Raw genomic sequence first — 57,671 nt, 5'->3', positions numbered from 1 at the left:
CGGGCTCAGGATTGGGTACAGCACGGGCAGCCATTTTATTTCGGCATTTAAGAAGAAATTTGCCACGACCCCAAAGAAATACCTGATGTCAATCAACCCAAATACCTAAATTTACAACAATTAAAATCCAAGATATTTTGAAAGGAGCATTATTAGTAAACCTCGGCTCACCAGAAAGCCCGGATGCGAAGGACGTAAAACCATACCTCGACCAGTTCTTAATGGACAAGTACGTCATTGACGTACCGTTCCTGCTGCGTGCCCTGCTGGTGCGCGGAATCATTTTACGCAAACGCCCTGAGAAATCTGCCGAAGCATACAAGAAGATTTGGTGGGAAGAAGGATCGCCTTTGATCGTTTTGTCAAAACGGATGTTCGCTAAGGTAGAAAAGCAGGTGCAGGTCCCGATGGCCCTGGCGATGCGCTACGGCAAGCCCGATATCCTGTCCGGACTGCAGCAACTGCACGACAAGGGTGTAACCGAAGTCATGCTTTTTCCATTGTACCCGCAGCACGCCATGGCATCAACGGTGACAATCCTGGTATTAGCCGAAGAACTGCGCAGGAAGCATTTTCCAAACATGACTTTCACCACCGTTCCGGCATTTTACAACAAACCGGACTATATCAAAGCCCTGGCGGAGTCGATGAGGAAACACCTTGGCAGTTACGATTACGACCACCTGTTGTTTTCATACCACGGTATCCCCGAGCGTCACATACGCAAGACCGATGTCACCAAATCGCACTGTAAAATTGACGGGAAGTGCTGCATGACACCGTCTCCCGCGCACGAATTCTGCTACAGGCACCAATGCTATGAAACGACGAGACAGGTCGTGGCTTACCTTGGCATCCCCGAAGGCAAATACAGCCAGACATTTCAGTCCCGCCTCGCCGGAGACAAATGGCTCGAACCCTACACCGACGTCGAAATCAACAAAATGCCAGAAAAAGGAATTAAGAAACTGGCCGTTGTCACCCCTGCGTTTGTAGCAGACTGCCTTGAGACGCTTGAAGAAATTGCTATGGAAGCCAATCACCAGTTTAAGGAACACGGTGGAGAAGAATTCCTTGCCATTCCCTGTCTTAATGACGACGATCATTGGTGCCAGACTGTAGGCAACTGGATCAACGACTGGGCAAAATCCTCACAATAAATGGCGGTAACCCAGCAGGATCTCGGCACACAAAGCATCGGAAAGCTGCTGCTACGGCAGGCAGTTCCAGCATCAGTCGGGATTTTGTTTATGACCGTAAACCTGCTCATCGATACGATTTTCGTCGGACGCTGGCTGGGTTCGCTGGCCATTGCCGCCCTAACGGTTGTAACCCCTATTGCATTCCTCATTGCTTCGCTTGGCCTCTCAATAGGCGTTGGCGGAAGCTCGGTGATTTCAAGGGCTTTGGGGTCCGATGATGAGGCTGCAGCACGTTCTGCATTTGCACACCAGATTGTCATGACGCTGCTGCTGTCGGCTGTTTTGGTCATCCTGGGTTTGATTTTCACCGAAGACGTACTGGCACTTTTTGGCGCCAAAGGCAAAATCATCGCCCCGGCCAAAATCTTCTTTTACCCGATACTGCTTGCCGCGCCGTTGCAGGCTTTCCTGACGATGGGCAATTCCGTGATGCGCGCGGAAGACAAGGCCGGCGCGGCAATGACGACCATGATCATTGCGGCGATGGGGAACATTCTGCTGGACATCCTGTTTATTAAAATGTTCGGATGGGGCATTTTCGGCGCGGCGCTCGCGACAGCCGTTTCCTTTGCATGTGCCTTCCTGTACCTGCTGTGGTTTTTTGTTTTTAAAAGTAAACTCAGGTTACAATGGGGTGACTTTAAGCCAAATACGAAAATCGCCATCGAAGTGGGAGCGCTTGGTTCGACGACCTTTGCAAGACAAGGCGTCATCAGCATCTTATCGGTCTTGCTGAACCACGTGCTTTTTGAGCATGGTGGCGAACATTCGGTGACGGTATACGGTATAGTGAGTAAGATGCTGATGTTTGCATTGTTCCCGGTAAACGGCATTGTGGAAGGATTTTTGCCGGTCGCAGGGTATAACTACGGCGCTGAGAAATTTTCACGCGTGCGCGAAGCCATTTTTAAGGCGATACAGTACGCCTGCTTGTTGGCCATTGCGATTTACATTGTAATCCTGATTTTCGCTGCGCAGATTGTTACCCTGTTCACCACCGATCAATCCGTGATGGACGACACGCCGAACGCGCTTCGTTGGGTTTTTGCTGCGTCGCCCGTCATTGCCATCCAGCTCATTGGGGCCGGATATTTCCAGGCAGCAGGCAAGGCAGTTAAGGCTTTAATGCTGACGTTGAGCAAACAGGGATTTTTCCTGATCCCACTCATCCTGATTTTGCCGCGTTTTTTTGATATTTTTGGCGTATGGGTTTCCTTTCCTATTGCGGATGTTTTGGCGACCATTACAACGGCCTTGTTCCTGAAAAGGGAAATCAACCATAACCTAAAGCAATAATGGACTATTACAATTACATCAAATCATTGCACCTGATATTTGTCATCACCTGGTTTGCCGGGCTTTTCTATATTGTCCGCTTGTTTGTCTACCAGATAGAAGCTGCCGCGAAACCGTCCCCTGAAAGAGAAATCCTGCAAAATCAATACAAAATTATGACATACCGACTTTGGTATATCATCACCTGGCCATCGGGAATCCTCGCCACCATTTTCGGATTGGCCATGCTGTACCTGAATCCGGGTTTGATGCAGTTGGATTTTATGCAGGTCAAGTTCGGGTTTGTATTCCTGTTGTTCCTATACCACGCCAAATGCCATCAGATTTATATGCAGCTGCAGCGCGACGAGATAAATTATACTTCAAATTTTATGCGTTTGTGGAATGAAGGGGCTACGATCATCCTTTTTGCAGTGGTCTTCCTGATCATCGTAAAAGACGCCCTGAATTGGATTTACGGTGTGATCGGTATATTGTTGTTTTCTGTATTGATCATGCTTGGCTTTAAATTTTACAAAAAAATCCGCGAGCGCAACAGCAACTGATTCCATCGGTTGTATAGAATTTGGTTACATTTGACTTCATAAAAGAGATAAATCACAATATCATGACGTACGAAAACATACTGGTGGCCCACGGTGCCATCTCACAAATCACCATCAACAGGCCCGAAAAACTGAACGCACTGAACCGGCAGACGATACAGGAACTGCATAATGCTTTTAAAACAGCCGGCCAAAATCCCGATGTTAAGGTGATAATCGTTACGGGTTCAGGAGAAAAGGCATTTGTAGCCGGTGCCGATATCGCCGAATTTGCGTCATTTTCGGTTGAAGAAGGCGCAAAGCTCGCCGCGCATGGTCAGGACATCCTGTTTGACTTTGTAGAAAACCTCAGTACGCCGGTGATTGCAGCCGTAAACGGATTTGCGCTTGGTGGCGGATTGGAACTGGCCATGGCCTGCCATTTCAGGATTGCGTCCGACAATGCTAAAATGGGTCTTCCTGAAGTGTCACTTGGTGTCATTCCGGGTTATGGCGGTACGCAGCGTCTTCCGCAGTTAATCGGCAAAGGGAAAGCCATGGAATTGATTATGACAGCCGGGATGATTACTGCAGAAGAAGCAAAATCCTGCGGTCTGGTAAACTACGTGGTTCCGCAGCAGGAACTTTTGGAATTCGCCCAAGGCATTGCCCAAAAAATTGCAAGGAATTCCCCAACAGCCATCGGTCAGGCCATTACGGCCGTTAATGCGGGTTACAAGGAAGGCATGGACGGTTTTAAGGCAGAGATTCAGGCCTTTGGAAAGTGTTTCGATACGGAAGATTTCAAAGAAGGCACGACCGCCTTTCTTGAAAAAAGGAAACCCGATTTCAAAGGGAACTAGCATTTGCCTGAGATAAATGAAAAAGCCGGATGAACTCCGGCTTTCGCTATATAAATAATGCTTTTAATTCGGTGGCCTCGGCAGGTTTCATTTTTCCGGCCAGCACCAGGCTCAGTTGTTTCCTCCTCAACGCCGCATCGAAACGTTCCTGCTCGAGATCCGTTTCCGGAATTACGGGCGGCACTTCAACAGGCCTTCCGGTTTCATCGACGGCAACGAACGTGTAAATCGCTTCATTGGCCTTGGTCTTGCTTCCCGATTCGCGGTCTTCAATCCAGACATCGAGGAAAATTTCCATCGAGCTTTTAAAACTGCGCGATATTTTGGCCTCAATTGTCACCACGCTCCCCAACGGGATGCTTCGGTTAAACGCCACATGGTTTACGGAAGCGGTCACCGTGATGCGCCTGGAATGCCTTCGGGCGGCAATACTTGCGGCGCGATCCATACGGGCCAGCAATTCTCCTCCAAAAAGGTTATTCAGCGGATTGGTTTCGCTTGGCAATACCAGATCGGTTAAGGTGGTCAGGGATTCGGAAGGATGTTTGGGTTGCATTGTTTTTTTTGCAAAGATAAATTACAGCCATAAAAAAATCCCGCATTAACGGGATTATATTTTAGAATTTCCTGACCATCAGCCAGGCTTCCTGATTTTGTGCCTGATGGATTTCCCTGAGGGCGGTCTGTGCTTCTGCGTAAGTCGTATAGCTTCCGAAAAGCACCGGAAACAAGCCATGGCGGTTCTTTTGCATTCGCCTTGCCTGGTACCCCAGTCCGATCAGTTCGTCAAACTTCTTCTGTGCATTTTCCTCACTCCTGAAAGCCCCGGCAACGATATGGTATGGCATCTTCGGTTGTTTAACCGTCAGTGTTACATTGGGAAGCGGACTCGGAATCATGAAAGTGGCCTCCTGGATTTTGCCCTGCACTTCTTTTTGCACCGCAGCCTGCACGACCTGCGTTTGCTGTGCTATGTCATTTTGATAATAATTGTTGAAAAAGAACCCTGCGGCACCCAGCCCTACGACAAATACGGCAGCGTATTTAAGGTAAGCACGGTTCGACTTTTGCGGCGTCAGATTGATTACAGGCGATTCTTCAGGTACACTGACTTCAACAACGCTTTCGCGGAGGATTGAAGGTGACATGAAAGGCGACAAACCGAACGCGGCCGTAAAATAATTGGTCTGGTCATTGGCTTCGAAAACGAGACCGCCTTCACGGTTTAAAGAAATTGTCCCAATGCTGCCCAGTAAAACCGACTGATTGTTGTAAAGCGCAGCGCGCCAAAGCGTGGTCTCTTTCTGGATGAGATCTACTGCAGATTCGTAGGAAATCCTTTCTGATTGGGAAATGTGGTGCGCGAGTAGACCGTCGTTGTTCTTTACGTATGCGTTAAACGAGACGATTTTCCTCGGCGGGTAAAAGTAGTCATTGCCTTCATGCACTGCAGCCGATTGGATCTCTGTCAGGAACGCACCGAATCCCGGAACGGTTACACATTGGTAACGATACAAAAGCTGCGATAAATAGTGTTCAATCTTCATGTCAACAAAGTTAAAGATAAGGCTGCGGCAGCAAAATTTTATCAACAGATTTTATTAACAATTTGCCCAAAAATAGTATCTTGACCCTCAAATATTTAATATGCGCCATACAGACCTGTTCTACCTATTGGCCCTCCAGAAAGTGGACGGCATCGGGGAAATCAATGCCAAAAAGCTGCTCTCTCACTTTGGGACGGCCCAGGCCATTTTCTCCGAAAAACCTCAAAAGCTCCAGAAAATCGATCGGATCGGATCGGTGACCGCAGCGAAACTCCAGGATAAATCCGTCTTTAAGAAAGCTGAAGCGGAATTGCGTTTTATCGAGAGTTCCGGTATTTCGGCAACAGCATTTACGGACGATGATTATCCCGAAAAATTACGCCATTGCCCCGATGCGCCCATCGTCCTTTTTTCAAAAGGGCATATTGACTTAAAGCGAAAGCGCGTTATCAGTATCGTCGGAACCAGGGAAATTACAGCATATGGGCGGGATTTCTGCCGGGAGCTGATTGCGGCGCTGGCACCGCTGGATCCCGTTATAGTAAGCGGATTTGCTTACGGCGTCGATATTACGGCGCACCTTGCCGCGGTAGAGAACAAACTGCAAACGGTAGCCATCCTTGCGCATGGGCTCAATCAGATATACCCCAAAGCGCATAAAAAGTACCTTTCGGCCGTGATGGACAACGGCGGCTTTATGACGGAATTCTGGAGTTCCAGCAATCCCATCCGCGAGCAATTCCTGCAACGCAACCGCATTGTGGCCGGTATTTCAGAAGCTACTATCGTTATCGAATCGGCGGAAAAGGGCGGTTCACTCGTGACGGCCGCCATAGCAAACGATTACCACCGCGATGTTTTTGCCGTTCCAGGGCGTGTGTCTGACAAGTACAGCCAGGGGTGCAACAACCTGATCAAAACCCAGAAGGCAAATATGCTGACATCGGCTGCCGACCTCGTCTACATGCTCAATTGGGATTTACAGCAACCGGTAAAGTCGGTACAGAAGCAGCTTTTTATTGCGCTTGATCCCGAAGAACAGAGAGTCTACGATTTCCTGAACAAAACCGGCAAGGAACTGCTCGATACCATCGCGCTGGAATGTGCTGTACCGGTGTTCAGATTATCAGGAATATTATTGAATATGGAACTCAAGGGCGCTGTAAGGCCATTACCGGGAAAACTGTTCGAGGCCATTTAAGGCCGGGATAAAACAATTACAAAAACCCGAGTCGCTGTCTGACGCGCGCGAGCACCTCACGGGCCACTATGCGCGCCTTTTCTGCGCCAAGCGACAGTTCCCTGTCCAGTTCTTCAAGGTTGTCCATATAATAATTGTATTTGCTGCGCTCGGTGCTGAACTTTTCCACAATCAGTTCGAACAAGGCCTGCTTGGCATGGCCGTACCCGAAATCCCGGTTTTCATTCTTATAGTTTTCGCGCATCGCATCGGCCTGACTTTGGCTGGCGAGCAGTTGGTAAATGGCAAATATTTTGCAGGTTTCCGGATTTTTGGGATCTTCCAGTGGCGTGCTGTCGGTCTCAATTGACATGACCTGTTTGCGCAGGGCCTTGTCGTCGAGGAAAATATTGATGATGTTATTGGCTGATTTGCTCATTTTTCCGCCATTGGTTCCCGGGACAAGTTTGGTCTCCTCATGCGTGAACGGCTCGGGAAGTACGAAGGTATCACCCATCTGGTGGTTGAAGCGGGAAGCGACGTCGCGCGTAATCTCAATGTGTTGCAACTGGTCCTTCCCGACCGGTACAAACTCGGCGTCATACAACAGGATGTCGGCTGCCATCAGCATCGGGTACGTGAAAAGTCCGGCGTTGACGTCTTCCAGCCGGTCTGATTTGTCTTTGAACGAATGCGCGAGCGTCAAACGCTGAAAGGGAAAAAAACAACTCAGGTACCAGGACAGTTCGGCGGTTTCAGCAACATCGGATTGCCTGTAAAACGTAACACGGCTGGTATCCAAACCACAAGCCAGCCAGACCGCAGCCGTACTGTACGTATTCTGCTTCAGCGTTTCGCCGTTTTTTATCTGCGTAACAGAATGCAGGTCAGCGATAAAAAGAAACGATGTGTTTGCGGGTTGCTGCGACAATTCGATTGCGGGAAGGATCGCACCAAGGAGATTTCCAAGATGCGGCGTGCCGGTACTCTGAATGCCGGTAAGGATTTTTGCCATGTTAAGGGTATTTCCGCAAAGGTAAATGTTTTGGCAAAAAACAGAATCAAATTCTTACTTTTGATTTTATGAAAATAGTGAAAACGGTATTTTGGGTGCTTTGGCGGATTTGGTTTTATATCCTGATGGGTGTCCCGATTATCGTGATGTTCCCGTTGCTTTTCATCTCGATCCTCCACGAGCGGTGGTACCCCTATTTCTTTGTAATGGCGCGCATTTGGGCGAGGATTATCCTGCTCGGCATGGGTTTTTCGCCGCGGGTGGACATTACCGAACATCCCGAGCCGGGCAAAAGTTATATGTTTGTCGCAAACCACACGTCGATGACCGACATCATGCTGATGTTATCCATCGTCAGCAATCCGTTTGTTTTTGTCGGGAAGAAGGAACTGGCCAAAATCCCGTTGTTCGGATTCTTTTATAAACGGACCTGTATTCTGGTTGACCGTAAGAGTTCTAAAAGCAGGATGGAAGTGTTTGAACGCGCCCAGAAGCGGCTCAGTCAGGGACTCAGCATCTGCATTTTTCCTGAAGGCGGCGTGCCTGATGACGAATCGGTATTGTTGGATGAATTTAAGGATGGTGCTTTCCGATTGGCCATCGAGCATCAGATTCCGGTTGTGCCGATTACTTTTGCGGACAATAAAAAGCGTTTTTCCTACACATTCTTAAGTGGGAGCCCCGGCATTATGCGTGCCAGGATCCACCATTTCATACCTACAGAAGGTTTGGTACTCGATGATAAGAAGGCATTGCGGGATCAGACCAGGGAAGTCATTCACAGGCAATTACTCGATTTCGGTAAATAAAAAAGAGTCCGCCACCGCGAACTCCCTTTCATTTATTACTCCCGAAGTAATAAAAACCAAATAAACATAACAAAAAAATTAAAACCTAAACTTAAAATTTAAAGCTTATCCCCGAATACAATCCGATGAAGTAAGGCTTGAAGTTCCCTGAATCTTTGCTGAACGTATTGAGCTGGTATTTGAACATCGGCTCAAAATTGAATTCAAATGCCTTGAGGAAATTGTATTTGAACCCGACACCGATGTTGGAACTGAAATGCACATCGTTCAGGTTGTTGGCTTTCCCAAGATTGGCATTCATGGTTTTTGACGTGACCCGAATTTTGTTCTCGTCAAGGAAAAGTGTACTCATACCGCCAATCAGTGTCACCCCGAATTGCTTGTCCACAAGTTTATAAGACATCTCCATCGGCACTTCAATGTATCCCATCCGCTGGCTGATCGACCCGTAATTGAGGTCCTGCAGGCTGGTTTCAAACGGCAGCAGCCCATCAAATTTACTTTGGTCAACCACTTCGATAAAAGCGGCATTGCCCTGCTGTGATATGTTGCTGATGCTTTGGCCGTCCAGTCCGGCATAGAAAATCACGCCATTGGTATCGTACCCCAGCGTCAGTTTGTTAACGCCCGTGCGCACGCTGAATTTATCGTTGATGGCGTAATTGATTCCCACACCAAAACTCACATTGTTGTCGTAACTCTTGTCGTTTCCGGAAAATTCCTCGTCGAGCGGCGAACCGCCTGATGAACTAAAATAAATAGGGGCAACGCTTGAGCTGACCTGCCACCTATTTAATTTAGATTCGGCAACTTTTTCTTCTTTTTCATTTTGTTTTGCCAGCAATTTCTCCAGTTCATTAGTCTCGACAGTGGCAATGGCTGCCGAATCTAATTTTTTGTCTGCCACGGGAAGTGTAGCGGTTTTAATTTTATTGTCCGAAAGGGTATTGTCTCCGGCAACGCTGTTTTTAGCATCCCCGAATGGACGGTTTTCGGTGTCCTTCGATTGCGGGTTGACCGGATTCTGGCTTTTTGACGGATCGTTTACCGCAATCCCTGAACCTGACCCACGGGTAGACTTTAGCTCATTTTCACGCCGATTGAATTCGTCGTTTTTATCACTTTCCACTGTTTCTGAAGTGGCAAGGCCTTGGTTTGTCGTGTTTCTGGCGCCAGCCTGCCCAGCCGGGTGTGCTTTCTTAGGTTTTGTATTGCGGCCGGCAAGCCCTGTTTCGGTTTTGCGAATGCCTTGAGCCGGTTCCTCAATGGTATTGATGTTGATTTTCGAAGCATTCTTTTTTCTTTTTTGGACAGCAGATGATTTGCTCGCTACGACGCTTTCCGCATTGGCATCGACCCTTGCTGCTCCCGAGCGGTTTGTTTTCCGGATTGCAGGTAAAGATCCGCCGGCGGCCACGCCTTTTTCGGATTCTATGCCGATGTCTGTTGTGGTTTTCGGTTTTTCCTTTCTTACCGATGGTGATGCGGCAACTGACTGGCCTTCTCCGGCCACCGCAGCCGATTTTGATTTCAGTGAATTCTCCTCATTCGAAACCGGATTGTCGGGCGAATTCACGTAGCGTGCGGGCTTTAAGACCCTGTTTTTCCCCTGTTCCGCAACCCCTTCAGTCTTGGAAGACCTGTTTGTTTTGGCAGGATTTTTTTCGTTGGTGACGACTTGATTTGCTCCGTTGCTGTCAGCATTGAAAAAGGTGTAATTAATGATGAGCAGCCCGATTACGAGCGCTGCGGCGACACCGGAAAGACGCCACCAGATTGGAATGACTTTGCGTTCCTTTTTCTTTTGCTGCAATGCCGCCTCAATATTTTTCCAGACGTGATCGCCGGGTGCCGCTTCGAAATCCTTGAATTTCTCCTGAAACAGCCTGTCTATGTTTTTCCGTTCACTCATTTTGCAGTGGGTATTTTTTTACCGTTATGAATGTCTATTTTTTCTTTAAGAATCATCCGGGCGCGTGCCAGGTTTGATTTAGTCGTTCCGGTTGTGATGTCGAGCATTTCCGCTATTTCTTTATGTGAATACCCGTCAAGAACGTAGAGGTTGAATACCAGCCTATACCGTTCCGGAAGTTCCTGTATGATCCCGATGAGGTAATCCAGTGACACGTTCTCGTCATCAATCTCTACGGTTTCCTCTTCGGCGATGTTTTCGTTGACAATCTCGAGAAAACGTACGCCGCGGAATTTCTGTAGCGCGTTGTTGATCATGATGCGCTTCGCCCACCCTTCAAACGAGCCTTTAAAATTGAACTGCTCGATTTTGTTGAAAATAATCAGGAAACCGTCCTGCAGGTTGTCCTCAGCTTCTGCGTAATTGGCAGAATACTTCAGGCAGACACCGAAAAACTTCGCCGAAAATAACTTGTATATTTCCGCCTGTGCTCTGGCATCGTTCTTTTTGCAATCGGCAATGAGTTGTTCTAACCCCACAGGCTTCCCAATCTAAAATTAATTAATAAGTAACGGGGATGGTTACTTCTTCAAAAAGGTTGTTTCCGTTCGCGTCCTCACCTTTGTAAAACCTAAAGGTATAGTATTGGTTGCCGGGAGTACACAGGAAATCAAATGTAACCTCTATCGGTGCTTCATCCAAAGGATTACAGTAATCTGCTTCAAGGACGCTAGTCTGCACACCGAAAGTACGCTCCTGGCCATTTTTCTCATAGTAAATTCCCTGATAGAAATGACAATCGGAAGGCCTTTTATATTTTACTTTAATCTGGTAATTCTGATTCATGTCGAAACTTTCAGGAACCGTGAAACTTTCTACAGGAAGCACTTCAAGATGGTAGCTGGGGCTGTCATCATTCGGACTACAGGAAATTAAAGCAGAAATCGTCAGTAAAAATAGGACTAATCTTTTCATTTTCAATTGTTTAATCAAACTGTTGATTCATTCTCATTCCAAAGATGAATTTTCTGCCAATAGGTTGCGTTTAGGCAAAAAAAAACCCGAAAAATTTCGGGTTTCATAAATTTAGACATTTTCTTTGATCTGTGCCTTGATTTTGTCTTCCAATTCGTCTGCGAGCTCCGGATTGTCCTTGATCATGGTCTTGACGGCATCGCGTCCCTGACCTAAGCGGGTATCGCCGTAGCTGAACCAGGACCCCGATTTTTTGACAATTTCGAATTCAACCGCAAGGTCGAGTATTTCTCCTGTTTTTGAGACTCCTTCACCATACATGATGTCAAACTCTGCCGTCTTAAATGGCGGCGCTACCTTATTTTTAACGACTTTGACTTTGGTACGGTTCCCGATGACGTTTTCACCGTCCTTGATTTGTGACGAACGGCGGATGTCAAGCCTCACCGAAGCATAAAACTTCAGCGCATTTCCGCCTGTTGTAGTTTCAGGATTTCCGAACATTACCCCGATTTTCTCGCGAAGCTGGTTGATAAAAAATACGGTGCAATTGGTCTTACTGATTGTTCCGGTCAATTTACGCAATGCCTGCGACATGAGTCGGGCGTGAAGACCCATTTTCGAATCTCCCATTTCGCCCTCGATTTCACTTTTTGGCGTCAACGCGGCCACCGAGTCAATTACGACAATATCAATTGCGCCCGAACGGATCAGGTTTTCGGCAATTTCCAAAGCCTGTTCGCCATTGTCCGGCTGTGAAATGATGAGGTTTTCGATTTCCACACCGAGTTTTTCGGCGTAATTCCTGTCAAAGGCGTGTTCCGCGTCGATGAACGCCGCAATACCGCCTGCTTTTTGCGCTTCGGCAATAGCGTGCAGTGTCAGCGTTGTCTTACCCGAGGATTCAGGTCCGTATATTTCAATAATTCTTCCTTTCGGATATCCGTTAACCCCTAAGGCAAGGTCCAGTCCGAGCGAGCCGGAAGAAATCGTTTCGACTTCTTCAACCGCCTTGTCACCCATCTTCATTACGGTGCCTTTTCCGTAGGTTTTGTCAAGTTTGTCTAATGTAAGTTGTAAGGCTTTTAATTTTGATTCTTTTTCTGAACTCATCTTTTCTTTCATTTAAATTGGCGTTTATTTTGCGTAAAAATAGTGTTTTTTTTGATGTGAATTCCGCAAGTGTAAAAGTTCGGGGTATCAACGTGAAGGCGCTGATCCTGCGGCAGGTGAATGTTGCCTAAACTGCCTCGGGAGACGTCGCTTTCGATCTCCCGAACTTTATTATATTTGCAGCACAGATTTAACAAATGGAAAAAATCATCTCCTACCCGATATCGGTACTGTATTACTTCTTCTTCGGCCTGATCCTGGTCGTGTTCCATCCGATACAGTGGATTTGCTTTAACGTATTCGGGTATCAGGCACACAAAAAGAGCGTTGACTACCTGAATTTCCTTTTGTTGAAAAACACCATCCTTTTGGGCACGCGTGTTACCTTCCGCAATATCGATGCAATCCCGAAGAACGTCCCTGTAATTTTCGTAGCCAATCATCAAAGCCTTTATGATATCATCTGTATCATTTGGTTTTTGAGGAAATTCCACCCGAAGTTCGTCAGTAAAGCAGAATTGGGGAAAGGCATCCCAAGCGTATCATACAATTTACGACACGGCGGCTCGGTGTTGATTGACCGGAAAGATCCAAAGCAAGCCATTCCGGTGATTAAAGGACTTTCCGAATACATTGAGAAATTTCGCCGCTCGGCAGTAATCTTCCCGGAAGGTACCCGCAGCAAAGACGGTAAGCCGAAGGAATTTGCGCAAAGCGGACTCAAAATCCTGTGCAAGTACGCGCCTTCAGCTTATGTGGTCCCCATTACGATAAACAATTCGTGGAAAATTGTTAAATACGGATTTTTTCCTTTAGGTTTGGGAAATCGCCTTACCTTTACCGTTCACGAGGCATTGCCGGTTAAGGATTTGCCGTTCGAAGAGATTTTGGAACGAACAGAGCGATCCATTGTTCAGGGAATTAAAAACTAAATCAGTTATGTCTTTACAAAATATCAGGCTGGAAGTGATGCAGCTTCTGGAAAAAAAAGTGGATGATTATGTCAAGGAATACCTCATTCCGGTAGAAACCATCTGGCAGCCGACCGATTTTTTGCCCGATCCGTCAGCCGAGAATTTTGGCGAGCAGGTTAAAGAGCTGCAGGAACTGGCCAAAGACCTGCCTTACGATTTCTGGATTGTGCTTATCGGTGATACCATTACCGAGGAAGCGCTGCCTACCTACGAATCCTGGCTGATGAGCGTGGAAGGTATTGACAATGTGGAGCGCAACGGCTGGTCAGCCTGGACACGCCACTGGACCGGGGAGGAAAACCGTCATGGCGATTTACTGAACAAATACCTTTATTTGTCCGGGCGCGTGAACATGCGTGAAGTGGAGATGACAACGCAGCACCTGATTAATGATGGCTTCGATATCGGCACGGCGCGCGACCCTTATAAGAACTTCGTATATACCAGTTTTCAGGAACTCGCGACATATATTTCACACAATCGCGTGTCCCAACTGGCAAAGAAATATGGTGAAAAAAGGCTTTCCAAAATGTGCAAAATGATTGCCGGTGACGAAATGCGCCACCATAATGCCTACAGTGAATTTGTTCACCAAATCTTCAAAGTCGATCCAAGCCAGATGATGATTGCCTTTCATGACATGATGAAATACAAAATTGTGATGCCTGCAGGGTTTCTGCGGGAATCAGGTGCGAAAATTGCTTCGGCATTTGATCATTTTTCGGATTCTGCGCAGAGGATTGGAGTGTATACGGCTGCCGATTACGTGGACATCCTCCAAAAACTCATCAACCGCTGGGAGATTGAGAATATCGGCGGACTGACCGATGAAGCTGAAAAAGCACGAGACTACCTCATGAAACTTCCGGCCAGAATGCTTAAGATTTCGGAAAGACTGGTCATTCCGGCAGAGTCGCATATCTTTAAATGGGTAGAGCCGGCGAGGGTATAATTTACATTTAAATTTTCAATTGTTGAATCAGGAATTTTACCTGGTTCAACTTTTTTTATTGGATAAAGATGAAAGATCAGAAGTTGGTTACCGACACGATTGAATTTGTAAAAATGAAGCTCAGGGATGCCGAAGGCGGTCATGACTGGTTTCACATTGAGCGTGTTTATAAAAACAGTCAGCTGATTGCAAAACACGAAAATTGCGATATGCTCGTCGTTGAACTTGGCGCGCTTTTGCATGATATTGCAGACAGTAAGTTCCATGACGGCGATGAAAATATAGGTCCCGAGACCGCAAGGAAATTTCTTGCTGACAATAACGTCAATCAACCTACGATTGATCATGTCATCAATATTATCCGAAACATTTCATTCAAAGGAGGCAATTTTGAAAAGAAATTTAACTCGATTGAACTGCAGATTGTACAGGACGCCGATCGTCTTGATGCTATTGGCGCGGTAGGTATCGCACGGACATTTAACTATGGAGGGTTTAAAAACCGGCCGCTCTACAATCCTGAAATCCGACCGAACCTGAATATGTCGAAAGAGGAATATAAAAATTCTGCTGCTCCGACAGTAAACCATTTCTATGAAAAACTACTGCTGCTTAAAGACCGAATGAACACCGACACCGGAAAGCGCATAGCCGCCCAACGCCATCAGTTTATGGAGGATTTCCTTTCACAGTTTTATGCGGAATGGGATGGAGAAAAATAAGCCCCTCGGCGGGAACGGAATTTGTAAAATTTAAGAATTGGTAGGCGTTTTCCGTACCGGCTTGTCAGCGGTAATTTGTATTTTGCCTTCAGGGAAGGGGGGATAGTAACCCTAATCAATTGCCCGATAACTTCGTTGTGCAAAATCCACACCAATTGTTAAAGTTTCATTGCGGGATATATTAACCTCACGTGTCAACCTGAATTGAGACCAAATAAAAAAACCGCCCTGGGCAAATTGGACGGTTTCTTCAACATAATTATAAACTATTCTATTTCTGAAACGCGGAGGGTATTTACCATTCCCTTATCAGTCACCGGCATGGCGGCAAGGTTGATTAGAAAATCCCCTTTGTCGACAAAGCCACTGTCGCGGACCATCTGGTTGATGTCGGTTACAGTATCGTCGGTGCTTACGAATTTATCATAGTAAAACGATTTTACACCCCAAAGCAAATTGAGTTGGGTAAGGATCCTCTTATTGGAAGTAAAAACCAGGATGTGTGCCTGCGGGCGCCATGCCGAAATCTGGAACGCCGTGTAACCGCTGTTGGTCAGCGTACAGATTGCTTTGGCACGGATTACATTGGCCATCATCGCTGCGTGATGGCAAATCGATTTGGTGATAAACCTTTTAGTTCTGATTTGTGGCGTATTTTGCGGCACCTGAATCAAAGGTGAATCTTCAACAGCCTCTATAATCTGCGTCATCTTTTCAATTACTTGCACCGGATAATTACCCACGGAGGTTTCCCCGGAAAGCATCACAGCATCGGCGCCATCCATCACGGAGTTGGCTACGTCATTTACTTCGGCACGCGTGGGCGTGAGGCTTGTAATCATCGTTTCCATCATCTGTGTTGCGATAATTACCGGAATCCTTGCGGTTTTGGCACGGTTCACGAGTTTTTTCTGGATCAGCGGTACTTCGTGGGCTGGTACTTCTACACCCAAATCGCCACGGGCAACCATGAGTCCGTCACAAAACGCAACGATTTTATCAATGTTCTCCACCGCTTCCGGTTTCTCTATTTTGGCAACAATCGGAATCTTATGTTCAGAGTGTTTTGCAATCAAATCCTGTAATTCTTCGAGATCTTTCGGTGTCCTTACAAAAGAAAGCGCAATCCAGTCCACCTGCTGTTCAATAGCGAAAATAGCATCCTTAATGTCCTTTTTGGTTAAGGCAGGCAACGACACTTTGGTGTTCGGGAGGTTCACGCCCTTTTTAGACTTCAGCGGCCCGCCTTGGACGACTTTACAAATGACTTCGGTCGTACCATTGGTTTCAACGGCTTCGAAAATCAGTTTGCCGTCGTCGAGCAGGATGCGCTCACCGGGATTGACATCGCGCGGAAATTCTTTGTAATTCATGTAGACGCGCTGGGCAGTGCCGGGGACATCTTCGGCAGTCTGGAACGTAATCAGGTCGCCGTTTTTCACTACCACATCCTCGGTCATCACACCCACGCGGAGTTTTGGCCCCTGAAGGTCGGCAAGAATGGCAGTCGTATATCCATATGCCTCGTTAAGTTCGCGGATGGTGTCAATTTTTTGTTTGACATCACTGTAGTCAGCATGTGAAAAGTTCACCCTGAATACATTTACCCCAGCGTCGATCATGTCCTTCAGGACTTCTTTCGTGCTACAGGCGGGGCCTAATGTGGCTACAATTTTTGTCTTTTTGTTGGTTGGCATTTTATCAGAAAATTAAATTATTTTTAGATTTTATCGCGTTTGCTGCAACAGCGTAAACAGCGGATATTTGTAATATTGTATTGATTTTTGAAGTGATGCTGTCCAGGCTTTCAACGGCATTTTCAATCTTGAGGAAATAGTCAACCTTTTTGAACTCGGGCAGAAGGTAGACTTTTGTAGCCACGGGCTGGTTAGAAAACAAATCTGTTGTGGTTGATTTTGCCACATCCACTTCGTTTTTGTTCTGGATTAGATTCCATGATATTTCAGCATCAATGTTGTCAAAGGTATACCTTGAAAAACTGGTTTCACCCTGCTTCACCTGGATCTGTATCTCGTCTTTATTTTTGCTTAAGCGTATAGGCAATTTCTGATTGATAAAATATGCCAGCCTGTAATCTTCAAGGGAAGTGTGAATTGCAACGAGGTTGTAGTTATTTTCGTCAAATTCATCAATATGCAATTTATGAATAGCCATTTTTAATTCAGAAATGAGCGGTAAAGATAGTGTTTATAGCGCACAAAAAAACAGTAAACCAACGGGTTAACGTTTATTTATCAACGAAATCGTTATAGCTTTAAGGAATTATTTTTATTTTGTGTTAATTTTTTCCTGAAATGCAAAATAGGCACGGTGGGACGCTTTTTCCTCGGCTTTTTTCTTAGAAACCGCGCGTGCTTTGGCGACCACTTTCCCGTCAATGCTAAGTTTTACCCCGAACAGCCGCTCGCCGCTGATGCCGTTATCTTCGAACACATCGTAATGAAATGTCTTTTTCTCTTTTTGGCACCATTCGATCAAAAGGCTTTTGTAGCTGATGACTTTTCCCTCAAGTTTTGGGATGTCAACGTAAGGCGCAATCACACGGGCATTGATGAATTTTTCGCAGGCAGGATAACCCGCATCAAGATAAATCGCACCCACCAGCGCTTCAAATATATTACCATGGATATTATCCCCGAAATGCTGTGTGGGAACTTTGCTCTCCACGAAACGAATCAGATTCAGGTCACGGCCCAATTCGTTAAGGTGCTCGCGGCTTACAATTTTGGACCGCATTTTAGTCAGGTATCCTTCATCTCCGGAAGGCACTTGATTAAAAAGGTGCGCAGCGATCACCGAACTCAACATCGCATCACCTAAAAATTCCAGTCGTTCGTAACTTATGGGATTGCCTTTTTCATCGGTTTTGTTCGATGAGCGATGGGTGAATGCCATTGTGTAGCCTTCTATGTTGAGCGGCCTGAACCCAATGATCTTTTCGATTTCGCCAAAAAAAATCCCGCCTTCTTCAGGACGGGATCGGGAAAATATTTTTTTAAGGATACGCATTCAAAATTAGGCTTCTAATTTTTTAAACAACACGCAGGCATTGTGTCCGCCGAAACCAAATGTATTGCTCATCGCAACCTTGATATCTCTTTTCTGTGCCTTATTCAGTGTCAGGTTCAATGAGGGGTCGATGCTTTCGTCGACTACCGTATGGTTGATCGTTGGCGGGATAATCCCGTGCTCCATAGCCAAAATAGAGGCAATCGCTTCGATGGCTCCGGCGGCACCCAGTAAGTGGCCCGTCATTGATTTGGTGGAATTGATGTTCAGCGTTTTCGCATGGTCGCCGAATACGGCGCTGATGGCTTTCAATTCGGCTACATCGCCCAGCGGTGTTGAAGTCCCGTGGGTGTTGATGTGATCCACCTGCTCAGGGCTCATTCCCGCGTCGCGCAAAGTATTTTTCATTACGGCAATCACCCCGATGCCATCAGGATGCGGTGCAGTGAGATGGTAGGCGTCAGACGACATCCCGCCACCACCGATTTCGCAGTAAATTTTAGCGCCGCGTGCTTTGGCATGCTCGTATTCTTCCAGGACCAGCGCACCGGCGCCTTCGCCTAAAACGAACCCGTCGCGTGTCGCGTCAAATGGCCTTGACGCGGTTTCGGGAGATTCGTTTCTTGTGGACAGCGCATGCATGGAGTTGAAGCCGCCCATGCCGGCAATTGTAACGGCCGCTTCCGATCCGCCTGAAATGATGACGTCGCACATGCCCAAACGGATATAGTTGAACGCGTCGATTAACGCATTGGCTGAAGAAGCGCAGGCAGAAACGGTAGTATAATTCGGGCCCATATAACCATTGCGCATGGATATGTGCGCAGGTGCGATATCGGCTATCATTTTTGGGATAAAGAAAGGATTGAATTTCGGCGTACCATCGCCTTTTGCGTAATACATGACCTCTTCCTGGAAGGTCTCGAGGCCACCGATTCCGGCACCCCAGATAACGCCTACACGGTATTTGTCGACATTGTCTGCTGTAAGCCCGGCATCTTTAATCGCTTCATCGCTGGCGGCAATCGCATACTGGGCAAATTTGTCCAGTCGGCGCGACTCCTTACGATCCATATAATCCTCAATATTGAAATTCTTTACTTCACAGGCGAATTTCGTTTTGTGTTTTTCCGTATCATAATAAGTGATAGGAGCGGCACCACTGACGCCATTGATCAAAGAATTCCAATATTCCTCAATCGAATTACCAATCGGTGTGAGCGCGCCCAAACCTGTTACTACAACCCGTTTTAATTCCATAACCTGATTCGTTTACAGTTTGTTTAAACTAAAAATACCTATGTAGATCTATGGGAAGCATAAAATGACATAGGTATGATATATGATGAATGACTGAAATCAATCAAAATGATTTAAAAAAATAACACCCGAAATTTAGAAATTCCAATAATCAAATCCCAATTTTTATGGCATTTAACAACTGGTGCTTTTAAAATCGGGTGTAAGGTGTATTATTTTTTCGCTTCTTCGATGTAAGAAATTGCCTGTCCTACAGTAGCAATATTTTCAGCCTGATCGTCCGGGATCTGGATGTCGAATTCTTTTTCAAACTCCATGATAAGCTCAACAGTGTCTAATGAATCCGCTCCTAAATCGTTGGTGAAGCTCGCTTCCGTTACAACTTCGTTTTCGTCAACGCCTAATTTATCTACGATAATCGCTTTAACTCTTGATGCAATGTCTGACATAATCTTAAATTTTAATTTTTAAATTGTTGGCAAAAATAAAAAACTTTATTTTAAAACCACGTTTTAGTTCATAAATATGAATACTAAGGTAGAAAAAAAATTTAACATTCCGTGCCAACTGCATTTTTAAAACCATTTATTATTCTTTTTTTTGCATAACCTTTTTTGATATGAAAATGCGCCACATTATTGTCTTTGCCTCAGGTTCCGGAACCAATGCTGAAAACCTTATCAGGCACTTCAACGACGGTGGCCTGGCCGAAATTTCGGCGGTGTTCTGCAATAAGCCCGATGCGGGTGTGGTTGCAAAGGCCGAAGCGCGTGACGTGCCCGTTTTTATATTTTCAAAAGAGATGCTGTATGACGGCACGGTCCTGCGCGAGGTCATGACATACCAACCTGACCTGATTGTGCTGGCAGGCTTCCTGCTTAAGTTTCCCGAAGAGATTATCAGGAACTACCCCGGAAAAATCATCAACATCCACCCGGCGCTGCTCCCGAAATATGGCGGAAAAGGCATGTACGGCATGCACATACACCGCGCCGTATACAATAATAAGGAGATGGAAACCGGAATTTCCGTGCATTATGTCAACGAGAATTATGACGAAGGCGGCCTGATTTTACAGAAAAATGTCGATATTTCCGACTGCGCTTCCGCAGAAGCCATCGCGGCAAAAATCCACCGGCTCGAGCAGGAGCATTTCCCGAAGGCCATTGAGCAAATCTTAAACCTGAATCCTTAAACCTCCGAAAATCCCGATGTCCCACCAGGTGCATATCTATACCGACGGCGCTGCCAAGGGAAATCCCGGGAACGGCGGTTATGGCGTGGTCATGGAGCTTGTCGGGACCGGCTATCGCAAGGAATTTTACGAAGGTTTCCGCCTGACGACCAACAACCGAATGGAGCTGCTTGCGGTCATCGTCGGCCTGGAAAAACTTAAAAACCCGAATATGACGGTCCTGGTTGTGTCAGATTCCAAATATGTCATCGACTCCGTTGTAAAGAAATGGGTTTTCGGTTGGGAAAAAAAAGGGTTCGCCGGAAAGAAAAATCCGGACCTTTGGCAGCGTTTCTTAAAGATTTACCGACAACATAAAGTGGATTTCAAATGGGTCAAAGGCCACAATGCGCATCCGCAGAACGAACGTTGCGATGCACTGGCGGTCATGGCCTCGATGCAGCCGGCACTTTCGGTGGACTTTTTTTACGAAAGAGAGGAAGCGAAGCGCTTATAACACTTTGCTTGTTTCAATCTTTGCAACTCTGCAACTTATCGCTTACCTTTGCCCCTCTTAATTCGAAATCCGAAAAATGAATAAATTACTGATCGTCGGCACAGTAGCGTTCGACGCGATTGAAACCCCATTCGGGAAAACAGACAAAATCCTTGGCGGCGCCGGGACTTTTATCGGACTTTCCGCTTCTTATTTTAATCTGCAATCTGCCATCGTTTCTGTGGTAGGTGATGATTTTCCGCAGGAATACCTCGATTTGCTCACCGCAAGGAATATCGATATTTCAGGATTGGAGATCGTAAAAGGCGGCAAGACGTTCTTCTGGAGCGGCCGTTACCATAACGACCTGAACTCGCGCGATACTTTGGTGACAGAACTCAATACCCTCGCAGATTTTAATCCGGTCGTACCCCAGCATTTTAAAGATGCCGATGTCGTGATGCTCGGGAACCTTCATCCGATAGTACAAAGCAGCGTTCTGGACCAGATGGAGCAAAAGCCCAAACTCGTGGTGCTTGATACGATGAACTTCTGGATGGACTGCGCATTGCCGGAGCTGCTTGATGTCATGAAACGTATTGACGTCATTACAATCAATGATGAAGAGGCAAGACAGTTGTCAGGAGAATATTCTTTGGTAAAAGCAGCGGCCAAAATCCATACCATGGGCCCAAAATACGTCGTGATCAAGAAAGGCGAACACGGCGCATTGTTGTTCCATGACAAAGAGGTATTCTTCGCCCCCGCATTGCCACTCGAAGAAGTATTTGACCCGACAGGCGCCGGAGACACCTTTGCCGGAGGTTTCGCAGGATTCATTACGCAAAGCGAAAACATTTCCTTCGACAATATGAAAAAGGCCATCATTCACGGCTCGAACCTCGCATCGTTCTGCGTTGAGAAATTCGGAACCGAGAGGATGCAAAAGCTTCAAAAAGGTGAAGTGCTCCAAAGGCTGCAGCAGTTTAAGGCACTCACACAATTTGAAATAGAAATAGAATCATAAAAAATGCCCCTTCATGGGGCATTTTTGTTTCAGGTTTAATGCAAAAACCGGTATCATAACCCTGAACCTTAGTCAGTAAACAACTAAACAACAACACATGAGCGATAAACTCAACCACGAATGCGGCATCGCGTTCCTCAGACTAAAAAAACCGCTGGCCTTCTACAGGGAAAAATATGGCTCGGCGTTTTACGGCATCCAGAAAATGTACCTGCTCATGGAAAAACAGCACAACCGCGGGCAGGACGGCGCAGGATTCGCTTCAATCAAATTTGATATGGAGCCCGGCGAGCGGTACATCAGCCGCGTCCGCTCGAATGATGCCCAGCCCATCCAGGATATTTTCGCACAGATTAACGGCCGCATCAACGATGAGATGCTGTCGCATCCTGAGTATGCCGAAGATGTCGATTTGCAGAAAAAACACATCCCATATATCGGGGAGCTGTTCCTGGGACATGTGCGTTACGGAACCTTCGGCAAGAACAGTATCGAAAGCGTACATCCATTCCTGCGTCAGAACAACTGGATGCACAGGAATCTGATTGTTGCGGGAAACTTCAACATGACCAATGTGACACAGCTGTTCAACAGTCTCGTCGAATTGGGACAACATCCTAAAGAGATGGCCGATACCGTCACGGTAATGGAAAAGATCGGGCATTTTCTTGACGAGGAAGTCACTGACCTGTACTTCGAATGCCGCAACAACGGATTGTCAAAACGTGAGGCATCGCCCATTATTGCCGAAAAACTCGACATCACCAGGATCCTGAAACGCGCGTCAAAAGGCTGGGATGGCGGTTATGCCATGGCAGGGCTGTTCGGTCACGGCGACGCGTTTGTCTTCCGCGATCCGGCAGGCATCCGCCCGGCCTACTTTTACGAGGACGACGAAATTGTAACAGTAGCTTCGGAAAGGCCGGTCATACAAACGGTCTTTAATGTCGATTTTGAGAAAGTGCAGGAGCTGCAGCCTGGAAATGCGTTGATCATCAAAAAGAATGGCCAGGTAAGCGAAGTGGAAATCATTACGCCCACAGTCAAGAAGGCCTGTTCGTTTGAGCGTATTTATTTTTCGCGCGGCAGCGATGCAGAGATTTACCAGGAGCGTAAGGACCTCGGAAAACTCATTCTGCCTGCGGTCCTCGATGCCATCGAAAGCGATACTGACAATACGGTCTTTTCGTACATCCCCAACACGGCTGAGACGTCTTTTTACGGCATGGTTGAGGCAGCGCAGGATTTTCTGAACCAAAGAAAAAACAAATACATTCTTGACAATCGTAAGACACTGACCAAGGAAAAGCTTGAAGAAATCCTTTCGGTGAAGATCCGCACGGAGAAAATTGCAATCAAGGACGCCAAGCTGCGTACGTTCATCACCGAAGACAGCAGCCGCGACGACCTCGTGGCCCACGTTTACGACATCACATACGGCGTCATCCAACCCACGGATAATCTTGTCATCATCGACGACAGTATCGTTCGCGGCACAACTTTAAAAATGAGCATCATTAAAATGCTTGACCGCCTTAAGCCCAAACGTATTGTCATCGTGTCGTCGGCGCCGCAAATCCGCTATCCGGACTGTTACGGAATCGATATGGCAAAGCTGGAAGGGCTCGTGGCTTTCCGTGCCGCGCTGGAACTGCTGAAGGAGCGGAACCTGTATCACATCGTAGACGAAGTGTATGCCAAATGCAAAGCGCAGGAGCACCAGCCGGATGTCGAAATTGTGAATTATGTCAACGAGATCTATGCGCCTTTCCGGCCTCAGGAAATTTCCGATAAGATTGCTGAAATGCTGAGTTCGGACAGCATCAACGCCGAGGTGAAGATTATTTTCCAAACCGTTGAAAACCTGCACAAAGCCTGCCCCAAAAACCTCGGAGACTGGTATTTTACCGGAGACTATCCGACGCCTGGCGGCAACCGCGTGGTCAGCAAAGCGTTCATGAATTTCTATGAAGGCAAAGATGCAAGGGCTTACTAATCAGCAAAAAAAGCATTACAACGTTTTTTTAAGCGTTTCGTCTAAAATATTTGTCTGCCATACAGAACCGCTATACTTTTGGTAGACCATGGAATTAGTAGGTTAAGTTTATGGTAGATTTGGGGCAAAAAGGGTGAAAGAAATTTCACCTTTTTTATTTTAATCAAGTGCCGTTCAGGTACTTTTTTGCTTTTTAGCGGTCTTCCAAAAGTTTTACCGCGGGCGTGCCACCGGCCGGGGAAATATCAGCCAATACCAATTTTGTACACGGCCGCTGTCGGGCTGTACGCTGTAGTCCTCGCCCTGCGGGCTCCGGGCTGCCGCTTCCATCCCTCACGCAAGAGGCGTCAAGCGAAGGTCGGGGGTCTTAGACATCATACCATCTGATAGCCCGCGAAAGCATCGCGGATCTCGTCAAATACTTTCATCAGGTCATCCGCGCCGTCGGTGGTGACGAGTTTCTGCCGGTATTCCTTAAAGCCGTGTATGTTCTTGAAGTAATTTGTATAATGACGTCGGGTTTCCACAATCCCGAGCCGTTCGCCTTTCCATTCCATCGCCCATTTGAGGTGGTTTGAAGCGGCTTCTATCCTTTCAGTCATGCCGGGTTTGGGCAGATGCTGTCCGGTTTTAAAGTAATGTTTGATCTCATCGAAAATCCACGGATAACCGATTGCGGCACGCCCGATCATCATACCATCGAGCCCGAAACGGTTTTTGTATTCCAGTGCCTTTTCCGGAGAATCGATATCGCCATTTCCGAATATCGGCATTGTGATCCTGGGATTGTTCTTGATGCGCTCAATGTGCGTCCAGTCTGAATGGCCCTTGTACATCTGCGCACGCGTCCGGGCATGTACCGTAAGCGCCTGTACGCCTACATCCTGCAGCCTTTCGGCCACTTCATCGATATTAATCGAATTTTCGTCCCAGCCCAAGCGTGTCTTGACCGTTACGGGCAGGCTTGTGCTGCTGATGACCGCTTTCGTAAGCCGCACCATCAGATCGACATCCTTCAATACACCGGCGCCGGCACCTTTGCAGACCACCTTCTTTACCGGACAGCCGAAATTAATGTCAATCAGATCCGGGCTCACGGCCTCAACAATTTTTGCAGAGAGCGCCATGGCCTCCTCGTCGCCACCAAAAATCTGTATGCCTACGGGTCGCTCATAGTCGAAAATATCCAATTTCATACGGCTTTTGATGGCATCGCGGATCAATCCTTCTGAAGAGATGAATTCAGAATACATCAGGTCGGCGCCATGCATCTTGCACAACCTGCGGAAAGGCGGATCGCTCACATCTTCCATAGGGGCAAGCAGCAGCGGGAAATCAGGGAGTTCTATGTTGCCAATTTTGACCATAAGATAATTTGGCGCAAAATTAGTGCTTTTTTCTGCACGCGGCAAGCGGTATTATTTTGCGGACAATTTTAAAGCCCCGCAAATCAATGGCATAAAAAAAAACCACCGGTGTGGTGGTTTTGAGTAGCCTCGCCAAGAATCGAACTTGGATCTAAAGTTTAGGAAACTTCTATTCTATCCGTTGAACTACGAGGCCGTTAAATTCTGGCGCGAAAATAGTAATTTTTTACACAAAAATAAAATTCCGGAGGGTTTAATAATTTTTTACGGGCGTCTCCGATTGTTTGGTGCGCGCGCAGGGGCCGATGCCGGCTTTTTTTCCGGGACATTGAACAGGCACGGCACTGCGCCAGTGATGGAAGCGGCATCCTTTTTTATATTGAAAGGCGTGGAGCGCTGTCAATATAAAAAAGATACAGCGGACAGCCCGGCCCGCAGGGGGCGCCATCAAAATAAAATTATACTGACACGCAACCTTTGTTGACCAGTCCACTCTTCATCATATAAACGTAACACGCCGTATTGCAACAGGATCCCGTCCTGTGCTACCCAGCTCCGCAAAGTCAACCGGCTTTGCGGTTTTTTTATTGCGTGCCGCATTCCAAATCCAGTCATGAAACAAAAAAGCCACCGATACAATCAGTGGCTTTTCCGAAAAAAATCTAAAATCTAAAATCGGGCGTAAGACAAAGTTTCATTACTTAAAGAAAACGCGTCACTTATGTAATTATTGTGCGGCCGGGTTATTTAATCAACTGTATGTCGACCTTGAGTGTTCCGTGGTTTTTGTTGTCGGTGATTTCCATGAAGGCGCTCTTGGACAGGTCGAGTTCGCGGCCCGATTTCTGCGGCCCACGGTCGTTGATGGTCACTATGACGGATTTGTCATTGGCGACATTGGTGACCTTTATTTTGGTGCCGAAAGCAAGCGAGCGGTGGGCTGCTGTCTTTTTTGAGTTGCTGAATTTTTCGCCACTGGCCGTCTTCCTCCCATTGAATTTGTCTCCGTAATAAGACACTTCGACATGCCGTTTGTAGAAACTACCGGACGCATTTTTGCCCGATCCGCAGGCCGAGGCAGCCAGCAGCAGGGTGAAAACGGCGATGAATCGGAGGGTTTTCATAACAGCTTATTGAACTTCTTCTATGGTTACGACCAGCGATCCGCCGTATTTTGATGATGCGATTTCCATAAACGCTTTTTTCGTCAGGTCGATGTCACGGCCTTTCGTAAACGGTCCGCGGTCATTGACTTCAACGATTACCGATTTGCCATTGGCTTCATTGGTAACGCGCAGTTTGGTCCCAAATGGAAATTTTCGGTGCGCCGCGGTGTATTTGTTATTGTCAAAACGCCTGCCACTGGCGGTCCTGCGGCCGTTGAGCTTGTCCGCATAATAGGATGCGTGGCCGTTCTTCCTGACGAGTTTATATTTTGGCGCAAGCCTGAGGCTGTCATTCAGCGCCGATTTCTTCACAGAATCGTGTTGTTTCTGTGTTTGTATCTTACGGTCCTGCCTGAACTTTGCCGAAGATTTTTCATGTCCGGAAAAGCCGAATGCGAAAATCGTTGCAAATAAGGCCAGTAAACCGATCGTGGTTTTGTATTTCATGAGCAGTGCTTTAATGGATCTGGAATTCATGCCCCGTTAAAATGAAAAAGCTCCTTTTCCGGAGCCTTGATTATTTAAACCATAAATTCCACGGGATGCGCGAAAGGATCAGTACCGCGCCAATGGAATAAAATATGGAAATCACCTTGAATTTTTCGTGACCTGTCAGCTTCTTTTTGTGCATTGACCAGCCAACGGTAATCATCACAATTGCGATGAGATTGACCAGTGGGTGCTCTAAAGCCGTCAGGCGTAATGCCGGATTTTTGAGTTGTGACAGCGCTTCTTTGCCTAATGGGGAGACGAAATACAATATGATTCCGACCAGGAACTGGATGTGAACACCGATCAGGCCGAACAAGGCCGTCTTGCGGCTCGCGGGCGTAAATTCTTTTTTGGAGCTCACCCCGACAACCGATGTGATGATTGCAATTAGCAGTAAGGCAAGCGCGACATAAGCCCACCCGGCATGGAATTTTTGGATATAGACATACGTGTCATTCATGATCTTAATTTTTTAAGGGAATCAAATATAAGAAAAAAAGCATAAAAAAAGCCTCACAAAACGGAGGCTTTTGGATTATCAATCTGAAATCCCACGAAATGGGGACCTAGCTATTTTAACGGTTATTCATAAAATACTCCAGCAACATTGCGGTGGAAGCGTCGTGTGGCTTGATTTCGCCGGACTCAATTTCGGTGAGTATGGAGTTGGCCAACTGTTTCCCAAGTTCGACACCCCACTGGTCATAACTGAAAATGTTCCAGATGACGCCCTGCACAAATATCTTATGTTCGTAAAGCGCAATCAGCGCACCCAGATTTTCAGGTGTCAGTGATTGGATCAGGATGGTATTGGTAGGTTTATTTCCATTGAAAACCTTGAATGGGAGTAGGAAATCCGCCTGTTGTCCATTCACGCCCTGTGCTTCGAATTCCGCTTTCACCTGAGTCGCGCTTTTGCCATTGAGCAGCGCTTCCGTTTGTGCGAAAAAGTTTGACATAAGCTTGTTGTGGTGGTCTTCGTTGCCGTGCAGCGGTTTTATAAATCCGATGAAATCGGTTGGAATCAGTTTGGTGCCCTGATGGATCAACTGGAAAAACGCATGTTGCGAGTTCGTTCCGGGCTCACCCCAGATAATGGTCCCGGTTTGGTAATTGACAGCGTTCCCGTTTCGGTCGATACCCTTTCCATTGCTTTCCATTATGCCCTGTTGCAGGTAAGGCGCGAGCTTTTGCAGGTATTGGGTATACGGAATCAACGCCTCACTTTCGGCACCAAAGAAGTTATTGTACCAAACACTGAGCAATGCCAGGGTCACAGGGATGTTTTGTTCAAACTCCGTTTCCTGAAAATGCACGTCCATGCTGTGGGCACCCTGCAGCAATCGGTCGAAATGATCGAAGCCTACGGCGAGCGCAATCGACAGGCCGACGGCACTCCACAACGAAAAACGGCCACCCACCCAGTCCCACATCGGGAAGATGTTTTCGGGATCAATGCCAAACGCGGTCACTTTCTGTATGTTTGTCGACACGGCCACGAAGTGCTTCGCCACGTCTTCCTGACGGGCTGATCTGAGGAACCAGGCCCGTATCGTTTCGGCATTGGTAAGGGTTTCCTGTGTAGTGAAAGTTTTAGACGCTACGACAAACAGCGTGGTTTCAGGATTGATTTTTTTCAGGACTTCCTGCACGTGGTCGCCATCGATATTCGAAACAAAATGGATGTTTAAATGATTGGCGTAAAACTTCAGCGCGTCAACGACCATCGCCGGACCGAGGTCAGACCCACCAATGCCGATATTGACGACATCCGTGAAGTTTTTCCCGGTGAAGCCTTTTCTGACGCCGTCAATGATTTCGGACGTAAAAGCCTTCATTTTATTCCTGACTGCATACACCTCAGGGATGACATCCACGCCGTCCACGAAAACCTGCGCCGATTCAGGCGCGCGCAGGGCGGTGTGCAAAACGGCCCTGTTTTCTGTGCGGTTGATTGGCGCACCTGCAAAGTATTGTGAAATGGCTTCCTGAAGTTTCACTTCTTCGGCCAGTTGCAGCAACAGTGCCATGGTGTCATCCGAAATGATGTTTTTCGAATAATCAATCAGGAAATCATTCCATTTTAGGGTAAACTTTGCCGTCCTCGACGGGTTGTCGGCAAACAATTGTTTCATGTGTGTGCCCTGTATCGCTGTAAAATGACTGTCCAGTTTTTTCCAGGCAGCGGCGGTTTCAGGGTTGATAGTGGGTAGAGGCATCAGCTGCGATTTTAGCAGTTGCAAAGCTACAATTTTAGTTCATAAGTTTATCAATAAGTTGTGAAACGAAAGCCTTGTAGTGCCGTGTGAAAGCGATTATTTTGCGCTTGACTTTTTTTTTAACGATTGAATTTTACCTTTGCATTAAAATTGAAAATGAAAAAAATATTTTTAGCGTTCATGCTTTGCGGCCTGGTCAATTTTGCCCATGCACAACAAATCGGGATTGTCCGGAATGCGCAGCACAGAATCACGGCTAACCTCGATCCGATCAAGCAAAAATGGGAGCAAATGCTGCTGGAGCAAAAGATTCCGGCCATCCTTGTCAACTTCGAAATCCGTTCCGGAATGGATGACAGCACCGGCAAGACCTACTATATGCTTTTGGCATCCAACCGGGATCACAGCGTAAAGGTCGCGCGCGCGCTTGAACTGAAAAACGGCTACCTTTCTTTTTATAAGGGACAGGAAGAGCCATGGGGCATAGCCACGTGTACCGGTTGCTCGAATGCGTGCAACCCGGCTGTTTTTGAAGGCAAATGGGTGTGTAATGGCGATTGCCCGTCAGCAGACCGGCCTTGTACGAAATCGGTTACCACAGAAACCAAAAACTGATTACATCTGCAGTTTCAGCTTTGCGACGCTGTCCAGTTCACGCTTTAACGGCGCCATTTCTTTTAGGAAACGCGGTTTGTATTTTGCAGCCATCGGTTCTGAATTCGGGAGTTTAAGCTTCAATGCGTCGACTTGGGCGCCATTAACCCAAAAGCGATAGCACACATGGGGTCCGGTGGCCAGTCCGGTGCTTCCGACGCGCCCGATTACATCGCCCTGACTGACGTGTTGCCCGCGCCTCACAAGGATTTTAGACATGTGCAGGTATTGGGTTTCGTAAGTCCGGTTGTGGCGGACTTTCACAAAATTCCCATTGCCGGCAGTGTATCCCGTATTTTCCACCACACCGGCTGCGGTAGTCATGATCGGTGTTCCTGTGGGTGCGGCATAATCGGTACCTTTATGTGCTTTCCAGACGTGCTGGACCGGATGGAAACGGTTCCTGGCATAACGCGATGTGATGTTCACGAATTTCAGCGGGGCCTTCAGGAACATGTTTTTCAGCACTTTACCTTCTTCATCATAATAATCAACCTTCGAGGAGGTCGTGTCCTGTTTGAACGGGAATGCATAAATGATTTTGCCTTTGTATTCGAAAAAGGAAGCTTCAAGGTTTTCCACGCCATCGTAAATTGTGTCGTTGATGTACCTTTCGGTAAACGTGATGGCAAATCGGTCGCCTTTCTGTAATTTGAAGAAATCGATGGACCAGGCATAAATCTTCGAAATATCGGTAGCCAATGAGGCGTGTACTTTCTGCCGTTCAAGCGTTTCGGACAACGAGCCGTCTAGGGCACAGGCGATTGTGCGCCTTTTAAGCGAAACCGGTTTGGTTTTTCGGTAAGTGATCACCGAATCCCGCAGATCGACTACGTAGTAAGACGTGCGGTCCGGCTGGTAGACAAAAACCTGCAATTTTTTGGACTGGTCTTTCGAACGCAGTAAAGTGTAGGGCTTACCGGCACGGATTTTCCTGACGTCGAATGAATCTTTGACTTTCTCGACAATTTCATGGACTTTTAACGTGCCCAGGTTTTCCTTTTCAAGCAAACTCCCGAAAGTGTCGCCGCTTACGACAGTATCCTGTACTACGTCAAAATCATTGAATTTAAATCCGAATTCAACAACGACAGGTACCGGTTTTTTAATTGCTGCTGCAGGCTTTTGTTTTTGCTCTTTTCCGCAGGAAATAAGACAGAGTAGCAGCAGCGTGAGGAGGGCTTTTTTCAAAACAGGGGACATTGAGGGATTTAACTATTTTCTTCACCCCACGAGGTAAGTTCTGCTGCAGACCAGAGTTCAGGAAAAAAAATCCTGCGCTGGTATTTCGGATGCATGTATTTCTTCCAGTCGCTGCCTCCGGTAGCTTCGCCATTCCCGCGTCCGCTGTCGATATATTTTTTGGCCGCATTCAGGTGTCCCATTACCCAGGTAATGTTCACGGTGTGGTCGTAATGCCTCATGGCGGTAATCAGGTCGGGATTGTTCTGATCTTCGGCAGGGAGTTGGCGGAATTTCTGCCAGATATTGTTTTTATTGTAGTGCTCCATCTTACGCAGGAAATCGGCTTTGTATTTCCTTTCAAATTCCTCGATGAGGAACGATTTTTTGCTCGTATGGTAATCTTTGCCTGCGGCCTGCCAATACAAATGCTCAAACGCATGCTCGAAGGGTGTGTTCCGGTCGATGGTGGCGCGGAATCGGTAGTCAATCAGGTTTATGAGGTCAGTCGATGCAAATTCGATGATGCGATATTGGGCACTCTGGAATCCGCTTGCCGGGGTAAGTGTGTTTCTGAATTTCATGTATTGCTCGACCTCCATGCCGTCGCCCATGATATCGAATGAGGTGGTCAGCATGTTAAAATAGCGGCTGATGCGCATGAGCCGTTCCGTGAAAAAGTCGGTTTCCGGTTTTTCAGATTCAGAAATCTGGTCGATTTCCCAAAGGATCATTTTAAACAGCAGTTCGTTAACCTGATGGTACATGATAAATACCATTTCGTCAGGAAGCGTGGTGCGCTGCGTCTGCAAGTTAAGCAGGGCATCCGTTTGGATGTAGTCCCAATATGTTATAGGTTTAGACCAAAGCAGACCTTCGAGATGGGTGTCGGTTTTTTGGTTTAAAGCCTGAAATTTGGCATCAATTTTATTTAAAAGCTCGTCGGTCTGTGTTGTACTCATTTATGGTTTTACTTTTACGGTAAAAGGATATTTCAATCCCTTGAATGCCTCGAGATCGGCTTTAATCGAACCTACCGCGAGTGACGCTTTTAATCGTATCGGCATCTTGTTATCGTCATCTGAAATCCAGATGGTTAAACTTTCCTGTTCCTTAAAGACGCGCCCAGCCTGTACATAAGGCCTGAAAATCATGGTCGGGATCGTGCCAAATTTAGTTTTTATATCTTCCCTTCCCATAAATTTTAACTTAAACTTCGTCGTTTCATCGTCAAAAAACATGTCGATTGATATCGATTCGCCCACTTTAAGTTTATCCACATTGGGATGGTTTCTCAGGCAATAAAAGGTTGACATGATATCCTGCACGTTATCAGGAACCTTGAAGGTCTTTTCAGTCTTATTTTTATAATCCTTGATGGTCACTTCATCTTCAGACTGGCTGAAAAAGCCTTCCTGGTTCTTGGTGTAGCCGCCTTCATCGATTTTCCTTACAAACTGGTATGGCTTTCCGGTTTCCTTGTCAAAATAGCTTTCATAATTATCGTCGACCTTGAAAAACAACTTCGACATGCCGGTAGTATATCCTTTCCCAATAGCATGGAATATCTTTTTGTTATTGCGCACCGCTTCCTTGACTTCCAATGTGGCATATCCCGCGGTAACAAACCCGTAGTGAATACGCAGCTTAAAATATTCCCCGACATCAAAAGCCCTTTCTTTTTGTGTTGTAAAACTCGTAAGGATTACAAACAAAAATACAGTCATTAATTTTTTCATAGCGTTTTAAATTTTTTGCTTGACAGAGAAGCAAAAACTATACCAAAAGTACCAAAACAAAAAAACCCAGTCAAATTAATGACTGAGTTTTTATGCTATTAACCAACCAAAACTATAAATTATGAAAAATTTACATAAAAACTCCGGGAACCACCCCTTCGTTTTTGCGAGTGCAAAGATAAGTAACAATTCAACTATTCCAATCGAAAAGTTTACTTTAACACATAATTCATAAAAAATGATTTAGAATAACGTTTTCGGATGCGAATCATTCAAAAAATTTACAGATTTATAAAGTTCCGCGTTTTGCCTGTTCCCGTTCAATTGACTCAAACAGCGCCTTGAAATTGCCCGCGCCGAAGCCCTTTGCACCCATCCGCTGTATGATTTCGAAAAACAGTGTAGGGCGGTCCTGCACTGGCTTGGTGAAAATCTGCAGTAAATAGCCTTCTTCATCGGCGTCGACCATGATTGCGAGCTTTTCAATTGTACCGAGGTCCTCTTTCATCATTTTCATATGCTCGCCGAGTCGTTCCGGGATGGCTTCGTAATACGCATGCGGTGGCGCCGAGAGGAATTCAACGCCACGGGCGCGCAATTCGGTAACCGTTTTGATGATGTCATCGGTGGCGATGGCAATGTGCTGTATGCCCGGTCCACCGTAAAAATCAAGATATTCCTCAATCTGGGATTTTTTCTTGCCCTCTGCGGGTTCGTTGATCGGGAATTTAATGCGACCGTTGCCGTTAGACATTACCTTACTCATCAGGGCGGAGTATTCCGTATTGATCTGCTTGTCATCAAATGAAAGGAAATTCACGAATCCCATCACTTCCTCATACCATTTTACCCAGGTGTTCATCTCGCCCCAGCCGACGTTGCCCACCATATGGTCGATGTATTTTAATCCGGTGGGTGTGGGATTGTAATCCGATTCCCAGGTTTTGTATCCGGGGAGGAATACGCCGGTGTAATTTTTTCTTTCGACAAAAATGTGCACGGTTTCGCCATAGGTGTAAATCCCGGAGCGCACAACCGTGCCGTATTCGTCTTCTTCAACCGTCGGCTCCATGAATGGCCTGGCACCGCGTTTGGTGGTTTCATTGAAAGCGCTTGTGGCGTCCTCAACCCAGAGCGCTGCCACTTTGACACCGTCACCGTGTTTTTTAAGGTGCTCGTTGATAGGGGAATCCGCATTGAGCGGGGTCGTGAGCACCAAACGGATTTTGTCCTGTTTCAACACATATGAAGCGCGATCACGTACACCGGTTTCGAGGCCTGCATATGCCAATGACTGGTAACCGAAAGCGGTCTTATAAAAATGGGCAGCCTGTCTGGCATTGCCTACATACAATTCGACGTAATCGGTTCCTAAAAGCGGCAGGAAGTCCTGTGCCCCTTCAAATATTTTTTCGAGTCCGTATTCAACGGATTTTACTTCTTTACTCATTTGTTATTTTTTTAATCCCTTTTGGATGTCATGTTCCCGAAGGGATGTTATAAGTCTATTTTTATTCAACCCACGATTTATAGTATTGGCCGTCGTCAAGACGCATCGCTTCTTCCGTAACCATCAACGGACGGAAAGTATCCACCATCACGGCCAGTTCTTCCGTGACTGTTTTTCCAATACTGCGTTCCATGGCGCCCGGCGCAGGCCCGTGTGGAATGCCTTTCGGATGTAAAGTGATGTGCCCTTGTTCAATATTGTTGCGGCTCATAAAATCCCCGTCAACATAATAAAGCACTTCATCGCTGTCAATATTGCTGTGGTTATACGGTGCGGGAATCGATTTCGGGTGGTAATCGTAAAGCCTTGGGCAGAACGAACAAACGACAAATGCCGCGGTTTCGAAAGTCTGGTGTACCGGAGGCGGCTGGTGCACGCGGCCGGTAATCGGTTCGAAATTGTGGATGCTGAATCCGTACGGGAAATTGTACCCGTCCCAGCCTACCACGTCAAAAGGATGCGTCGCATACACCACTTCATGCATCATGCCTTCTTTCTTTATTTTGATCAGAAAGTCGCCCTTTTCGTCATGTGTCTCCAGCTCGTTTGGGAGTATGAAATCGCGTTCGCAGAACGGGGCATGTTCCAGATGCTGGCCCGATGCATTCTTGTACCGTTTTGGCGTGTAAAAGGGCGTGTAAGATTCGACATAAAACAACCGGTTTTCTGCGGTTTCAAACTCAATCTGGTAGATCATCCCGCGGGGGATAATCAGGTAATCGCCGTATTGGAAAGGGATGTTACCCATCATCGTGCGCAGCTTCCCTTTGCCTTTATGGATGAAAATCATCTCGTCGGCGTCAGCGTTTTTGTAGAAATATGCCGTTAGTGACTGTTGCGGTGCGGCGAGTCCGATAATGCAGTCGCGGTTCACGAGCATGGCTTTGCGGCTGTCCAGGAAATCCGCTTCGGGCTTCAGTTCAAACCCCTTGAAGAGTAACGATTTGATGTTTTTACCTATGGCAATCTTTGGTTCAACCGAATAGGATTTGTTGATTTCCTTCACCTGCGTCGGCCGGTGCACATGGTATAACAGCGACGAATGTCCGTGAAAACCTTCGGTGCCGAACAGCTGCTCATAATACAAGCCGCCATTTGGTTTTTCGAACTGGATATGCCGCTTGTTGGGGAAGGTCCCGAGTTTGTGATAAATTGGCATTTTATTTAGTTTAAAGGGTTAAAGTTAAGCTGAACCAGCCAGCTTCCAGTGACGCTAAAAAACCAAAATGGCTCATTCCGGATTTCTCTTGATGAGGAATTTTAAATGTGACAATAAATCGTTCCAACCCGTTTTCATAGTAACAAATATCGGAAAAAATATTTCGTGCCGGCTTTTGTTGGCAAATATTTAAAAACCGAAAAGGGATTAAAACCATTGCTTTAATCCCTTTTCGATAGATTTTCCATGCATTATGGCTGCGGTTGGTTCAGCCTGCTGTTCTTCTTTCCGTAGGTGAAATAGAAAATCAGTCCCAGTACGAGCCATCCGGCTAACCTGAGCCAATTGGTCCAGCCCAGGCCGTAAATCATGGCCAGGCAAACGGCGATGCCCAGGATTGGCACCACAGGCACAAACGGGGTCCGGAATTCACGGGGCATATCCGGTTCGCGTTTCCGCAACACGATGACTGAAATGCAGACAAGAATGAACGCGAACAACGTTCCGATGCCGGTCATATCGCCTACAATGTCACCCGGAATGAATGCCGCAAACAATCCGACAATAACCAAAATGACGAGGTTGGCTTTATAAGGTGTCTTGTATTTAGGGTGTACGTCGCCGAAAGCTTTTGGCAGCAATCCGTCTTTACCCATGGCATAAAAAACGCGGGACTGCCCTAAAAGTATCACGAGGATTACTGAAGAGAATCCGGCGAGGATGGCCACGGTTACAAATTGTGCGAGCCACTCATAACCGACCATATATTTGCTGATGGCGAAGGCGACTGACGCTTCCTTGCCTCCTGTCCTGAAATCTTCCACGGTGGCCACCCCGGTCAGTACATGCGCAAAAAGGATATATAACACGGTACATACCGCCAGGGATCCCAGGATACCAATCGGCATGTCGCGTTTCGGATTTTTGGTTTCCTGTGCTGCGGTACTTACTGCATCAAAACCGATAAAGGCAAAGAATACGGTTCCGGCAGCACCCAGTATGCCCATAATCCCTCCGAAATGGTGCCCGACGCCGGACTCATCAGTGTAGGTTGACACAGGTGGAATGTAAGGCGTATGGTTTGCATCATTGATAAAATGCCAGCCGAAAATGATGATCATGATTACAATGGAAGTCTTAAGCACGACGATCAGTCCATTGACAAATGCCGATTCCTGCGTGCCTTTAATGAGCAGCAAACTGATCAACGCCACAATAAAAAAGGCCGGCAGGTTGATCATTCCGTGCAGCACCTCGCCCGTAGCCGGATCTGTCATCGACTGGAACGGGGAATGGGACAGCGAGTAGGGTATGGGACTGACGTGCAGGACATTGGTCAGTAAATTGTTGAGGTATTCGCTCCACGCTATGCCCACTGTCGCGGCGCCGACGGCGTATTCAAGGATTAAATCCCAGCCGATAATCCAGGCGAGCAATTCGCCCATGGTGGCGTAAGTGTAAGTGTAAGCGCTGCCTGAAATCGGGATGGACGACGACAATTCGGCGTAGCATAACCCGGCCAATGCGCATCCGATTGCCGCTACGATAAATCCAATCGTTACCGAGGGCCCTGCGTTTTGTGCAGCGGCAGTCGCGGTCCTTACGAAGAGTCCGGCACCGATAATGGCCCCGATTCCCAATGCGACCAGTGACCAGGCCGTCAGCGTCCTTTTTAATCCTTTTTCTGATTCCGACGCTTCGCTCATCAATTGCGCCAGTGATTTTCTTCTCCAGATTGACATATATCAGTGTTATGGTTGTTAATGAAATCCAAATATATCGTTTTTTTCCAAATCGGAGGCGATAAATTTTCGACGACCTAGAACCAAAAGCCCACGCTGAACCACGTAAAGCCTTTCGCCAATTCAGGCGACCAGCTGTACTTTACCTCAATCGGTCCGATAATCGTTTCAAGCCCGTAACCGACAGCGTAGCCGGTGTAACGCGGTTTGGTGATCCATTCTGTGTCCTGGAACAATTTGTCGCCCAGGTTTGCATAATTTGCAGTCACATTAAAATGGTGCTTCTTGAAGAATTCATAGTCAAGCGTGAATGCGGTCTTGATATAACTGTCGGCAGTCAGGCTCAGGAAATCATAACCATAGAAAGGCCGGATGTTGTCGAGCTCATTGAAGCCGTATCCGCCCAGGATAAAATTGAAAAAGTCAATGCTCCGTTCACCTATCGCAAAGCCGCCTTCAGTCTCCACGCGTACTGTGGTTCTTGGGAATAAGGTCTGCGCTATACCGAAGTTTCCTTTGGCAATCGAAAACGGCTCAAACGCATCAGTATAATCTGTGGAATACAGGTAAGACTGGAAGTCACCGCAAAAGTACCAGCCACGGCTCGGGAAATATTTATTGTCGTACGAATCGTATTTGAGGTAACCGAATGCGCTCGTATAATCGCTTTTTTCAAAAGTGGGTGCGGTATTGCCGAGCGTCTCCGAACGGATTTTCAGCGCCTTGTATTCAATACCGGCGCCGATAAGGAATTTTTGTGCAAAAATCGTCTGCAAGTAAGCCTGGTTGGTAAAGTCAGAAAAACTGATGTTCAGCGAGTTGATGTGCAGCAGTTCGAGCAGCTGCCCGTCATGAAAGTCAATCAGGCTGTTGCGGTTGAAATGATTGTACTTGAGCTTGAGTCCGAAGCTCCAGTAAAAACCATTGTCGATATAATAGTCAAAATTGTAGCGCAGGTTGTCTCCCAGGATCAGGTCTGCGGAGAGCACGTCATTTTTCAGGAATGTCTTTTTGTTGGTGAAATTAATCAGGATGCCGCTCTTGAACAAGCCGTCGTAGTGTAGCCCGAATTTCAGGTAGGTGCGGGTCTCGTTTTCAGTAAGCTGTAATTTAAGGTCGTCGCGGTCGCCGTTTTTTTCGAGCGAATATCCTATCGCGCTGAAGTTTTCAGTCGCGCTCAAAGCATTGATGCCATTGCGAAGATTGGCATATGAGATTTTTGAATCCGGCTTGAAATTCAGTTTTCCGATGATGTAGGCGCGTGTGTAGTTGTCCAGTTTATTGGTCGTAATCTTAAAAACCGAAATGCTGTCATTGCCGTGCCTGATGTCCGGCCTTTTGTACGGATGCTGTGCATCGGCGAGCGACTTGATTTTCTCATATACCGCAAAAGTCGCTTCCTCGCCGCGTTTGATGATGTCTCTGCCTTCATCAAAGGAAATCACCGAAAAATCCGCGATGTCCGGCTTGATGTAAATATCGGTCGACTTCACTTTCTGTTTCATCTTTTCAATCATCTGCAGGTTCGAGATCTGAACAAGGATGCGCGTGGCGTCCTTAAGTGATTTGCGGTCTTTGAGGTCGTCCTGCACGTCAACCCCAATAATGATGTCGGCGCCCATTTTTCGTACCTCCTCAATCGGGTAATTGTTGGTCACTCCGCCATCAATCAGCAGCCGTCCGTCAAGTTCGACCGGTGAAAACAGGCTCGGAAATGCCGAACTGGCCTGCATGGCCTGCGCGAGATAGCCATTTTTCAGTATGACTTCCTGCCCGGTTTCAATGTCGGTGGCCACGCAGACGAACGGGATGGGGAGTTCGGCGAAATTCCGGATGTGGCGCACGTTGTCGGTCAGCCTCGCCAGCAGGTTGTAATTGTACATGCCTTTGGAAAGTGCGGTGGGTATACCGATGCGAAACTTGTTGAAGGGCAGTTGCAGCGCATACAACTCGTCATTGCGCTTGCCGAAAAAGTTTTTCGATGACCTTGGGATATAATCTTTAAGCAGTTCGTCAAAATCAGTACAGCTGAAAATCGAATCGATTTGCGTCGCGTTATAGCCGGAAGCATACAGTCCGCCGACCACGGCACCCATGCTCGTACCGCCGATGTAGTCGATCTTGATCCCCGCTTCCTCGAGCACCTTCAATACGCCGATGTGTGCAAAACCTTTGGCGCCACCACCACTCAGGACCAGCCCCACCTTGGGCCGCGGATCCTGATGTTGCTCTTGTGAAAAAGAAGCCAGCGATGCACATAACATCATGACCAACAGAGCAATGTTTTTCATGTTTAGGTTGTTTTCGAATTGTAAAAGTCGGTAATTTTTTTCGCTTTCGATACACCGACAACTTCCGAAATTTCTTTTTCCGAAGCCAGTTTCAGCCTTTTGACCGACTTGAAATGCTTCATCAGCACAATCATGGTCTTTTCACCGATGCCGGGAATGGATTCCACCGACGAATTCAACGCTGATTTGCTTCGTTTGTCGCGGTGGAAGGTAATCCCGAAGCGGTGCGCCTCGTTGCGCAGGTGCTGGATGACTTTGAGTGTTTCGGATTTTTTGTCCAGGTACAGCGGCACATTGTCGCCGGGGTAAAACAACTCTTCCAGGCGCTTGGCGATTCCGATGATCGCTACCTTTCCGCGAAGGCCGAGTGCATCGATACTTTTCAATGCTGACGAAAGCTGTCCTTTCCCGCCGTCTATGATGATCAGTTGCGGCAACGGTTCGTTTTCGTCGAGAAGCCTTTTGTAGCGTCGGTAGACCACTTCCTCCATCGAAGCAAAATCATTCGGCCCTTCTACGGTCTTGATGTTGAAGTGCCGGTAGTCCTTCTTGCTGGGCTTGCCGTCCTTAAATACCACGCAGGCCGCCACTGGGTTGCTGCCCTGGATATTGGAGTTGTCAAAGCACTCAATGTGGCGCGGCTCTACATTGAGGCGCAGGTCTTTTTGCATCTGCGCCATGATGCGGGTGGTATGCCGGTCCGGATCGACAATCTGCAGCTGCTTCAACTGATCGAGGCGGTAGTAACGGGCGTTGCGTTCGGAAAGTTCGAGCAATTGCTTCTTATCGCCGAGTTGCGGTACGGTGACTTTGATGTTTTCGCCCAGATCGATATCAAACGGCAGGATGATTTCCCTGGTCAGCAGGTTAAACCGCTCACGCAGTTCGACCACCGCCAGCGCGAGCAGCTCTTCATCCGGTTCCTCGAGTTTTTTCCTGATCTCGAGGGTGTGTGACCGGATGACCGACCCGTGCGAAATCTGCAGGAAGTTCACGTAAGCTACGGCTTCGTCTGAAATGATGGAAAACACATCCACATTGGTCACCTTGACGTTAGCGACCATCGAGCGTGACTGGTAGTTTTCCAGCACCTCGATTTTTTCCTTGATTTTCTGCGCTTCCTCAAAACGCATTTCGGCGGCACAGGATTTCATTGATTTGTAAAATTCGCGCAGGCTTTCCTTAAAATTGCCTTTGAGGATCTGCCGGATGGCATCCACATGTTTTTGGTAATTTTCCAATGTTTCATGCGCTTCACAAGGGCCTTTGCAATTGCCGATGTGAAACTCAAGGCAGACTTTGAATTTTCCTTTTTCTATATTTTCTTCCCTTAAATCATAGTTGCACGTTCGCAGCGGGTAGAGTTCCTTAATCAGGTCCAGTATCGTATGGACAGTCTTGAAACTGGTGTATGGGCCGAAATATTCCGAGCCGTCCTTAATCATCCTGCGCGTGGGAAAAATACGCGAAAAGGGTTCTTTCTTGATACAGATCCACGGATAGGTCTTGTCGTCGCGCATCAACACATTAAACCGCGGCTGGTGCTTCTTGATCAGGTTGTTTTCGAGCAGCAGCGCATCACTTTCCGAAGCGACGACAATGTGCCTGATGGTAACGATTTTCCGCACCATCACATTGGTCTTCGCCGTATCATGCACTTTATTGAAATAGGATGATACCCGTTTCTTCAGGTTTTTGGCCTTGCCCACATACAGCAGTTTCCCTTCCTTGTCGTAATACTGGTACACCCCGGGTTTGTCGGGCAGGGTTTGGATCTGCAGGCTTAATTCAGGAGTCATGCTGCAAAGTTAAGTAATTCGCCCATTGGGTAAACGATATTAACAGCATTAGCGAATGCGCGTGGGATTGCTTAATTTTAGCCAATGAACAAAAAGCAACTTCGCCTTCATTACAAAGCGTTGAGGGCCACCCTGACCGGGACAGCGGTTGAAGACGGCAGCATTGCGATGGCAAACCGGTTGCTGCACCTTCCGATTTGGGATAAGGTATATTTCCATGTGTTCCTTCCGATGGCATCGCATAACGAACCCGATACTGAGCCGATACTGCATTTACTGGCCGGCAGAGATAAAGATATTGTCGTGTCCAGAAGCGATTTCACTACGGGTGAAATGACCCATTTCCTGTTGACGGACAATACGAGGTTCCGTATAAATGGCTACGGCATTCCTGAGCCCGTTGACGGCATCGAAGTGCAGCCTGAAAAAATTGATGTGGTATTCGTGCCGTTGCTGGCATTTGACGCTTCAGGAAACCGGGTAGGGTATGGGAAAGGCTTTTACGACAGGTTCCTTTCGGGGTGCCGGCCTGAGACCATTAAGATTGGTTTGTCCTTTTTTGAAGCGGCCGGGCCATGGGACGATGTTTTCGAAAGCGACGTAAAGCTGGATTATTGCGTCACACCCGAAAGGATTTATCATTTTAATCCAGGCACTGAGAACTGCTGAGGCGTGTGGAACAGCACGTATTTCTGCCTTAATCCGCTTTGTGAAATGCCTTCTTGTTGAATACAATCAAAATCCCCACCCCGGTCGAAATGGCCATATCGGCAATATTGAAAATGGCATTGAAGAATTTAAACTCCTGTCCGCCGACCACAGGCATCCACTGCGGCCAGTGTGCGCTGAAGAACGGGAAATACAACATGTCGACGACATCCCCGTGAAACAGTGTGCCGTAGGGCTGGGGCGAGAACAGCGTCGCGACGTTGCCATGGCTGCTGTCAAAAATCAGCCCGTAAAAGATAGAGTCGATGATGTTTCCGGTGGCTCCGGCAAAAATCAATGCAATGGCCACGATCAGGTAATCCGATCCGTGTTTTTTTACGGCACTCCACAACCACCAGCCGATCCCCCCGATGGCCAGGATGCGGAATAGTGTGAGGATCAGTTTGCCGTAGTCGCCGGGAATCTTGGTTCCCCACGCCATACCTTCATTTTCGATAAAATAGATTTTGAACCAACTGAAAACCTCGACCTCTTCCTGTAAACGGAAATGCGTCTTGATGTAGATTTTCGAGATCTGATCCACTAAAAGTATCAGGAAAATGATGAGATAGGCTCTTCTTAAAGACATTACTGTGGTTTTTTGTGCGGCAAAAGTAGTTAATCCCGCGGACAATAAATAAAAATAAAATTCCAAATTCCAATCATCGGCTGAAGATCGGAATATGGAATTTAAGGATTGTAATTTTTGTCAAACTACCGCTGCAGGTTTTTGGCTTCAATGCTCATCGTCGCATGCGGCACGATTTTCAGCCTTTCCTTCCCGATCAGTTTGCCGGTGACTTTACATACGCCATAGGTTTTGTTCTCGACACGGAAAAGCGCATTTTTCAGGTCGCGGATGAATTTCTCCTGACGGATCGCCAATTGGGAATTCGCTTCTTTTGACATGGTTTCGCTGCCTTCCTCAAAAGCCTTGAATGTTGGGGAGGTATCATCAGTACCATTATTGAGGTCGTTCATGTAGGCACTTTTTATAAGGTCAAGGTCTGCCTGTGCTTTCTGTATTTTTTTCAGGATAATTTCTTTGAACTCTGCGAGGTCCGCGTCAGAGTATCGGGCAACTTCATCTACCATTTTTGTCTTATTTTGAAATTAATATTTTTGTTTCGATATCGTCGAATGCTATTTCGGTGCCCGAAGGTAAACTTTCCATGAAGGAAATCGTTTCAGTTAAAGTTTCAGATTTTATATAATCCGCATTTACCTGCACGGCTTCCCTGAGCATTTCATTTCCGCTTTCAAGCTGTACCCGGATCTTGTCAGTGACTTCAAACCCGGAATCTTTTCGCAGGTTCTGGATCCTGTTGACCAGTTCCCTCGCGATGCCCTCATTTCTCAGTTCCGGCGTGATGGTAATGTCCAGCGCGACTGTAATCCCGTTGGCGTTGGCCACCAGCCATCCTTCGATATCCTGGGACGTAATCTCTACGTCTTCTAATGTTAAAGTTATAGTATTTCCTGAAATAACAAGCGTCAGCGTACCGTCTTTATCGAGCTGGCCAATCTGCTCCTGCGTGAACGATTGTATCTCTTTGGAAATCAGACCCATATCCTTTCCGAAACGAGGACCCAAAGCCTTGAAATTAGGCTTAATCTGCTTCACCAGAATCCCTGATGCATCGTCGAGCAAATCGATTTCCTTTACGTTCACTTCGGCTTTTATCAGGTCTGAAATGGCCTCGATCTGCTCCTTTTGTTTGGCGTCAAGTATTGGAATCATTACCTTTTGCAGCGGTTGGCGAACCTTAATCATTTCCTTTTTACGCAGTGATAAAACCAATGAGGAGATGGTTTGCGCCTTCTCCATTTTGCTCTCTAACGTTTTATTAACAAAGTTTTCAACGAATCGCGGAAATTCAGCCAGATGCACCGACTCAAAACCCTCTGTTGCTGTCGCTTTGGTAAGGTCAGTATACAGCCGGTCCATGAAAAACGGTGCAATCGGGGCGCTGAGTCTTGCTACGGATACCAGGCAGTTGTATAACGTCTGGTAAGCAGCAATCTTGTCCTGGGCGTAATCCCCTTTCCAAAATCTGCGGCGGCACAAACGCACATACCAGTTGCTCAGGTTTTCCTGAACGAAGTCGGAAATGGCACGTGCGGCTTTTGTCGGCTCGTAATCAGCATAAAAACCGTCCACGTCCTTGATCAGTGTATTCAGCTCAGAGATGATCCATTGGTCGATTTCAGGCCGCTCCTCCAGCGGTATTTCGGCTTCCGCATAGCGGAACCCGTCGATATTTGCATACAGGGCGAAGAACGAATACGTGTTGTATAAGGTGCCGAAGAATTTGCGGCGTACTTCAGCAATGCCATCGATATCAAACTTGAGGTTGTCCCATGGGTTGGCGTTTGAAATCATGTACCAGCGGGTGGCATCGGCGCCGTACTCTTTTATGGTTTCAAACGGATCGGTGGCGTTGCCGAGGCGTTTTGACATTTTCTGTCCGTTTTTGTCGAGTACCAGTCCGTTGGAAACCACATTCTTATAAGCGATTTTATCAAAAACCAAAGTGCCGATAGCGTGTAGGGTGTAGAACCATCCACGGGTCTGGTCGACACCTTCGGCAATAAAATCAGCGGGAAAGTCTGTATTTCCGTCGATTTTTTCCTTGTTTTCAAATGGATAATGCCATTGGGCGTAAGGCATGGCGCCCGAATCGAACCAGACGTCGATCAGATCCGTTTCGCGCGTCATCGGTTTTCCCGAAGGCGAAACAAGCGTAATGGCGTCAACAACATTTTTATGCAGGTCCACCGAATCATAATTGGCTTCAGACATGTTCCCGATCTCAAAGCCTTTGAATGGATTTTCCTTCTGGAACCCTGCCGCGATTGATTTTTCGATTTCATTGTACAGTTCCTCCACTGAACCGATCAGGATTTCTTCCTGTTTGTCTTCCGTACGCCAGATCGGCAAAGGGATTCCCCAATACCGTGAACGCGAAAGGTTCCAGTCATTGGCATTCTTGAGCCAGTTCCCGAAACGGCCTTCTCCGGTGGCTTTAGGCTTCCAGTTGATGGTGTCGTTGAGGTCGAACATACGATCACGCACGTCTGTGATTTTGATGAACCAGGAATCCAAGGGATAATACAAAAGCGGCTCATCAGTGCGCCAGGAATGCGGGTAACTGTGTACGTATTTCTCCACCTTAAAGGCTTTATTTTCCTCCTTTAACTGGATCGCGATTTCAACATCCACCGATTTGTCAGGCGCTGTGCCGGCGTCGTAATATTCATTTTTCACATATTTGCCTGCATAAGGTCCAACGTGTGAGGTGAATTTTCCCTGCAGGTCTACCAAAGGAACGGCATTCCCATATTCGTCCAATACGAGCATTGGCGGGACTTCCGGTGTGGCTTCTTTGGCCACCTTCGCATCATCGGCGCCGAATGTCGGTGCCGTGTGTACGATTCCGGTTCCATCTTCCGTGGTTACGAAGTCACCTGAAATGACGCGGAAAGCGTTTTCCGGGTTTTGGTATGGTAGGGCAAAAGGCAGCAATTGTTCGTAGCGGATGCCGACGAGGTCTTTTCCTTTGGCTTCTGCCAGAACGGAATATGGAATCTGTTTGTCGCCGGCCCTGTAATTTGTGAAATCGGCCGGATCGCTGCTTTCCGAAAACCCTTTTCCGAACTGTTTTCCAACGAGATTCTTGGCCAATACGACATTTATAGGCTCAAAAGTATATTGATTCAATGTCTTTACCAAAACGTAATCAATGTCCGGCCCGACCGTCAAAGCGGTATTTGAAGGCAATGTCCATGGCGTGGTCGTCCAGGCTAAAATATGGACATCGCCAAAACCCTGCAGAAATGCTGGGAGTGTTTCAGGCTTCGTCTTAAACTGCGCCACAATTGTAGTATCAGTAACATCACGGTAAGCCCCGGGCTGGTTGACTTCGTGCGAAGACAGTCCCGTTCCGGATTTTGGAGAGTATGGCTGGATGGTGTAGCCTTTATACATCAATCCCTTGTCGTAAATCTGCTTCAACAACCACCACACCGATTCCATGTATTTCGATTTGTAGGTCACGTAAGGATCTTCCATATCGACCCAGTAGCCCATTTTTTCAGTAAGGTCGTTCCACACATCGGTATAGCGCATCACGGTGCGTTTGCAGGCTTCGTTATAGTCTTCAATGGAAATGGTTTTCCCGATGTCTTCCTTCGTAATCCCGAGTTCTTTTTCAGTACCCAATTCTACGGGCAAGCCGTGTGTATCCCATCCCGCTTTGCGTTTCACCTGATATCCTTTTTGGGTTTTATAGCGGCAGAAGATGTCCTTAATGGCACGCGCCATTACGTGGTGGATTCCGGGTAGGCCGTTTGCGGACGGCGGGCCTTCGAAAAAGACAAACGGTTCGTGTCCTTCACGTGTGGTGACGCTCTTTTCGAATATATTTTCTCTCTTCCAGAAATCAAGGACTTCTGACGCCACTGTGGGCAGGTCAAGTCCTTTGTATTCCGTAAATTTCGTACTCATTTTCAGTCGTTTTGTAAAATCAATCTGCGAAAGTAATGATTTCCCGGAAGAGTCAAAAGCCGAAAGTCAGAAAGTTGGGACACCGCGGAAATTTGGAACAACTGTGCCTATTTAGCAGGCGCTGCGCGAGGGATCGCAGCAAGGTGCCGTGCACCGCGGAGAGCCCGGCCCGAAGGGACGCGCCCAAAAAATCAACTAAAAACGGCGCGCAAAACCTCGAGGGACTTCGGTTTCCTGAAGCCATCAAGGTGCAGGGCGTAATAATCGACCAGGATGCGCAGCAGGGTTTGCCGTTCTGAGACATGAAAGGCCTTGTGGCCGTCGTGAAAACGCAGCGAAAGGAGTTTCCGGAGCAGTACGGTTTCAGATTCAGGAAGCGAGTTTAGTCCGCCGGCCTCATTGAAGACGCCTTCGGAAACGTCGAAAAACGGCAGAGAGACCTGGGTAACATCGGGATAAAAGCCCAGGAATTTTGTGATTTCGAGAAGCAGGATCAAATGGAAGTTGGCGATTTCATCATGGTTGTCGAGCCATTCCATCGCCGTGAGCAGGAATTCGAAAAGCGCCGCGTTTTTTTCGTGTTCGTGGATAGCATGGTGCAGCATCTCTGACACAAAAAGCGTGATCGCGGCTTTCGAGACATGGCCCGGAATCGATTGATAATGGGTTGCGAGCCGTATCTCCCGGAAATGTTCGAGCGTGCCTTTGTTCCTGTGCGTGGCTTCGATTTCCAGTATGCTCATCGGCTGGAAATAGGCGATTTTGTGGTTGTTCCTGGACGACGAAAAAGCGGAGCGTACAAAATAGGACTTGAGCCCGTCCGATTCCGTAAAGCATTTTACAATCAGGTTTTTGTCCTGGTATCTGACAGCGGAAATGACAATGGCGCGGGTTTTAACGTTCATGGATAAACGGTGTAGGGTGTGCGGAAGGGGTAAGAAATGTCACCTGCTTCCCGCGTCCTATCTTACAATCATTACTTTCTTCACTGTTGTCAGCATGCCGTCCTGGCTTGAGACGAAAATCATGTACACGCCGGAAGCGACGCGGTATTTCCCGAAAGCCCGTGTGTCCCATTCTATGGAGCCGCCTTCTGACACGACTTCGTACACCAGACTGCCCTCGATATCGGTAATCTTGATTGTAGCCTTATCGGTGAGTCCGGTGATTTTCACGGTGCCGTCATATTCAGGGCGCACCGGATTGGGGTATACCAGCACGTTCTTCAGGTCGTCGCTCGCCGAAATCGCGGTACCCTTATAGGAAACCAGGCCTTTGGTGGTTGCAAAAAACACTTCGCCCGTTGCCTTGTTGATCTCGATATCGTTGATGGAATTGCTGGGCAGAGGCGAGTTGCTGCTGTTAAAGATATGCAGCACTTCCTCGCCATTTGATGAAAAGTGGAACACGCCGGCATCAGCCGTACCGATCCATTTGTTGTTGCCACCGTCGATGACAATATCGGTGATGAACTGGCCGGACATCAGTTCAATGTTCACGGGCTGCCCGTCTACAAATTCCTGGATAACTATGGGCCGGGTCGTCATCTGGGTGTCGGCTGAGAAGCTGTCTACGCTTGACAGCACCCGCAGTCCGGTGGTTGTCCCGATCCAGAGTTGGTTGCGGTTGTCGACTGTGGCCACGCGCACGTTGTCTATGGGCAGGTTTCCGGCATCGGCGCCTGATTTGATGGACTTGCCTATGTTGCCGTTTTCGTTATACGCGACCAGCCCATCGTCGCGGGTGGGCATCCATTTGGTGCCGTTCTTGTCGATGGTGAGCCTGCCGATATTGAATTTTCCCACGTTGTCGTAAAGTCCCTGCAGGTCGAAAGACTGCCATCCGCCGCCGGCGCGCAGTACCTTAAGGCCGTTTCGCACGATGCTGTTGGTTACCCATAAATTACCCGATTTATCGAAAGCCGTGCCATCCACGCGGTAGGTGGGATCTCCGGGGGGACCTTCGGGTCCGTTGTTGGTGTTGGTCTGGTTGAACAATGCTACGGGTTCGTCATTCTGGAATTTCAGCAGACCGGAGTGGAACGAACTGAAATAGACCTGGTTTTCGTCGGACGGATTGGCTGTAATCCTGACCAAAGATGCCACTTCCTGCCCGACAGCATCACGTATCGTTTGATAAGGAATGTTCAGCCAGCCGTTTGGAGACAGTTTGCTCACGCCGTAATAGTCGAGTGGATAAGGGTTGTAGTCGACCGTATAATCGCCGTAGGCCGCCCAAAGGTTTTCAGAAGTCGCGGTAATCGCGAAGATGTTGTTGCGCACCGGACCATTTGGGGTGATGTTCTGGAACACCGCGCCGGCTGTCACGCCTGTCGCATACACGCCGTTTGATTCTGTTCCTATATATAGGGTGTTGCCGACAATCGCAGCGGAGGTGAACCGCACGTTGGCGGTCTGTATTTCGGCCGACTGCAAATCGCGCTCAAGCGCATAGTTTTCGTTGTATATAAAAACATGGCCCGCAGTGGTAACCAAAAGTTTTCCGCCGCTGCTGCGCAGATCTTTCGGGGCTTCCGGCAAAAGGGCAATATTCGAAAACCCGCCACCTGCGTAGCGCTTCAGTTCGCCGGTATTGGTCACCATGAAGAGGTCGTTGCCAAAGGCCTCGATGCCCGCCCAGCCATTGCCGCTGATGGTTGTCCACTGACTGAAATCGTTTAGGTTGGGGTTGGTAAGATCGGCCCTGCGGATACCGAAATCCCTGGTTGCGGCAAATATCTTACCGTCAAAAACCGCGGTCTGGCTGATGGCAATTTCGGTACCGCCATCGCCGATGAAATAGGTATCCCCGAACTGCAGCGTACTCAGGTTGTATTGCACAATCCCGAAATCACACGAAATGTAGACGATGCCCTCGAACTCCATAAAATGGTTGATTTTCTTGATGTTCGGGGGCAGCTGCTTGTTGAGGATGTCGACCACTTTAAGGATGCTGCCATCGGAATCATTGATGACGACCATCAACCCGGTTTCATAACCGATTAAGGTTTTGTTAGAAGCATTGGTATGGTAGATGCTCGAAATCGTTTCGCTCGGCAGTCCGTCAATCGTATTGACGGTCTTGATTTCATTCGTAGCACTGTTTTTTGAGAAAATACTGTTTTCCGAACCGGCGTAAATCCGGTTTGCGGACGTGGCGAGGTCTTTAATCGAAGTGTATGAAAAATATCCTTTCCAAAGCTGGTCGTTCTGGCTGTATCCAATAAGGCAGCAGCACACGGAAAGGATAACGATGAAAAAATATTTCATTTCAGGCTTTTAAGTGACGCAAATATACAAAACGCAGCACAGCCCGTTTTCATATGCCCCAAATAAAAAAGCCCTCCAAAAGGAAGGCTTTGAGTTTATATAAGACAGGTGTTATACTACGCCCTGGGCCAGCATGGCATCGGCAACTTTTACGAAACCGGCAATATTGGCGCCTTTTACATAGTCAACATAGCCGTTCCCGTCAGCGCCGTATTTCACGCAGGCCGAGTGGATGTTGAGCATGATGTTGTGGAGTCTTTCGTCTACTTCCTGTGCTGTCCAGCTTAAACGCAATGAGTTTTGTGACATTTCAAGACCTGATGTGGCCACACCACCGGCATTAGACGCTTTCCCCGGAGCGAAAAGGATTTTTGCATTCTGGAAAACCGCCACGGCTTCCGGTGTTGAAGGCATGTTAGCCCCTTCCGCCACGCAGATGCAGCCGTTTGCCACGAGCATTTTTGCTTCGTCTTCATTGAGTTCGTTTTGTGTAGCGCATGGTAAGGCGACATCACATTTAACTTCCCATGGACGTTTTCCGGCAACATAGGTTGCATTCGGATATTTTTTAACGTACTCAGAGATACGCGCATAATCCACGTTTTTGATTTGCATCACGTGGGCCAGCTTTTCGGCATCAATGCCTTCTGCGTCATAGATATATCCCGCAGAATCCGACAGCGTGACTACTTTTCCGCCCAACTGCGTCGCTTTTTCAGCGGCATATTGTGCTACGTTTCCTGAACCTGAAACGACAACGGTTTTTCCTTTGAAGCTGTCGCCTTTGGTTTCAAGCATCGCTTGTGCAAAATACACGTCGCCATAACCTGTGGCTTCCGGACGGATCAGCGATCCACCGAAGGTAATGCCTTTCCCGGTCAATACGCCGGTGAATTCATTGCGCAGCCTTTTGTATTGGCCGAACATATAACCCACCTCACGGCCGCCCACACCGATATCTCCGGCAGGGACATCCGTGTCAGCACCGATGTGCTTGGACAATTCGGTCATGAAAGCCTGGCAGAAACGCATGATTTCGTTGTCTGATTTTCCTTTCGGGTCGAAGTTTGCACCGCCTTTTCCACCGCCCATTGGCAATGTGGTCAGGCTGTTTTTGAACGTTTGCTCAAAAGCCAGGAACTTCAGGATCGACAGGTTTACTGAAGGGTGGAAACGGATTCCGCCTTTGTATGGCCCGATTGCAGAATTCATCTGGATGCGGTAGCCGCGGTTTACCTGCGTATTCCCGGCATCGTCGGTCCAGACCACACGGAAGGTGATGATCCGCTCTGCTTCAACCATCCTCTCGAGCAGCATTTTGCCCTGGTATTTTTTATTTTGTTCGATAAAAGGGATAACGGTTTCAGCAACTTCGTGCACCGCCTGCATGAATTCAGGTTCGTTCGGGTTGTTTTTCGCTACTGCATCTACAAATGCTTGGATACTTTGTGACATGATTATTAGATTATTAACGTTTTAAGAAAACGTTTTCGTTTGCAGGCACAAATATACAGTATCTCTGAAAATATCATTATTGTATTTTGAATATCCGCGGGAGAATTATTATTATTTTAAATAATATTCAGATTAGGTGCAGAAACTACACGATTTTAAAATAATCTGTTGCTGTTTTCGTACAGAATCAAGTAATTATCATTTTAATTTTACAAGTGAACCTTGTTTTTATATCTTTGTGACAATTTGAATCCCAAACAAAAATGTTCAAAAAGCCCCTCCTCGCCATTCTTGTTTTGTTCGGTTTATACCAACCTTTACAGGCCCAATTCGGATTTTCGCATGAAGTCGGGATCATTTCAGGACCCGTCGCATTCCAGTCGGATTATGGTGAACGCCATAACCTGGAAACCAACGCCGGGAACACCGGTTATGGCATCGGGATTATCCACTACCTGAATTTTTCCTACCAGGCGAGTTGCAATTGCTATACCGCCGACACCTATTTCAACGACCATTTTAAATTGCGCTCGGAGTTGTCCTACAACAAGACCGAATTGCAACACTTTGGGCGCTGGGTGAATAAGAACAGCAATTCGCTGGGCGTACAGCAACTCAAGGCGATGCGCGGCTCCACTGAAGTCACCGATATCGGGATGCAACTGGAATGGTTTCCACTGAGTATCCGTGATTTTACCGCGACCATTGGAAGTTTCGCGCCGTTTTTAAGCCTTGGCGGACATTATTCCTACTATAATCCTGATGCCTATTCTTTGCTTGGCCCTTTAGGCGTGCCACAGACCACTTTTCCAAAATACCTTGAACCCTCTGATGGACGGCCTCACGGCTATTCGGGCGAAGATGGCAATGTGTGGTCGGTCGTGGGAAGTATCGGGACGCGTTATAAATTGTCTCCGCTCGAAGATCTCATGGTCGATTTAAGATGGCAGTATTACTTCTCCAACTGGGTGGACGGGCTGAACCCGAATCCTGACGTTTACCTTGAAAACCGCGCCAACGACTGGCTGGTTTGGTTTAATGTGGGATACATCTATTACCTGGATTAGGAAATCCCAAACCGGCAGGCCAAAAAAACATCTTGGCATTCTAAAGACATAAAAAAATCCGCCTAGGCGGATTTTTTATTTACGTCATACAGCAACGGCCCAACCTGAATATTACTCAAGCGCCTGCCTGATGTCTTCAATTAAATCCTCAGCGTCCTCAATCCCGACACTCAGCCGTACCAAGTCGTCAGTGATGCCTATTTCTTTTCGCTTGTCTTCAGGAATGGAAGCGTGCGTCATTAATGCAGGATGGTTCGCGAGGGATTCCACGCCGCCTAACGACTCTGCCAGCGTAAAGACTTTCAGTTTTTCCAAGAATGAAATGGCATCTTCCTTTTTGCCTGAAGCGAAAGTGAATGTCACCATACCGCCGAAGTCCTTCATCTGCTTTTTGGCCACTTCATGGTACGGGTGGCTTTCAAGCCCCGGGTAATAAACCGTGTTTACCTTCGGATGGCCTGACAGGAAGTCAACCACTTTTTTCCCATTTTCGCAGTGTCTCTGAACGCGCAGGCTCAGTGTTTTAATGCCGCGTAACACCAGGAAGCTGTCCATCGGTCCCAGTGTGGCGCCTGTGGCGAATTGCTGAAAATGCAGCTGCTCGCCGAGTTTCTCATCTTTAATGACCAAAGCCCCGGCGATGACATCAGAGTGGCCTCCCAGGTATTTCGTTGCGGAATGCATCACGACATCGGCGCCCAGATCCAGTGGTTTCTGGAGGTAAGGCGTGGCAAAGGTATTGTCGACAGCGAAAAGAATATTGTGCGCTTTGGTAATTTTGGCAATGGCTTCGATATCAGCGAGCTTCATCAATGGATTTGTCGGAGTCTCGACCCAGACCATTTTGGTGTTTTTATTGATCAAGGCCTGAAATCCATCCATATCATTCATATCAATAAAATGGAACTTGATCCCGGAGTCTTTATAAATCCTCGTGAACATCCGATAGGTACCACCATATAAATCGTCCATTGCGATGACTTCGTCGCCCGCCTTAAAAGAACGCAAAAGACAGTCAGTTGCTGCCAGTCCCGATGAAAAAGCCAGTCCGCGGCTGCCGTTCTCAATGCTCGCCAACGCGTTTTCCAGCGCCGTACGCGTAGGGTTCGACGCGCGGCTGTATTCGTACTCGCCGACCGGCTTGCCCGGCGTGGTCTGGGCGTAAGTGGAAGTCTGGTAAACTGCCGGCATCACCGCGCCGGTTTCATGGTCGTGTTGTTGCCCGCCGTGAATCACTTTGGTGTTGAATTTCATAATAGTATCCTGTTAAAATTGGAACAAATTTATCGTTTAATTCTTCTTAACCCAATTCCAACTTAATACCTTTGTCGAAATTAACATTTCCGATATGAAAAAAGCCGGTTTCCTGTTCATGATGCTTTTGGTGATGGCAGGCTGCAGCAACGAATTGTCGTTTGAACAGAAGTCATTCACCCAAAAGTCGGCGTTGCCCTGCAGGCCCGAATGTACCTCGATTTCAGTCACTGTTCCCGTCGCAAAAGACAAGCCCATCGCAGCTGACAGCATCAATAAGAAAGTCTTTGCTACACTCAAAGAAATCGTGATGGTGGGCGAAAACCAGTTTGCCGACACGGAATACAACGGCCTGTTGCGTTCTTTCATCAAGGCGTATGACAAGATGCAAAATGAAAACCCGGACGACCGGTTTAACTGGGAAGCCAAAATCACCGGAAAAGTAATCTACCAGTCAGACAGTATCATCAATATTGAATTGAAGCATTACAAATTCACAGGAGGAGCCCACGGTTACAGCGGCAGGACATCGTTGATATTTGATGCCGCCACGGGAAAATACATCCCGAATGAGTATTTGTTCAGGGACCGCAACCGTTTTAAGGATTTTGCCGAAAAGAAATTCCGTGCAGCGTATAAAATCCCTGAAGGCCCGATCAACGCGACAAACCTGATGTTTGAAGGCGGTGCGTTTCAGTTGCCCCAAACCTACTTCTTTACGGATAAAGGGCTGCTGCTTTTTTACAACGTGTATGAAATCGCCTCCTATGCCGACGGCCCGAAAGAATTGCTGATTCCGTATAAGGAAGTCAATCCGTATCTGGCCGTTAAATAAACTTGCGGATGCCCATCATGATGCCGGTGTGCATCGCTTCATGGTAGTTGTTGAATTCCATCGCATCCTCGGCAGAAGCCATCGTAAAGCCTGACATGGATGTAAATGCGCGATAGGTTTTGAACATCCCATTTTCCAGGTCATCTTCCGTTTTATCAATCGGGGCGTACAGCAGCGCGCGTATGGCATCGACTTCTGCCTGCGTCACATCGGATTCAGGGCGCGTGCCTTTTTTATACTTTTCGACCATATTGTCAGAAACCATCATCGGCAGGTCTGACAGGTGATAAACCAGCATTTGCTGTACCACCACGATATGCCCGATATTCCAGATGAGGTTGTTGTTAAAACCGAGAGGTACCTTATTGAGTTGTTCCAAAGAATAATTGTCGAGGTACTGTTCCAAAACTTTCCTGCTGGTACGGGTAACGTAAAAGGTGCGCTGCATGGTTTTTATTTTTGGTTAAAAGTACTGAATTCCGTCCAAAATGATTTTTCTTTGCCGGAAATTACAACCAATGGACCGCATATTTTACCTTGCTTCCTGCGATACGTGCCGCAAGATCATCAGGATGCTTCCGCAGCATCAGCTCATATATCAGGACATCCGGCAGGAACCGGTAACCGAAGCCCAGCTCGACGAGATGAAGGCGCTGGCCGGAAGTTACGAAGCCCTTTTCAGCCGCAAGGCGCAGTTGTACAAGTCGATGGGACTGAAAGATCAAAACCTCACCGAAGCGGATTTTAAGAGGTACCTCCTGGAGCATTATACTTTTTTGAGCCGACCTGTGTTCATCATCGGTGGAAAAATCTATATCGGCAACAGTGCAAAAAACGTTGAGGCGGTAATCAAAGCGCTGGGCTGATGTCAAAACGTACTGCTGCACTCATTGCCGCGACACTCGTGTCACTGATTTACGGCGTCACCTTCACGGTCGCCAAAGACGTCATGCCGGCGTATATCGACGCTTTCGGGTTCATCACGCTGCGTGTAGGCGGATCGGTGCTGCTGTTTTGGGGTGTATGGCTGTTCATGCCTAAAGAAAAAATTGCGTGGCGGGATTTTCCAAGGATTGTCGCCGCAGCCTTTTTCGGCGTGGCGTTGAACATGCTTACATTTTTTAAGGGGCTGAGCTACACCACACCCATCAGCGCTGCCGTGATTATGGTGACCACTCCGATTATCGTACTGATCCTTTCCGCCATCATGATGAAGGAACGCATGCGCAAGCGGAAGGTTTTCGGGATATTGCTCGGACTTGGCGGTACGGCTTCCCTGATTTATTTCGGGAACCACAACCCGGCCCATCTCGCCACAAATGGGACTTTAGGGAACCTGTTGGTGTTCATCAATGCGGTTTCTTATGCGTTTTACCTGATTGTTGTCCGGAAGTTAATGGACAGGTACAGCGCTTTTACTTTCGTGAAATGGGTCTATCTTTTCGGATTCCTGATGGTCCTGCCCTTCGGCTGGGACGAATTCCGGGCAATCCGCTGGGAAGCCATGCCTGAATCGATTTATTGGAAAGTGGGATTCGTGCTGGTATTTTCAACGTTCCTTACTTACCTTTTAAACCTGCTTTCCATGAAAACGCTGAAGCCTGTCACGGTCGCGGTATTCATTTACCTGCAGCCGTTGTTTGCGACGGTTATTGCCATCGGTTTGGGTAAAGATACGCTCTCGCCCGTGAAGATTATTTCGGCAGTGTTTATTTTTTCAGGTGTTTACCTCGTTACCCAAAAGCAGCCGGAGCCGACCGGAGAAGCCGCTGCGGAAGCGTAAATTTTAACGTGCCGACCCTGCAATGGCGGTGCAACATTACGGGTGCGGAATGAATTGTTTTCACTACATTTGTTCCTATTACAAATTTTTTATGATACAATCCATGACCGGTTTCGGGAAAGCAAGCATGCAGCTTCCGACCAAAAAAATAACCGTCGAGGTGAAGTCGCTCAACAGTAAAGGCTTCGACCTCAATGTAAGGATGCCGTCGGTGTATCGCGAAATGGAGCTTGGCGTACGCAACCAGATTGCCACTACGCTGGAAAGGGGAAAAATCGATTTTTGCATATTCATTGAAAATACAGCGGAACAGACTTCAACCAAAGTCAACGTCCCGATCATAAAGGATTACATCCGACAGATGCGTGAAGTTTACGCCGATGCAGACGAAACCGAGCTGATGAAGATGGCCATCAGGATGCCTGATGCGCTCAAAACCGAGCGAGAGGAAATTGACGAAGACGACTGGGCCCAGGTGCAGCAGGTCGTCGATGAGGGGCTTAAAAACCTTAAATCGTTCCGTATTTCAGAAGGGGTCGCGCTGGAAAAAGAATTCCTGCACCGCATCGCCAACATCATGACCCTGATGAATGAGACCGTAGCCCTCGACGGTGAAAGGATTGATACCGTAAAAACCAGGCTGCGTGCGGCAATTGATGAACTGAAGGTCAATATTGACGACAACCGTTTCGAACAGGAGTTGATTTTTTACCTCGAAAAATACGATATCACCGAAGAGAAGGTACGCCTTGAAAATCACCTGAATTACTTTATAGAAACCATCGCCGGTACTGAAGCAAACGGCCGCAAACTGGGTTTCATCACGCAGGAAATGGGCCGCGAGATCAATACGATGGGATCTAAATCGAACCATGCCCAAATGCAGAAACTTGTCGTGCAGATGAAAGACGAACTCGAAAAAATCAAGGAACAGGTCCTCAATGTATTGTAATGATGGAAAATACGCATACCAAAAAAGGCAAACTGCTCGTTTTTTCAGCGCCTTCGGGTTCCGGTAAAACTACCATAGTGCGCTTCCTGCTTGAGCAGAAAGAGCTGCATCTCGATTTTTCGATTTCGGCTACCTCGCGCCAGAAACGCGGTGACGAAGTTGACGGCAAGGACTATTATTTCCTGACTGCCGAAGCCTTCCAGAAGAAAATCGAGGAAAACGCGTTCGTGGAATACGAAGAAGTTTACAAGGACAATTTCTACGGTACGCTGCAAAGCGAAGTCGAACGCATCTGGGCCAGCGGCAAACATGTGATTTTTGACATCGATGTCGTAGGCGGACTGAACATCAAGAAAAAATACCCGGAGCAGACACTGGCCGTTTTCGTCAGCCCGCCATCAGTCGAAGAACTGGAAAGGAGGCTGCGTTTCCGCCAGACTGAAACCGAGGAAAA

55 protein-coding genes and 1 tRNA gene (2 of these 56 running past the window's edge) are annotated in these 57,671 nt (G+C 47.4%); 22 read left to right on the top strand and 34 right to left on the bottom strand.

All coding sequences use genetic code 11. The features are described 5' to 3' along the window. The 5 genes from HYN48_RS03250 to HYN48_RS03230 form a co-directional block, all read left to right on the top strand. Positions 1-109 carry the 3' portion of an AraC family transcriptional regulator gene (locus HYN48_RS03250; protein ID WP_108369766.1) on the top strand. It extends 764 nt beyond the left edge of the window, so only the last 109 of its 873 coding nucleotides appear in the window; its start codon lies off the left edge, out of view; its stop codon occupies positions 107-109. A 28-nt stretch (positions 110-137) separates the two neighbouring features. Further along, a complete protein-coding gene (gene hemH, locus HYN48_RS03245; RefSeq protein ID WP_108369765.1) occupies positions 138-1,160 on the top strand; it encodes a ferrochelatase in 1,023 nt (340 codons plus the stop codon). Further along, positions 1,161-2,498 (top strand): MATE family efflux transporter, encoded by a 1,338-nt coding sequence (locus HYN48_RS03240; protein WP_108369764.1) that lies wholly within the window; start codon positions 1,161-1,163, stop codon positions 2,496-2,498. It begins immediately after the preceding gene. Beyond that, complete coding sequence (locus HYN48_RS03235; RefSeq protein ID WP_108369763.1) at positions 2,498-3,043, top strand: CopD family protein; 546 nt, start codon at positions 2,498-2,500, stop codon at positions 3,041-3,043. Before HYN48_RS03240 ends, HYN48_RS03235 begins: the two co-directional genes overlap by 1 nt. A 62-nt stretch (positions 3,044-3,105) precedes the next feature. Further along, positions 3,106-3,885: an enoyl-CoA hydratase/isomerase family protein gene (locus tag HYN48_RS03230; RefSeq protein WP_108369762.1), complete on the top strand. Its 780-nt coding sequence runs from the start codon at positions 3,106-3,108 to the stop codon at positions 3,883-3,885. Between the two features lie 46 nt (positions 3,886-3,931). Here HYN48_RS03230 and HYN48_RS03225 read toward each other — a convergent pair whose 3' ends face one another. Then, positions 3,932-4,441 carry an acyl-CoA thioesterase gene (locus HYN48_RS03225; RefSeq protein ID WP_108369761.1) on the bottom strand — a complete coding sequence of 170 codons (510 nt, stop codon included), beginning with the start codon at positions 4,439-4,441 and terminating at the stop codon, positions 3,932-3,934. 61 nt (positions 4,442-4,502) lie between these two features. Further along, positions 4,503-5,432 (bottom strand): HU domain-containing protein, encoded by a 930-nt coding sequence (locus HYN48_RS03220; protein WP_108369760.1) that lies wholly within the window; start codon positions 5,430-5,432, stop codon positions 4,503-4,505. A gap of 100 nt (positions 5,433-5,532) precedes the next feature. Between HYN48_RS03220 and dprA the strand changes: the two genes are divergently transcribed. Then, positions 5,533-6,633, top strand: a complete 1,101-nt coding sequence (dprA, locus tag HYN48_RS03215; RefSeq protein ID WP_108369759.1) for a DNA-processing protein DprA — start codon at positions 5,533-5,535, stop codon at positions 6,631-6,633. 16 nt (positions 6,634-6,649) lie between these two features. Here the strand turns inward: dprA and trpS are convergent, their stop codons facing one another. Continuing rightward, positions 6,650-7,627: a tryptophan--tRNA ligase gene (trpS, locus tag HYN48_RS03210; protein WP_108369758.1), complete on the bottom strand. Its 978-nt coding sequence runs from the start codon at positions 7,625-7,627 to the stop codon at positions 6,650-6,652. Between the two features lie 68 nt (positions 7,628-7,695). On the opposite strand from trpS, the gene HYN48_RS03205 reads away from it, so the two are divergent. Further along, positions 7,696-8,436: a lysophospholipid acyltransferase family protein gene (locus tag HYN48_RS03205; RefSeq protein ID WP_108369757.1), complete on the top strand. Its 741-nt coding sequence runs from the start codon at positions 7,696-7,698 to the stop codon at positions 8,434-8,436. 91 nt (positions 8,437-8,527) lie between these two features. Here the strand turns inward: HYN48_RS03205 and HYN48_RS03200 are convergent, their stop codons facing one another. From HYN48_RS03200 to recA, 4 genes are all read right to left on the bottom strand, one after another. After that, complete coding sequence (locus HYN48_RS03200; protein WP_108369756.1) at positions 8,528-10,348, bottom strand: outer membrane beta-barrel protein; 1,821 nt, start codon at positions 10,346-10,348, stop codon at positions 8,528-8,530. Beyond that, entirely contained in the window at positions 10,345-10,887 is a 543-nt protein-coding gene (locus HYN48_RS03195) for an RNA polymerase sigma factor (protein WP_108369755.1), read from the bottom strand. Before HYN48_RS03195 ends, HYN48_RS03200 begins: the two co-directional genes overlap by 4 nt. 22 nt (positions 10,888-10,909) lie before the next feature. Further along, positions 10,910-11,323 (bottom strand): hypothetical protein, encoded by a 414-nt coding sequence (locus HYN48_RS03190; RefSeq protein WP_146171711.1) that lies wholly within the window; start codon positions 11,321-11,323, stop codon positions 10,910-10,912. A 111-nt stretch (positions 11,324-11,434) separates the two neighbouring features. Beyond that, the gene (recA, locus tag HYN48_RS03185; protein ID WP_108373321.1) at positions 11,435-12,436 is read right to left on the bottom strand and encodes a recombinase RecA; all 1,002 of its coding nucleotides are present in this window, start codon (positions 12,434-12,436) and stop codon (positions 11,435-11,437) included. Between the two features lie 197 nt (positions 12,437-12,633). Between recA and HYN48_RS03180 the strand changes: the two genes are divergently transcribed. From HYN48_RS03180 to HYN48_RS03170, 3 genes are all read left to right on the top strand, one after another. Beyond that, complete coding sequence (locus tag HYN48_RS03180) at positions 12,634-13,368, top strand: lysophospholipid acyltransferase family protein (RefSeq protein ID WP_108369753.1); 735 nt, start codon at positions 12,634-12,636, stop codon at positions 13,366-13,368. A 7-nt stretch (positions 13,369-13,375) separates the two neighbouring features. Further along, a complete protein-coding gene (locus HYN48_RS03175; RefSeq protein ID WP_108373319.1) occupies positions 13,376-14,362 on the top strand; it encodes an acyl-ACP desaturase in 987 nt (328 codons plus the stop codon). A 68-nt stretch (positions 14,363-14,430) separates the two neighbouring features. Continuing rightward, the gene (locus HYN48_RS03170; RefSeq protein ID WP_108369752.1) at positions 14,431-15,084 is read left to right on the top strand and encodes an HD domain-containing protein; all 654 of its coding nucleotides are present in this window, start codon (positions 14,431-14,433) and stop codon (positions 15,082-15,084) included. Positions 15,085-15,350: 266 nt separating this feature from the next. On the opposite strand, the gene pyk is transcribed toward HYN48_RS03170, so the two are convergent. The 5 genes from pyk to HYN48_RS03145 all read right to left on the bottom strand — a co-directional run bounded on the left by pyk (position 15,351) and on the right by HYN48_RS03145 (position 19,823). Further along, positions 15,351-16,781, bottom strand: coding sequence for a pyruvate kinase (gene pyk, locus HYN48_RS03165; RefSeq protein ID WP_108369751.1), 1,431 nt, complete (start codon positions 16,779-16,781; stop codon positions 15,351-15,353). A 4-nt stretch (positions 16,782-16,785) separates the two neighbouring features. Beyond that, entirely contained in the window at positions 16,786-17,259 is a 474-nt protein-coding gene (locus HYN48_RS03160; protein WP_108369750.1) for an IPExxxVDY family protein, read from the bottom strand. A 114-nt stretch (positions 17,260-17,373) separates the two neighbouring features. After that, the gene (gene rnc / locus HYN48_RS03155; protein WP_108369749.1) at positions 17,374-18,114 is read right to left on the bottom strand and encodes a ribonuclease III; all 741 of its coding nucleotides are present in this window, start codon (positions 18,112-18,114) and stop codon (positions 17,374-17,376) included. 6 nt (positions 18,115-18,120) lie between these two features. Beyond that, positions 18,121-19,374, bottom strand: a complete 1,254-nt coding sequence (gene fabF, locus HYN48_RS03150; protein WP_108369748.1) for a beta-ketoacyl-ACP synthase II — start codon at positions 19,372-19,374, stop codon at positions 18,121-18,123. Between the two features lie 212 nt (positions 19,375-19,586). Further along, a complete protein-coding gene (locus HYN48_RS03145; protein ID WP_007137004.1) occupies positions 19,587-19,823 on the bottom strand; it encodes an acyl carrier protein in 237 nt (78 codons plus the stop codon). 170 nt (positions 19,824-19,993) lie between these two features. Between HYN48_RS03145 and purN the strand changes: the two genes are divergently transcribed. The 4 genes from purN to HYN48_RS03125 all read left to right on the top strand — a co-directional run bounded on the left by purN (position 19,994) and on the right by HYN48_RS03125 (position 24,067). Continuing rightward, positions 19,994-20,569, top strand: coding sequence for a phosphoribosylglycinamide formyltransferase (purN, locus tag HYN48_RS03140; protein WP_342747875.1), 576 nt, complete (start codon positions 19,994-19,996; stop codon positions 20,567-20,569). A 16-nt stretch (positions 20,570-20,585) separates the two neighbouring features. After that, a complete protein-coding gene (gene rnhA, locus HYN48_RS03135) occupies positions 20,586-21,065 on the top strand; it encodes a ribonuclease HI (protein ID WP_108369747.1) in 480 nt (159 codons plus the stop codon). Between the two features lie 76 nt (positions 21,066-21,141). Further along, positions 21,142-22,071: a PfkB family carbohydrate kinase gene (locus HYN48_RS03130; RefSeq protein ID WP_108369746.1), complete on the top strand. Its 930-nt coding sequence runs from the start codon at positions 21,142-21,144 to the stop codon at positions 22,069-22,071. Positions 22,072-22,168: 97 nt separating this feature from the next. Then, positions 22,169-24,067 (top strand): amidophosphoribosyltransferase, encoded by a 1,899-nt coding sequence (locus HYN48_RS03125; RefSeq protein WP_108369745.1) that lies wholly within the window; start codon positions 22,169-22,171, stop codon positions 24,065-24,067. Between the two features lie 374 nt (positions 24,068-24,441). Here HYN48_RS03125 and dusB read toward each other — a convergent pair whose 3' ends face one another. The 6 genes from dusB to pgi all read right to left on the bottom strand — a co-directional run bounded on the left by dusB (position 24,442) and on the right by pgi (position 29,311). After that, positions 24,442-25,434 (bottom strand): tRNA dihydrouridine synthase DusB, encoded by a 993-nt coding sequence (dusB, locus tag HYN48_RS03120; RefSeq protein WP_108373314.1) that lies wholly within the window; start codon positions 25,432-25,434, stop codon positions 24,442-24,444. A 124-nt stretch (positions 25,435-25,558) separates the two neighbouring features. Further along, positions 25,559-25,630, bottom strand: a tRNA-Arg gene (locus HYN48_RS03115). Between the two features lie 547 nt (positions 25,631-26,177). After that, entirely contained in the window at positions 26,178-26,558 is a 381-nt protein-coding gene (locus HYN48_RS03105) for a septal ring lytic transglycosylase RlpA family protein (RefSeq protein ID WP_108369743.1), read from the bottom strand. A gap of 6 nt (positions 26,559-26,564) precedes the next feature. Further along, a complete protein-coding gene (locus HYN48_RS03100; protein WP_108373312.1) occupies positions 26,565-27,047 on the bottom strand; it encodes a septal ring lytic transglycosylase RlpA family protein in 483 nt (160 codons plus the stop codon). Positions 27,048-27,117: 70 nt separating this feature from the next. Next, complete coding sequence (locus HYN48_RS03095; RefSeq protein WP_108369742.1) at positions 27,118-27,552, bottom strand: hypothetical protein; 435 nt, start codon at positions 27,550-27,552, stop codon at positions 27,118-27,120. 115 nt (positions 27,553-27,667) lie between these two features. Further along, positions 27,668-29,311 carry a glucose-6-phosphate isomerase gene (gene pgi / locus HYN48_RS03090; protein ID WP_108369741.1) on the bottom strand — a complete coding sequence of 548 codons (1,644 nt, stop codon included), beginning with the start codon at positions 29,309-29,311 and terminating at the stop codon, positions 27,668-27,670. A gap of 156 nt (positions 29,312-29,467) precedes the next feature. On the opposite strand from pgi, the gene HYN48_RS03085 reads away from it, so the two are divergent. Continuing rightward, positions 29,468-29,926, top strand: coding sequence for a hypothetical protein (locus HYN48_RS03085; RefSeq protein WP_146171710.1), 459 nt, complete (start codon positions 29,468-29,470; stop codon positions 29,924-29,926). Here the strand turns inward: HYN48_RS03085 and HYN48_RS03080 are convergent, their stop codons facing one another. The 8 genes from HYN48_RS03080 to uvrC all read right to left on the bottom strand — a co-directional run bounded on the left by HYN48_RS03080 (position 29,927) and on the right by uvrC (position 41,387). Further along, entirely contained in the window at positions 29,927-31,156 is a 1,230-nt protein-coding gene (locus tag HYN48_RS03080; RefSeq protein WP_181248514.1) for a M23 family metallopeptidase, read from the bottom strand. A gap of 20 nt (positions 31,157-31,176) precedes the next feature. Then, a complete protein-coding gene (locus HYN48_RS03075; RefSeq protein ID WP_108369738.1) occupies positions 31,177-32,109 on the bottom strand; it encodes a tryptophan 2,3-dioxygenase family protein in 933 nt (310 codons plus the stop codon). Further along, positions 32,110-32,886, bottom strand: coding sequence for a DUF3108 domain-containing protein (locus HYN48_RS03070; RefSeq protein ID WP_108369737.1), 777 nt, complete (start codon positions 32,884-32,886; stop codon positions 32,110-32,112). It abuts the gene before it with no gap. A gap of 289 nt (positions 32,887-33,175) precedes the next feature. Further along, positions 33,176-34,336, bottom strand: coding sequence for a 4-hydroxyphenylpyruvate dioxygenase (gene hppD / locus HYN48_RS03065; RefSeq protein ID WP_108369736.1), 1,161 nt, complete (start codon positions 34,334-34,336; stop codon positions 33,176-33,178). A gap of 61 nt (positions 34,337-34,397) precedes the next feature. After that, positions 34,398-35,555, bottom strand: a complete 1,158-nt coding sequence (locus HYN48_RS03060; RefSeq protein WP_108369735.1) for a homogentisate 1,2-dioxygenase — start codon at positions 35,553-35,555, stop codon at positions 34,398-34,400. Between the two features lie 251 nt (positions 35,556-35,806). Continuing rightward, positions 35,807-37,297: an amino acid permease gene (locus tag HYN48_RS03055; protein ID WP_108369734.1), complete on the bottom strand. Its 1,491-nt coding sequence runs from the start codon at positions 37,295-37,297 to the stop codon at positions 35,807-35,809. Positions 37,298-37,374: 77 nt separating this feature from the next. Next, positions 37,375-39,588, bottom strand: a complete 2,214-nt coding sequence (locus HYN48_RS03050; protein WP_108369733.1) for a patatin-like phospholipase family protein — start codon at positions 39,586-39,588, stop codon at positions 37,375-37,377. Between the two features lie 2 nt (positions 39,589-39,590). Next, complete coding sequence (gene uvrC / locus HYN48_RS03045) at positions 39,591-41,387, bottom strand: excinuclease ABC subunit UvrC (protein WP_108369732.1); 1,797 nt, start codon at positions 41,385-41,387, stop codon at positions 39,591-39,593. Between the two features lie 84 nt (positions 41,388-41,471). Here uvrC and HYN48_RS03040 point away from each other — a divergent pair, with 84 nt between their 5' ends. Further along, positions 41,472-42,056, top strand: a complete 585-nt coding sequence (locus HYN48_RS03040; RefSeq protein ID WP_108369731.1) for a 5-formyltetrahydrofolate cyclo-ligase — start codon at positions 41,472-41,474, stop codon at positions 42,054-42,056. Between the two features lie 28 nt (positions 42,057-42,084). Here HYN48_RS03040 and HYN48_RS03035 read toward each other — a convergent pair whose 3' ends face one another. The 6 genes from HYN48_RS03035 to gdhA form a co-directional block, all read right to left on the bottom strand. Beyond that, a complete protein-coding gene (locus HYN48_RS03035; protein ID WP_108369730.1) occupies positions 42,085-42,684 on the bottom strand; it encodes a lipoprotein signal peptidase in 600 nt (199 codons plus the stop codon). Between the two features lie 125 nt (positions 42,685-42,809). Further along, complete coding sequence (locus HYN48_RS03030; protein WP_108369729.1) at positions 42,810-43,190, bottom strand: TraR/DksA family transcriptional regulator; 381 nt, start codon at positions 43,188-43,190, stop codon at positions 42,810-42,812. A gap of 7 nt (positions 43,191-43,197) precedes the next feature. Beyond that, positions 43,198-46,602, bottom strand: coding sequence for an isoleucine--tRNA ligase (gene ileS, locus HYN48_RS03025; protein WP_108369728.1), 3,405 nt, complete (start codon positions 46,600-46,602; stop codon positions 43,198-43,200). 191 nt (positions 46,603-46,793) lie between these two features. Further along, positions 46,794-47,507: a DNA repair protein RecO gene (gene recO, locus HYN48_RS03020; RefSeq protein ID WP_108369727.1), complete on the bottom strand. Its 714-nt coding sequence runs from the start codon at positions 47,505-47,507 to the stop codon at positions 46,794-46,796. Positions 47,508-47,564: 57 nt separating this feature from the next. Continuing rightward, positions 47,565-49,871: a type IX secretion system anionic LPS delivery protein PorZ gene (gene porZ / locus HYN48_RS03015; RefSeq protein ID WP_108369726.1), complete on the bottom strand. Its 2,307-nt coding sequence runs from the start codon at positions 49,869-49,871 to the stop codon at positions 47,565-47,567. 111 nt (positions 49,872-49,982) lie between these two features. Continuing rightward, positions 49,983-51,326 (bottom strand): NADP-specific glutamate dehydrogenase, encoded by a 1,344-nt coding sequence (gene gdhA, locus HYN48_RS03010; RefSeq protein ID WP_108369725.1) that lies wholly within the window; start codon positions 51,324-51,326, stop codon positions 49,983-49,985. A gap of 263 nt (positions 51,327-51,589) precedes the next feature. Here gdhA and HYN48_RS03005 point away from each other — a divergent pair, with 263 nt between their 5' ends. Continuing rightward, on the top strand, positions 51,590-52,393 hold the full coding sequence (locus HYN48_RS03005) for a THC0290_0291 family protein (protein WP_108369724.1): 804 nt from the start codon (positions 51,590-51,592) through the stop codon (positions 52,391-52,393). 111 nt (positions 52,394-52,504) lie between these two features. Here the strand turns inward: HYN48_RS03005 and HYN48_RS03000 are convergent, their stop codons facing one another. Continuing rightward, complete coding sequence (locus HYN48_RS03000) at positions 52,505-53,647, bottom strand: cystathionine gamma-synthase (RefSeq protein WP_108369723.1); 1,143 nt, start codon at positions 53,645-53,647, stop codon at positions 52,505-52,507. Positions 53,648-53,741: 94 nt separating this feature from the next. Between HYN48_RS03000 and HYN48_RS02995 the strand changes: the two genes are divergently transcribed. Then, a complete protein-coding gene (locus tag HYN48_RS02995; RefSeq protein ID WP_108369722.1) occupies positions 53,742-54,482 on the top strand; it encodes a DUF3298 and DUF4163 domain-containing protein in 741 nt (246 codons plus the stop codon). Here HYN48_RS02995 and HYN48_RS02990 read toward each other — a convergent pair. Continuing rightward, positions 54,475-54,930 carry a DinB family protein gene (locus HYN48_RS02990; protein WP_108369721.1) on the bottom strand — a complete coding sequence of 152 codons (456 nt, stop codon included), beginning with the start codon at positions 54,928-54,930 and terminating at the stop codon, positions 54,475-54,477. The genes HYN48_RS02995 and HYN48_RS02990 overlap by 8 nt on opposite strands. A 70-nt stretch (positions 54,931-55,000) precedes the next feature. Here HYN48_RS02990 and HYN48_RS02985 point away from each other — a divergent pair, with 70 nt between their 5' ends. The 4 genes from HYN48_RS02985 to gmk form a co-directional block, all read left to right on the top strand. Further along, entirely contained in the window at positions 55,001-55,348 is a 348-nt protein-coding gene (locus HYN48_RS02985) for an arsenate reductase family protein (protein ID WP_108369720.1), read from the top strand. Next, positions 55,348-56,265, top strand: coding sequence for a DMT family transporter (locus HYN48_RS02980; RefSeq protein WP_108369719.1), 918 nt, complete (start codon positions 55,348-55,350; stop codon positions 56,263-56,265). The genes HYN48_RS02985 and HYN48_RS02980 overlap by 1 nt, the downstream gene beginning before the upstream one ends. A gap of 91 nt (positions 56,266-56,356) precedes the next feature. Further along, positions 56,357-57,217, top strand: coding sequence for a YicC/YloC family endoribonuclease (locus HYN48_RS02975; protein ID WP_108369718.1), 861 nt, complete (start codon positions 56,357-56,359; stop codon positions 57,215-57,217). Further along, a protein-coding gene (gmk, locus tag HYN48_RS02970) for a guanylate kinase (protein WP_245945977.1) crosses the window boundary here: on the top strand, positions 57,217-57,671 show its 5' portion. 139 nt of this gene lie beyond the right edge of the window; 455 of the gene's 594 nt are visible here — the first part of the coding sequence; the start codon lies at positions 57,217-57,219; its stop codon lies off the right edge, out of view. Before HYN48_RS02975 ends, gmk begins: the two co-directional genes overlap by 1 nt.

This window comes from Flavobacterium magnum, assembly GCF_003055625.1.
Lineage (GTDB): Bacteria > Bacteroidota > Bacteroidia > Flavobacteriales > Flavobacteriaceae > Flavobacterium > Flavobacterium magnum.
This window is presented reverse-complemented; position numbering and strand designations above follow the sequence as displayed.

Bases quoted from the DNA above. Each gene is read 5' to 3' on its own strand.
- HYN48_RS03240 (WP_108369764.1), top strand. From the start codon at position 1,161: ATGGCGGTAACCCAGCAGGATCTCGGCACACAAAGCATCGGAAAGCTG.
- HYN48_RS03235 (WP_108369763.1), top strand. From the start codon at position 2,498: ATGGACTATTACAATTACATCAAATCATTGCACCTGATATTTGTCATC.
- HYN48_RS03230 (WP_108369762.1), top strand. From the start codon at position 3,106: ATGACGTACGAAAACATACTGGTGGCCCACGGTGCCATCTCACAAATC.
- HYN48_RS03225 (WP_108369761.1), bottom strand. From the start codon at position 4,441: ATGCAACCCAAACATCCTTCCGAATCCCTGACCACCTTAACCGATCTG.
- HYN48_RS03220 (WP_108369760.1), bottom strand. From the start codon at position 5,432: ATGAAGATTGAACACTATTTATCGCAGCTTTTGTATCGTTACCAATGT.
- dprA (WP_108369759.1), top strand. From the start codon at position 5,533: ATGCGCCATACAGACCTGTTCTACCTATTGGCCCTCCAGAAAGTGGAC.
- trpS (WP_108369758.1), bottom strand. From the start codon at position 7,627: ATGGCAAAAATCCTTACCGGCATTCAGAGTACCGGCACGCCGCATCTT.
- HYN48_RS03205 (WP_108369757.1), top strand. From the start codon at position 7,696: ATGAAAATAGTGAAAACGGTATTTTGGGTGCTTTGGCGGATTTGGTTT.
- HYN48_RS03200 (WP_108369756.1), bottom strand. From the start codon at position 10,348: ATGAGTGAACGGAAAAACATAGACAGGCTGTTTCAGGAGAAATTCAAG.
- HYN48_RS03190 (WP_146171711.1), bottom strand. From the start codon at position 11,323: ATGAAAAGATTAGTCCTATTTTTACTGACGATTTCTGCTTTAATTTCC.
- recA (WP_108373321.1), bottom strand. From the start codon at position 12,436: ATGAGTTCAGAAAAAGAATCAAAATTAAAAGCCTTACAACTTACATTA.
- HYN48_RS03180 (WP_108369753.1), top strand. From the start codon at position 12,634: ATGGAAAAAATCATCTCCTACCCGATATCGGTACTGTATTACTTCTTC.
- HYN48_RS03175 (WP_108373319.1), top strand. From the start codon at position 13,376: ATGTCTTTACAAAATATCAGGCTGGAAGTGATGCAGCTTCTGGAAAAA.
- HYN48_RS03170 (WP_108369752.1), top strand. From the start codon at position 14,431: ATGAAAGATCAGAAGTTGGTTACCGACACGATTGAATTTGTAAAAATG.
- pyk (WP_108369751.1), bottom strand. From the start codon at position 16,781: ATGCCAACCAACAAAAAGACAAAAATTGTAGCCACATTAGGCCCCGCC.
- HYN48_RS03160 (WP_108369750.1), bottom strand. From the start codon at position 17,259: ATGGCTATTCATAAATTGCATATTGATGAATTTGACGAAAATAACTAC.
- rnc (WP_108369749.1), bottom strand. From the start codon at position 18,114: ATGCGTATCCTTAAAAAAATATTTTCCCGATCCCGTCCTGAAGAAGGC.
- fabF (WP_108369748.1), bottom strand. From the start codon at position 19,374: ATGGAATTAAAACGGGTTGTAGTAACAGGTTTGGGCGCGCTCACACCG.
- HYN48_RS03145 (WP_007137004.1), bottom strand. From the start codon at position 19,823: ATGTCAGACATTGCATCAAGAGTTAAAGCGATTATCGTAGATAAATTA.
- purN (WP_342747875.1), top strand. From the start codon at position 19,994: ATGAAAATGCGCCACATTATTGTCTTTGCCTCAGGTTCCGGAACCAAT.
- rnhA (WP_108369747.1), top strand. From the start codon at position 20,586: ATGTCCCACCAGGTGCATATCTATACCGACGGCGCTGCCAAGGGAAAT.
- HYN48_RS03130 (WP_108369746.1), top strand. From the start codon at position 21,142: ATGAATAAATTACTGATCGTCGGCACAGTAGCGTTCGACGCGATTGAA.
- HYN48_RS03125 (WP_108369745.1), top strand. From the start codon at position 22,169: ATGAGCGATAAACTCAACCACGAATGCGGCATCGCGTTCCTCAGACTA.
- dusB (WP_108373314.1), bottom strand. From the start codon at position 25,434: ATGGTCAAAATTGGCAACATAGAACTCCCTGATTTCCCGCTGCTGCTT.
- HYN48_RS03105 (WP_108369743.1), bottom strand. From the start codon at position 26,558: ATGAAAACCCTCCGATTCATCGCCGTTTTCACCCTGCTGCTGGCTGCC.
- HYN48_RS03100 (WP_108373312.1), bottom strand. From the start codon at position 27,047: ATGAAATACAAAACCACGATCGGTTTACTGGCCTTATTTGCAACGATT.
- HYN48_RS03095 (WP_108369742.1), bottom strand. From the start codon at position 27,552: ATGAATGACACGTATGTCTATATCCAAAAATTCCATGCCGGGTGGGCT.
- pgi (WP_108369741.1), bottom strand. From the start codon at position 29,311: ATGCCTCTACCCACTATCAACCCTGAAACCGCCGCTGCCTGGAAAAAA.
- HYN48_RS03085 (WP_146171710.1), top strand. From the start codon at position 29,468: ATGAAAAAAATATTTTTAGCGTTCATGCTTTGCGGCCTGGTCAATTTT.
- HYN48_RS03075 (WP_108369738.1), bottom strand. From the start codon at position 32,109: ATGAGTACAACACAGACCGACGAGCTTTTAAATAAAATTGATGCCAAA.
- HYN48_RS03070 (WP_108369737.1), bottom strand. From the start codon at position 32,886: ATGAAAAAATTAATGACTGTATTTTTGTTTGTAATCCTTACGAGTTTT.
- hppD (WP_108369736.1), bottom strand. From the start codon at position 34,336: ATGAGTAAAGAAGTAAAATCCGTTGAATACGGACTCGAAAAAATATTT.
- HYN48_RS03060 (WP_108369735.1), bottom strand. From the start codon at position 35,555: ATGCCAATTTATCACAAACTCGGGACCTTCCCCAACAAGCGGCATATC.
- HYN48_RS03055 (WP_108369734.1), bottom strand. From the start codon at position 37,297: ATGTCAATCTGGAGAAGAAAATCACTGGCGCAATTGATGAGCGAAGCG.
- HYN48_RS03050 (WP_108369733.1), bottom strand. From the start codon at position 39,588: ATGAAAAACATTGCTCTGTTGGTCATGATGTTATGTGCATCGCTGGCT.
- uvrC (WP_108369732.1), bottom strand. From the start codon at position 41,387: ATGACTCCTGAATTAAGCCTGCAGATCCAAACCCTGCCCGACAAACCC.
- HYN48_RS03040 (WP_108369731.1), top strand. From the start codon at position 41,472: ATGAACAAAAAGCAACTTCGCCTTCATTACAAAGCGTTGAGGGCCACC.
- HYN48_RS03035 (WP_108369730.1), bottom strand. From the start codon at position 42,684: ATGTCTTTAAGAAGAGCCTATCTCATCATTTTCCTGATACTTTTAGTG.
- HYN48_RS03030 (WP_108369729.1), bottom strand. From the start codon at position 43,190: ATGGTAGATGAAGTTGCCCGATACTCTGACGCGGACCTCGCAGAGTTC.
- ileS (WP_108369728.1), bottom strand. From the start codon at position 46,602: ATGAGTACGAAATTTACGGAATACAAAGGACTTGACCTGCCCACAGTG.
- recO (WP_108369727.1), bottom strand. From the start codon at position 47,507: ATGAACGTTAAAACCCGCGCCATTGTCATTTCCGCTGTCAGATACCAG.
- porZ (WP_108369726.1), bottom strand. From the start codon at position 49,871: ATGAAATATTTTTTCATCGTTATCCTTTCCGTGTGCTGCTGCCTTATT.
- gdhA (WP_108369725.1), bottom strand. From the start codon at position 51,326: ATGTCACAAAGTATCCAAGCATTTGTAGATGCAGTAGCGAAAAACAAC.
- HYN48_RS03005 (WP_108369724.1), top strand. From the start codon at position 51,590: ATGTTCAAAAAGCCCCTCCTCGCCATTCTTGTTTTGTTCGGTTTATAC.
- HYN48_RS03000 (WP_108369723.1), bottom strand. From the start codon at position 53,647: ATGAAATTCAACACCAAAGTGATTCACGGCGGGCAACAACACGACCAT.
- HYN48_RS02995 (WP_108369722.1), top strand. From the start codon at position 53,742: ATGAAAAAAGCCGGTTTCCTGTTCATGATGCTTTTGGTGATGGCAGGC.
- HYN48_RS02990 (WP_108369721.1), bottom strand. From the start codon at position 54,930: ATGCAGCGCACCTTTTACGTTACCCGTACCAGCAGGAAAGTTTTGGAA.
- HYN48_RS02985 (WP_108369720.1), top strand. From the start codon at position 55,001: ATGGACCGCATATTTTACCTTGCTTCCTGCGATACGTGCCGCAAGATC.
- HYN48_RS02980 (WP_108369719.1), top strand. From the start codon at position 55,348: ATGTCAAAACGTACTGCTGCACTCATTGCCGCGACACTCGTGTCACTG.
- HYN48_RS02975 (WP_108369718.1), top strand. From the start codon at position 56,357: ATGATACAATCCATGACCGGTTTCGGGAAAGCAAGCATGCAGCTTCCG.